This window comes from Moraxella sp. CTOTU47579, assembly GCF_032004885.1.
Classification (GTDB): Bacteria; Pseudomonadota; Gammaproteobacteria; order Pseudomonadales; family Moraxellaceae; genus Faucicola; species Faucicola tetraodonis.
In genome coordinates, this window is record NZ_DALZOJ010000007.1 from 56,201 (window position 1) to 113,871 (window position 57,671).

Genomic DNA, 57,671 nt, shown 5'->3' on the forward strand with positions numbered 1-57,671 from the left:
AACTTCGTGCGTACGACTACCGCGTTCATTACATCACCTTTCTTGACACGACCGCGTGGAATTGCTTCTTTCACAGTCACTTTAATGATGTCGCCTACTGATGCATAACGACGATGTGAGCCACCTAGCACTTTAATGCACATAACTCGTTTTGCACCACTGTTGTCTGCAACTTCCAGCATTGTTTCAGTCTGAATCATCGCGTTACTCCATAAATTGGCAAAACAAGTCTTTGCCACAATAAGCCATTTTTAAGGTGGCGTATTGTAGCAGTTACTGACTTGCTTTGCAATTATAACTATCTATTTAAGTTAAATTAAATATTAACTGCTTTTTCTACAACGTCTACTAACACCCAAGATTTGGTTTTTGATAGTGGACGTGTTGATTTGATACGAACTGTATCACCAACGCCACACTCATTGTTTTCATCATGAGCATGTAGTTTGGTAGAACGACGAATCATTTTGCCATACTTGGCATGACGAATACGACGCTCAACAAGTACAGTAATGGTTTTATCCATTTTGTCACTGACAACTTTACCAGTGACTGTACTTTGTTCAGAAGCGTTAACTTGGTTGGTATTTTGCTCACTCATGATTAAGCCCCTTGGTTTTCGGTGTTCTGTTTTTCAGAGATAAGAGTCTTGATTTGAGCAATCGTACGACGATTTGCTTTAATCTCATGGGTGTTGCCTAACTGACCAGTGGCTTTTGCCATACGAAGACGAAATGTTTCTAACTGTTTTTCGTCTAGTAATTGGGTCAGCTCTTCGACTGATTTGTCTTTAAGTTCACTGATCTTCATTACATTATCGTCCGTTTAACAATGGTGGTTTTGAAAGGCAACTTGGCAGCTGCAAGCGTGAACGCTTCAGTTGCTAGCTCGTCAGAAACCCCTTCGATTTCATAAAGCATTTTGCCTGGTTTGATTTCGCATACCCAGTATTCTACTGGACCTTTACCTTTACCCATACGAACTTCTAGTGGTTTTTCGGTAATTGGTTTGTCTGGGAATACACGAATCCAAATTTTACCACCGCGCTTGATACGACGTGAAATTGTACGACGAGCAGCTTCGATTTGACGTGCAGTCATGCGACCACGTTCTACTGATTTAAGTCCGATTGTACCAAAAGATACGCTACTACCACGGTGAGCTAACCCCGTATTACGTCCTTTTTGTACTTTACGAAACTTGGTACGTTTTGGTTGTAACATATCGATTAACCTCTGTCTTTAGCTGGGCGCTCACTACGTGGGCGGTCGCTACGATCATTACGAGCACGACGTTTTTGAGGTGCACGTGCTTGCTTTTCTTCTTTGACTGGATTATATACACGGTTCATGCCGTCAAGCACTTCACCACGGAAAATCCAAACTTTTACACCGATAGTACCGTAAGTGGTTTCTGCGCGTACATTTGAGTAGTCAATGTCTGCACGTAATGTATGCAAAGGTACACGACCTTCACGATACCACTCTGAGCGAGCAATCTCAGCGCCGCCAAGACGACCTGATAGCTCAACTTTGATACCTTGTGCGCCAGCTTTCATACTGTTTTGAACAGCACGTTTCATAGCACGGCGGAACATGACACGACGTTCAAGTTGTGAAGCAATACCGTCAGCCACTAGACGTGCGTCTAAGTCTGGTTGGGTGATTTCTTCAATGCTAACTTGTGCTGGCACACCCATTAATTTGGTAAGTTCTTTTTGTAGGCTTTCAATATCTTCGCCTTTTTTACCAATGATGATACCAGGACGTGCAGTGGCGATAGTGATTTTAGCTGCGCCCGTAGGACGTTCGATGCTAATACCGCTAATCATCGCTGCTTTAAGCTTTTTCTCTAAATATTTACGAACTTGTAAGTCGTTGATTAAGTATTCAGAGTATTTTTTTGGATCTGCATACCAGTTAGCGTTTGATTTACGGATTACGCCAAGACGGATGCCGATTGGATGAACTTTCTGTCCCATATTATGCTCCTACCTTAACTGTGATGTGGCAAGTACGTTTGCTAATACGGTCAGCACGACCTTTGGCACGTGGTAAAACACGTTTTAACGTAATACCTTCATCCACATAAATGGTAGAAACACGCAATGTATCGATGTCTAAACCATTGTTATGCTCAGCGTTAGCAATCGCAGATTCTAAGCATTTTTTAACCAATTTAGCGGCTTTTTTGTTGCTAAAGGTTAAGATATCTAATGCACGCTCGATTGATTTGCCGCGAACTTCGTCAGCAACTAAGCGTACTTTTTGTGCCGAAATGGCGGCACCGCGTAATTTTGCAGTTACTTCCATGATGAGCACCTTATTTCTTAGATTTCTTGTCAACGCCGTGACCACGATATGTACGGGTTGGGGCGAATTCACCAAGTTTATGACCAACCATTTGCTCGTTTACGATAACAGGTACGTGTGTACGACCGTTATGAACAGAAATAGTTAAGCCGACCATTTGTGGCAAAATCATTGAGCGACGTGACCAAGTTTTGATTGGTTTGCGTGAGTTAGTTTCTAACGCATTCTCAACTTTGGCAAACAAGTGCGCATCGATGAATGGACCTTTTTTCAATGAACGAGGCATGAAATTATTCCTTATTTCTTATTGACGCGACGACGGCGGATAATCATGTGGTCAGTACGTTTGTTAGAACGTGTTTTAAGGCCTTTAGCCTTTTGACCCCATGGGCTGGTTGGGTGTTTACCGAAGTTACGACCTTCACCACCACCGTGTGGATGGTCAACTGGGTTCATTGCAGTACCACGAACGGTAGGACGAACGCCACGCCAGCGGTTGGCACCTGCTTTACCCAATGATTTAAGGTTATTTTCAGTGTTTGATACTTCACCGATAACCGCACGACAATTTACGTGGATACGACGAGTTTCCCCTGAACGTAAACGAACGATTGCATAGATACCATCACGACCCAATAATTGAACCGCAGCACCTGCTGAACGAGCGATCTGTGCACCTTTACCGATTTTAAGTTCGATATTGTGAATCACTGTACCCACTGGAATGCTACGTAGTGGTAAGCAGTTACCTGGGCGAATTGGTGCAGTTTCACCAGAAATAACGGTATCGCCTTGTTGCAATTTTTTTGGTGCGATGATGTAACGACGCTCACCGTCTGCATATTTAAGTAGTGCGATGTGTGCAGTACGGTTTGGATCGTACTCAATACGCTCTACAACAGCAGGGATGTTGTCTTTGTTACGTTTGAAGTCAACAACACGGTAATGCTGTTTATGACCACCACCGATATGACGGGTAGTGATGCGACCGTTGTTGTTACGACCACCAGTTTTGCCTTTTGACTCTACTAATGCTGCATAAGGACGACCTTTATGAAGGTGTGGATGCACCACTTTCTCGACAAATCGGCGACCTGGTGATGTCGGTTTGGCTTTTACGATAGGCATTGTGTAATCCTTATTCGTTGTCAGCAGCAGGTTGTTCTGCTACGTCGGCTACTTGAACATCTTGACCAGCTTTTAAGGTCACATAGGCTTTTTTGAAGTCTTGACGACGACCTACCGTGCGACCAAATCGCTTTGTCTTACCTTTAACATTCAAAGTGTTAACTTTAACTACTTCAACACCTTCAAACATTAATTCTACGGCTTTTTTAATCTCTTTTTTTGTCGCGTTGGTGTCAACTTTGAACACTTGCACACCTAAAGTATCGCCCAAGATTTGAGATTTTTCTGAAAATACAGGTGCTTTTAGTACCTGATATAGTCTTGCGTTATTCATGCTAACACTCCCTCAATTTCTTTGGCGGCTGCGACAGACATGATGACTTTGTCAAACGCAATTAGGCTAACTGGATCAACTTCAGTGCTACCTAGTACGCTGACGTATGGAATATTGCGAGCAGCTAAGTAAAGATTTTCGTCAACTTCATTGGTAACGATTAATGCTTTAGGGGCATTTAAGTCTTTAAGTTTAGCGATAAGCTCTTTAGTTTTTGGTGCTGAGATGCTGATGTCATCAACCAATACTAAACGGTCTTGACGAATCAATTCAGCAAGAATGCATTGCATGGCACCACGGTACATTTTACGGTTCACTTTTTGTGACCAATCTTGTGGTTTGGCTGCAAATGCGCGACCACCACCGACCCAAATTGGGCTACGGATGGAACCTGCACGTGCACGGCCAGTACCTTTTTGACGCCATGGTTTTTTACCACCGCCAGATACTTCACCACGCGTTTTTTGAGCACGGCTACCTTGACGACCACCCGCTAAATAAGCGGTAACTACTTGGTGTACAAGTGCTTCGTTGAATTCACGACCAAATGCTACGTCTGATAGCTCAACCGCCGAACCTGTTACTGTATTTAGATTCACGTTAATCCCCTTGATTAAGCTTTAACTGATGGACGTACGATAACGTCGCCACCGTTGGCACCAGGAATTGCACCCTTGATAACTAGGATACCTTTTTCAGCATCAACTGAAATCACTTCTAAGCCTTGTACGGTCACACGTTTGTTACCCATTTGACCTGGCATTTTTTTGCCTTTAAATACACGACCTGGAGTTTGGTTTTGACCTGTAGAACCCACAACGCGGTGAGATACTGAGTTACCATGTGTCCAATCTTGTGAACGGAAGTTGTGGCGTTTGATACCACCTTGGAAACCTTTACCTTTGCTGGTACCAATTACGTCAACGATTTGACCTACTTGGAACAAGTCAGCAGCGATTTCACTACCTGCTTCGCGGCCTTCAAGTTCGCTGTCTTCGACGCGAAATTCCCAAGTGCCACGACCTGCAGCAACGCCAGCTTTTGCAAAGTGACCTTTTTGAGCTGCATTAACACGAGAATCACGACGTTCACCAGTTGTTACTTGGATAGCTTGGTAGCCGTCTGTGTCTTGTGTTTTGATTTGAGAGATACGGTTGGCAGTAACTTCAACAACAGTTACAGGAATTGAAACACCTGCTTCTGTGAAGATACGAGTCATGCCGCATTTTTTTCCGACTAAACCGATCGCCATGTTGTTAACCTCTTAATTTTTACTGTTATTCAATATAGGTGTTACCCTAAGGGGTTAGCCTAATGCGATTTGTACATCAACACCCGCCGCCAAATCCAACTTCATCAGTGCATCGACTGTTTTGTCAGTAGGCTGAACGATATCTACCATACGTTTGAATGTGCGGATTTCGTATTGGTCACGGGCATCTTTGTTCACGTGTGGTGAGGTTAAGATGTTAAAGCGTTCAATGCGAGTTGGTAGCGGTACTGGACCACGAACTTGTGCACCTGTGCGTTTTGCGGTATCAACAATCTCTTGAGCTGATTGGTCAATCAGACGATGGTCAAAAGATTTAAGTCTGATACGGATTTTCTGGTTAGCCATGCCAGTAAGCTCCTAATATAAAGTTTGATATGGGTTAATTTGCGTTGGGTGTTAAGCTGTTATTGAGTAAACACCTAACTTGCATTTTTTACCTGTTTTTAACAGGCACTTTTTGAAAATAAAAAAATTTCAGTCCCACTCAAACTATTAACTTGCAATACATAGATAGCATGATTAATAGTCGGTGAAACTGTATTCTTTAATTTCGTGTCGCAATCAATGGAGCGACTGTATTAAAGGGCTTATTCTTTTATGAATTGACGAATCATCTTCGTCGCCCTGCAATAAGTTAAGTGGGCTGTATTATACCGATTTTTTGGGTAAAAGCAATAGGCTAATCTAGCAAAATATCATATTGTTCTTGATTAAAACGGTTATCACTCTCCAAGTTAATCGGACGACCCAGCAAATATTCCATCTCTGCCACCGTATCCGCTTCAATGGTTTCAAGCAAATCAATCACCCCGCTATTTGCGACCACAGTAAATTTCTTGGGGGCATTATAGGTTCTGGCGCAGCGCATCAATTCGCGAAAAATCTCCAGACACACGGTTTCGGCGCTTTTGACAAAGCCTTTACCGCCACAGGTTGGACACGGCTCACAAAGCTGTTGTTGTAGGCTCTCTCGCGTGCGTTTGCGAGTCATCTCTATCAGCCCAAGCGCTGAGACTTCGCTAATGTTGGTTTTGGCATAGTCACGTTTGAGCTGTTCTTGCAGGCTTGCTAGCACTTCATCGCGGTGTTGTTGCTCTTGCATATCGATAAAGTCAAGAATGATAATCCCACCCAAATTACGCAGTCGCAGCTGACGGGCGATGGCATGGGTGGCCTCTAAATTGGTTTTATACACCGTATCTTCAAGAGAACGCCCTCCGACAAATGAGCCTGTATTGACATCAATGGTGGTCATGGCTTCGGTTTGGTCGATGATAAGATAACCGCCTGATTTGAGATTAACACGGCGATTGAGCGCGTCTTTTAAATCCTCTTCAACGCGGTGAACATCAAATAACGCCTGCTCGCCTTCATACAATTGAATACGTGGATAAATCAGTGGGACAAATTCTTTGGCAAAATGACGAATAGCATCAAACACTCTAGCGTTATCGACCGTCACCCTTTCAGTCTGCTCACCAATCAAATCTCGAATCGCGCGCAAAGGTAGTGATAAATCTTGATAAATCAGCTCAAAACGGCGATGAGTCGGCGTTTGTTCACGGCGGGCTTGTACCATCCGCCAAAGCTGCAGTAGATAATAAATATCTTCTTCAAGTTTGGATTGCGGGATATTTTCGGCAGCGGTACGGGCAATCAATCCGCCTTGCAGATTGACTTGGTGCATCAGCTCGCCAAGCTGAGTTTTTAACCGTTCTCGCTCATCGCCATCAATCCGCTGTGAAATCCCGATATGTTCACCATACGGCAAGTACACCAAATAACGCGAAGGCAATGACACATCCGTCGTCAGTCGTGCGCCTTTACTGCCTAATTGGTCTTTAATCACTTGCACCAAGATACGCTGTCCTTCATACAAGCGGTTTTCTATCAACTCGTTAGGCGGTGGCTGATAGGTGGTTGTGGTCATCGCCAGCGTGGTGGTGTCAGGGTCTAAGGTGTTGTCAATTGCGGGATTTTGCGGTTTGGGCGGTTCAATGGCTGAGAGCTTAGGACGCAGGGTCTGCATATCATTGACGTGCAAAAACGCGGTACGCGATTGCCCAATGTCGATAAACGCCGCCTGCATGCCTGGCAGTACGCGCACCACTGTGCCAAGGTAGATATTGCCCACTGAGCCAAGTTTGCTATGGCGTTCGATAAAGATTTCGTTGAGTATCCCATCTTCGAGCACGGCGACTCGGCTCTCAGATGGACTGATGTTGATGAGTAGTTCTTCGGTCATTATTAACAGCTTTTTAAAATTTTTAGTTGCCGTTATTCTACTCGAAGTTAGTTATCTGCACAAAGCTAAACTAAATTAGCTGTTGTTTTAGTTCATTGATTGTTGCAACAAGCCTGGTTGGATGTTCTTTTGCCAAAACGTCAGCTTTTTCACAGCCATAACTTACAGCAATGCTATCCATCTGTATTGCATTTGCCATACGAATGTCATGAATACTATCACCGATAAAAACAGCGTCTTCAATTCTTGTGCCTGTTTCTACCAAAATTTGCTCAAGCATTAAGGGATTTGGCTTGCCTGCGGTTTCGTCAGCGGTTTTGGTGACTGTAAAAAACGCTTGAATGCCAGAATTGGGTAGTACGCGCTGCAGACCTTTTCGTTTTTTCCCTGTGGCAATCGCTAAGGTTTTACCTTGTGCGTGTAAATCTTGAATCAATTCTTTAATACCTTCAAACAGTTTGTCATTGTCGCAATGTTTAACGTAATATTCTGAGTAAGTCGCTAAAAGTTCATCATATTTATCACTGTCATTGGGGAAAAGCATCGGAAACGCATCTACGAGTGCAATGCCGATAATGGATTTTGTCGCGTCATCGGTGACGGTTAAACCGTGCTTTTCAGCGGCATAGCGCATGGCAGCGACGATTAAGCCAACCGAATCCATCAGCGTGCCATCCCAATCGAAAATGATTAGCGATTTGTTTTTCATGTTAATCATGTTGATTCTCTATCAAATTTTGCATATCGACTGGCAATTCGGCTGTAATTGTTTCATATTCTGGAATTTCAAGTTGATAGGCATGCAGACACAAACGTCGAACACCCGATTTATCTTGCAAATTATATTTATCATCACCCAATAACGGATGCCCGATACTCGCCAAATGCACCCGAATTTGGTGGGTACGCCCTGTGAGCGGTTTGGCTTCAATTAAGCTGACTTTTTGACCATTTAACTCGAATTTTTGCAACACGTTAATTTGGGTTTGGCTTGGCTTGCTATCTTCGGATTTTACATCCACTTTGACACGGCGTTCACCGCTTTTGCCTTCTTGTGTGGCAGGCAACGTGTATTTTAGTAGCGGTTTATCAATGGTTTGTGCGTCGCTACTTATCCAACCTACCACCAAACACAGATAGGTTTTTTGCAAGGTTTTTTCTCGCAAATGCTCTTGTAAAGTTTTAAGGGTTGAGCGTTTTTTGGCAATCATCAGTAAGCCAGAGGTATCTTTGTCAATGCGGTGTACCAACTCAAGGTATTTTTTACCCGTTGCTTCTCGTATGGCTTCAATCACGCCAAAACTCTCGCCACTGCCGCCATGCACTGCCATACCCGATGGCTTGTTGAGTACGATTAAACCCTCATCTTCATACACAATGCGCTCAAGCAAACTCTGGGCAAAGTCAGGGCTAATCACGGGTTTTTCACGCGTGGCAAGCTTGATGGGTGCAATGCGCACCACGTCATTACGCTGCAGTTTGTCGTGGGGTTTACAGCGTTTGCCATTGACACGGATTTCGTCAGAACGAATCATGTTATAGACGTGTGAGCGCGGCAGTCCTTTAAGACGACCCAACAAAAAATTATCAACACGTTGGTCATGCTGCTGGCGCGTGACGGTCAAGTAATTGACTTTAGCAAAATCTAAAATATCGTCATCTGCAGACTGCGGTTGTTTGCTAGGCGTGCGTTTTGGGGTTTGATGAGCCGATTGCCGCGATGGGGTGTCGCGTTTTTTGTTAGGATGGGCAGGACGTTTGTGAGACTGCGAGTGCTCTGTCATATTTTGATAGCCGTTTACATAAAAATTTGCTATAGTTTAGCAGTTTAGTGCCTATGCCGCTATGAATTCGCGCCATCAATTCGACTTAAACCCTGTTAAGCTTCATCACAATGGAGTGTATGCGGGATAATTAAACTGTCGCTTTTGCTGTCGCCCATACAGCCGAAATTTATTCATGGCGGTATGACTTACGATAGGGCGCACTAGACTGCCAATATTTATAGATTTTAAGACTGATTTTAATCAATATCAGCACACGACATACGAGTAACGAAGATAATTGTCATTTGAAAACATGTTCAAATAGTTTGTAAAGATTAGTGATGTATAGAGATAACAGATAAATGGTGGGTTTTGTGCCTTACAACCACAAAACTGCTGGTAACGATTAGCGTATTATGCGCCTAGGTAAATGAACTCAGTAGTTGCGATTTTGAGATAAACGTTTACGGTTTTGGACGATTTACCATTTTAAATTGCCCACGCCTTTGTAAAACCTAACTTATCAGGCTTGCCATTTAAAGCGAAAACTAACGCTAACACTTTTTGACCAATAGAGAAACAGGGTTCATTCATTTGTCCTAAAACAGACATTGTTTTGGTCAACAACCCCAATCCAGCATGACGGTAGCGTTTACCTAGCAGGCTTACAACCTCGCTATGGCAATAATCCAACTTAATCATGCAATTTTTGATGAACAACAAACCTTGTTATCAAGCCGCTTAAGCTTGGTATCAGCGAGTCTAATCAAGACTGTTTGACGTTGTTTCATCAAATGTTTGATAGCAACATTTATCTACGCTCGTATGTTTTGTGTGTTTAGGAGAAAACACATGAAACGCATCCTTATCAATGCTACCCACGCCGAAGAAATCCGTGTTGCCCTGTGCAATGGCAATCACTTATATGATTTCGATTTAGAAAACCGTACCCGCGAGCAAAAAAAAGCCAATATTTATAAAGGTCATGTGACCCGTGTCGAGCCATCGCTTGAAGCCGTATTTGTGGAATACGGTTCACAACGTCAAGGTTTTTTACCGATTCGTGAAATCGCCCCAGAGTATCTAGCAGGTGACCCTCGCTCTACCAATAACATCAAGCAACTGATTAAAGAAGGCGATGAGCTCATCGTGCAAGTGGAAAAAGAAGAACGCGGTAATAAAGGCGCGGCTTTATCTACTCTGATTTCATTGGCGGGTCGTTATTTGGTATTGATGCCCAACAATGCACGTGGCGGCGGTATCTCTCGCCAAATCTCTGGCAAGCTGCGCGATGAGATGAAGCAAGCGTTAAGTGAGCTAAGACTACCCAAAGGCATGAGCATTATCATCCGTACCGCAGGGATTGGTAAAACCACTGATGAGCTACAACATGACCTTGACCATTTATTAAACATTTGGAAAGGCATCCAACAACAAAGCCAAAAATTCCCCTCACCTCGCCTGTTGCACCAAGAAGCGGGCGTAGTCACCCGTGCCGTACGCGACTACCTGCGTGATGATATCGCGGAAATTTGGGTCGACAATGAATACGCTTATAATGAAGCGGCGAATTTTATTGAAGCGGTGATGCCGCAGCAAGCGAATAAACTGCGCAAATACACGGACTATGAGCCGATGTTTGCCCGTTTTGGAATTGAAAAACAAATCGAAACCGCCTACCAACGTGAAGTACGTTTGCCAAGCGGCGGTTCGATTGTGATTGACCAAACTGAAGCCCTGGTATCAATCGATATCAACTCATCAAAAGCCACCAAAGGCGCGGATGTCTCAGAAACGGCGTTTAATACCAATTTAGAAGCAGCAGATGAAATCGCCCGTCAATTACGCCTGCGTGATATGGGTGGTTTGATTGTTATTGACTTTATTGACATGGCAACCGATGACCACCAAAAACAAGTGGAAAATCGTCTCAAAGAAGCCACTAAAAACGACCGCGCGCGTATCCAATTCGCTGAAATTTCACGTTTCGGACTACTTGAAATGAGTCGTCAACGCTTGCGTCCGTCACTTGAAGAAGCGACAGGTTACCTCTGCCCGCGTTGTCACGGTACCGGTATGATTCGTGACTTGCGTTCACTTGCTTTGTCAATCATGCGTCAAATCGAACAACGGGCGCTACAAGAGCGTCATGGCGAAATACAAGCCGAAGTGCCAACCGATATCGCGGCATTTTTACTCAACGAAAAACGTGAAACGCTCGTCTGTCTTGAGCAAGAAAGTGGCACGCGCATTACTATCTTGCCGCATGCACATCTTGAATCCCCCGAGTTTAATATCACTTATAACAGTGACGGGTTTGCGCCATCGAGCTATGAGCGTGTCGCCGAAAGCCAACAACAAGAATATAAAGACCGTGGCTACGATACGAGCAACTGGCACACCGATGACAATGAAGTCAGCCGTGTAGCACCGACAGGTAATCATAATGCCTGGAGCAGTGCTAGCAACGCCGCCAACACCACGCCTAGCCCTGCAACACCATCCAATAAACCTCAGCAAACTACCAACAATACGACTGCCCCCAAAGCTGCCGCGCCACAGCCTGTGCAGCCGGCTGCCACTGTGCCTGCAACCTCTGCAGTCGCTTGGCTATCGAACTTGTTTGCTCCTACCCAGCAAGCCCAAGTCACTCCACATTTTAGTGGTCAAGATGCCGCTTCGGCGATTGAAAGTCTCGTCAATACCGGCGCGCAAAGCTTGGGTGTGCAAGGTCAAATCAATCACGCCGCATTGACGGCAAGCATCCCTGTAGTGAGCACAAACACCAGCGAAACTAGTGCCAATCCCTATCAAGAAGCGTCTCAACAACCTTCAGCCACGGCTGAATCAAGCGATAAAGATGCCGAGCGCCGTAAACGTGGTAACCGCAAACCAAAGGCTAAAAAACCAAACCGTTATCAATCTGAAACGAGTGAGGCGGAAGTTTCATCACAGGACACTGACAGCAATAAAGACAAGTCAAATGATGCGTCAAAAACTGCCAAAACGAGTGAGCTGCCAAAACGCGAGCCGAATAGTCGCCGTGACAGCCGCGGGGTCAAAGAACGTCGTCCAACACTAGCGAATGAGGATAGTAACGCGGTTGTAGTCAATGATGTAACAGCGACTGATACCGCTGTTGCCCCTGTCGATGGTAGAAAAAACAACCAATCTAGAGCAGACAAACCGAAAGGCACAAAACAACGTGACCCTAACAGTGTGCAAGTTCAAGTATTTAAAACTGAACAACAGCAACCTATAGCTGCGGTTGAAACAACGCACCTCTCGCTAGATGCTAGCAAAGGGGAAATTGCAGAACCTGAGGTTCAGCCAATAGCATCGGCTACGATGCCCGAACCCACAACACCCGAACAGGCAACTCAGACGCCAGTTATCCCTAGCAGCATTACAGTGTCCAATGACGAGGTAGCAGAGCTTTCTACAGCATCCACACCATCTAAGCCATCCGCTGAGCCAGCCACAGCACAGCTGGCAGTGACACCGAGCCAAGGTCGTGCCAAAAATGACCCACGCGAAGTTTACAAGGCTTATCAAGCGCAATTTAGCCCAGTTGCCTCTGTCGTGAGCACTTCGGTGACAAAAATTTCAGGTACGGTGAGTCAGTTTATTAACCAGTACTTAGATAATGCCGCTGAAAAAATGGCAAGCGACAGCGTGGTTAGCTGCTTTATCCAAGCCATCGATGCTTTTAATCATCAAGCTGCTACCACCCCAGCAAAAGATAATGTCGTAGTGGCTGAACAACAGCGTTTTGGGCAGTACTTTAGAAATTATGGCTATGCCAGTCTATCCGCGCAAAATTTGGATGATTATCATACGGCCATTTTGCCAGCCAATCAGTTCCAACGCCAAGCAGGCAAAACTGACGCTGCACTACCAGCGGTAACTAAACGCGCCATCAATGACCCACGCGGTTCTTTGGTTAATACTGCTGTCGCTCAAGCGCCGACTGATTCAAACCCGTCAGTTGCTGAGCCTATCTCGAATGAAACTGACAGTGGCAAAGGTCAAGTAGAAGCAGCCTCAACTCAATCAGCGTCGCCTAACCAAAACCATCTGTCCTATCAAGCAGGTAGCGTAGGCGCATGGATTGTGGCGCGTTTGGGCGAGCAAGGTCATGCTTTGATTGGGCAAGGTAAATTGGTCGAAGCTTACTTGCAAGCACACAATGCGCCAGTCGCTAACCGACCAACCGAGCCGGTCTCTGTGACAACAATAGCAGATGACGCTACAGCCAATCAGGACGTTGACTTAGTGCCAACAGCTGATGAACCCGCATTAGACCGTAACACTGGCACCGAAGCGCTTGAACAAACGGACGTAGAAGATAGCGCAGAAGCAGCGGCGCAAAAACGTAAAACCACACCGGTAAGTTATAAGAACATGATTGAAAGTGTGGCAGAACAAATGAAACCGGCAACCGTTGGTATGCTGACCTTGGCAACCCCAAAAGCACCGAAAACCCGTACGCGTAAAGCTAAGGCGAGCGAAAAACCAGCAGCCAAACCCAAAACGCGTACCAGTAAAAAGGTGGAAAATGCCGTTGTTGTCACTAAAAAATCGACGACCACCGCCCAAACTGACGTAGCGCCCTCTCACGATGAGTCGGTAACGCCGTAGCCTAATCAGTAAATCAATCGCGTTTGCATGTAGCTAAAATAAAAAAGCAGTTCAACACGAACTGCTTTTTTGTTTTAGCTACAAATTTTAGATACTATGAATGGGCGGGCTTGTTTAATGGGCAGGCTTGTTACGAATTTTTGAGATGACTGTCATGATCGCAACTACCACTAAACCTGCTATCAAACCAACCAGTGCATTTAATAGGTTGGTGGTTAAGCCTGAAAACGCCCCTGACAAGTCACCTAAATGTTCAATCCCATGATGTAATGCGCCAACGCCATGTGCCAAAATACCACCACCCACCAAGAACATCGCCAAAGTACCGGCGATTGATAGCACTTTCATCAAAATAGGCGCAAAGGCTAATAAGGCTTTACCTATATTTTGTGCCGCTGATGACGACTTTTGTTGTAAGTGCAACCCCAAATCATCTATCTTGACAATCATAGCTACAAAGCCATACACACCCACTGTCATGATGAGTGAAATTACTACCAGTGTTACTGCCTTATCCAGTAAAGGCACCGTTGCCGCAATGGTACCGAGGGAAATCACAATGATTTCAGCCGATAAAATAAAGTCCGTCCGCACTGCCCCTTTGATTTTCTCTTTTTCATGCGCCACCAAATCTATGCTTTCATTGGCATTGGCTGCTACCCGTTCGGCTTGCTCGGGGTCATTGCTGCCAGCGTGGGGCCAAAATTTGTGCACCACTTTTTCTGCCCCTTCATAACACAGATATAAACCACCAATCATCAATAACCCGGTCACTAAGGCTTGCGAAATCGCACTAATAATCAAAGCCAGTGGCACCAAAATCGCTTTATTGACTAAGGAGCCTTTGGCGACACTCCACACCACAGGTAACTCGCGATCGGCTTTTACCCCTGACACTTGATTGGCGTTAAGTGCCAAATCATCGCCCAACACGCCCGCCGTTTTTTTGGCAGCGACTTTTGTCATCACCGATACATCATCTAGGATGACGCTAATATCGTCGAGTAAGGTTAACAAACTAGCAATTGCCATGATAAATTCCTAAAAAATAGTAAAAGATGAAAAAATAATAATAGTTATAACTAGCTGACGATTTATTAGTTTACAAATTTGTCATTCAAACACAATGTTTAAATTGTATTGCAACTTATCAAAAGTTATTTGCTTAAACGCTGAATTTTTTTAAAAAACCTAGTTAAGCAAACTTTGTTAAACAACCTTTTAATCCATTAATAGAACTTGGCTTTGAGCCGGTTGCTTTTAGCGCACCAAAAGATTGAAACAAGCGGAAAGATTGAGACGAGCAGAAAGATTGGAACGGGCAAAAATGTGAGCCCCGACCTAGTAGACCTGATAGATTATTAACAATAAGTTGACAGGGGTAGCGCTCATACGCCATAACAATATGGTAAAATAAAAACCTATATTAACGTTCTGTGGGTTTTCTCATGCTCATTCGTTTTGCAACTTATCGTTCTAAAACCTCATTAGCTACCCGTTTAATTACCAGTGTCATCACCGTGGCTGGCATTGTTGGTTTGGCAGGTTGTGATAATGCCCAATCGCGCACACCCGTCAATTCTGAAAGTCAGAAACACGAAGCGAGTAGCAGCTCAGCCACCGTGACAAAAAATGAATCACAGCTACAGCAAATGCTGGCGGCAAATTTAGCCAAATCAGGTATCACCGCCAAAATCACCTCGGTGACAGCGACCAGTATGCCAAATATCTATTGGGTTAAAGCCGAAGGTTTACCGGCGTTTTTCACCGATGCGACAGGTCAATATGTAGTACAAGGCGATATCATCAAAGTCGGTGGTGCCAAACCTGAGCATATCTCAGCGAACTTGCAAGCGCAAGATGCGAAAGCCAGTCTTGCCACTATTGATAAAAAAGACATGATTATCTTCCCTGCTAAGGGGCAGACGAAAGCGGCAATCTATGTGTTTACCGATGCAGATTGTGGTTATTGCCGTAAATTCCACAGTGAAATTGATGAAGTAAATGCACTGGGTATCGAAGTGCGTTATCTACCTTGGCCACGTAGTGAACAAACCATGCCTATCATGGAAAAAATCTGGTGCAGCAGTGACCGCAAAAAAGCTTTAACCGATGCCAAATTGGGCCTGCCTATCAATGCACCGACTTGCAGTAACCCCGTACGTAAAATTTATGAGTTAGGCGCAAATTTGGGTATCAATGGCACCCCAGCCGTGTTTGACACAGAAGGTCATCAACTTGGCGGTTATGTGCCACCTGCTGAATTGGCACAGGCGCTCAACCTCAAATAAGTTCACCCCTGATGGAATACAAACCAGCTAGTACTCATTAGCTGGTTTTTTTATTTTAATTTTTTTGGGCAATTGGATTTTATACCTTACCAATCACAAGTTAGCATGGTATATTTACCTAGCCTATTTTTAAACTTTTATTTTTATATTTTTGACATTTGAGAATTTTTTTTATGAATAATCGACCTATTCAATTAGCGATTTTAGGGCTTGGTACTGTGGGTACTGGGGTGGTTGAACTACTACAAAACAACCTTGATGAAATGACGCGTCGCACAGGACGTGAGATTAAAATTACCCACGTAGGCACGCGTCGCAACCGTACCGATATCCCAACAGACATCAAACAATCTGCCGATTTGCTTGATATCGTTCAGCAAGATGATGTGGATATTGTGGTGGAATTGATGGGCGGTACCACCACGGCTAAAGAGGTAATTTTAGCGGCAATCGAGCATGGCAAACATATTGTGACTGCCAACAAAGCCTTACTAGCAGAACATGGCAATGAGATTTTTGCCAAGGCAGATTCCAAGGGCGTGAAAGTGGCGTATGAAGCCGCGGTTGCAGGCGGTATTCCGATTATCAAAATCTTACGTGAAGGCTTGGCTGCCAACAAAATCGATTGGCTTGCAGGTATCATCAATGGTACAGGCAACTTTATCATGACTGAAATGCGCGATAAAAAGCGGGACTTTGCAGATGTCCTCGCTGAAGCCCAAGCGCTGGGGTATGCCGAAGCCGATCCGACATTTGACGTCGAAGGGATTGATGCTGCGCATAAATTAACGCTACTTGCATCAATCGCGTTTGGTATCCCACTACAATTTGACAAAGTTTACTGTGAAGGCATTACCAAAATCACCAAGCAAGATGTGCGTTATGCCAACGAGCTTGGCTATCGTATCAAGCATTTAGGGTTTGCCAAACGTCGTATTTTAGACAGTGGCGAAGAAGGTATTGAATTACGTGTACACCCGACTTTGATTCCAAAACAGGTGTTACTTGCCAATGTGAATGGGGTAAAAAATGCCATCATGGTTGACGCAGAGCCTGTCGGACAAACCTTGTATTACGGTTCGGGTGCCGGGGCGGGGGCAACTGCATCAGCCGTGATGGCAGATGTGGTGGACATGGTACGCGCCCTTGCAGAGACCAATGATTCAACCGCAAATTTGGTGCCGCATCTGGCATTCCAGCCTGAGACACTCAATAACACACGTATTTTATCGAGCGATGAAATGATCACAGGCTACTATCTGCGCCTACAGGTCAAAGATGATTTAGGTGTACTAGCAGAAGTCACCCGCATTTTAAGTGAGTCTAAAATTAGTATTGATGCAATTTTGCAACAGCCAGCACATGATGATACTAGCACTGATTTGCCAGTCATTATTATGGTTGACCCCGTCGTTGAGCGCAATATGAATGAAGCGATTGCTAAAATCGAAGCGTTAGATACCGTGACAGATAAGGTGGTGCGCATTCGGTTGGATGAGTTAATGCAGTAAAATTTAGGTAGACTCGACTGGTATATTTTACAGTATTTTCAGTAGTTTAATTTACATTTTAACTATGATAATATGAAATGTATCGCATTAGCAAAACTTAAAACATCTATTGTGATTGGCATGGTTGCCGTTTACAACCCTGTTTATAGACCCTAGTGATTTAGGTCGTAGTTTGCTTGTGACAACAGAAACCCTAACTCAAAGGAAATTTAATATGGAAAATTCAGTCGTAATCGTGGATGGCGTTCGCACCCCAATGGGTGGATTCCAAGGTGATTTGAACGAAGTATCAATGCCAGAGCTTGGTGCAACCGTGATTAAAGAAGCCGTCAACCGTGCCGGCGTAAAACCAGAAGAGATTGACGAAGTTATCATGGGTTGTATCTTAACCGCGGGTGCAGGTCAAAGCCCAGCGCGTCAAGCGATGCGTAAAGCAGGTATCCCAGATGCCACAGGCGCAATCAATGTCAACAAACTTTGTGGTTCTGGTATGAAAGCCATTATGCTCGGTGCCAACTCAATTCGTAGCGGCGAATTTGATATCGTGGTAGCAGGTGGTATGGAATCAATGACCAACGCCCCTTATGTGCTACCAAAAGCACGTGGTGGTTATCGCATGGGTGATGGCGAGATCAAAGACACCATGTTCTTAGATGGTCTTAAAGATGCTGATACCGGCAAGTTAATGGGTGCATTTGCGCAAGAAATGGCAGATAAACGGGGTATCACACGTGAGGCGATGGATGCATTTGCTATTGAATCGCTAAAACGCGCCAACACCGCCATCAATGAAGGTCACTTCAAAAACGAAATCGTTCCGGTTACTGTCAAAACTCGTAAAGGCGATGTAGTCATTGACACGGATGAACAACCCGGTAAAGCCAATGTAGACAAAATCCCAACCTTAAAACCTGCGTTCTCAAAAGACGGTACAGTCACTGCTGCTAACTCAAGCTCAATCTCTGATGGGGCAGCCGCCGTTGTATTGATGTCAGAAGACAAAGCCAAAGAAAAAGGCTTAAAACCAGTCGCACGTATCGTTGCCCAAGCCACTCACTCACAGCACCCAAGCGAATTTACCATCGCACCCATCGAGTGTGTGAAAAAAGTTTTAGCAAAAGCTGGCTGGAGCAAAGAAGACGTTGATCTTTGGGAAATCAATGAAGCATTCGCCATGGTAACCATGCTTGCTATGCAAGAAAATGACCTTGATCATGCTAAGGTTAATATCGAAGGCGGTGCTTGTGCATTGGGTCATCCCGTGGGGGCATCGGGTGCGCGTATCGTAGTCACACTCATCAACTCACTCAAACGCACAGGCGGTAAAAAAGGCATTGCTAGCCTATGTATCGGTGGCGGTGAAGCCGTTGCCTTAGCCATTGAATTAATCTAATTGTCTTATGCAAAAAAAATCCCTAAGCTAGATTAGGGATTTTTTTTGCTCAACAATCGACCTATAACCATCAATCTATCAAGCAATCATTTGATTTTTAGGTTGATATAACTTATGATTGCCAAAGCTAAGAGATTCCCGATCACTGTTAAGTAAAAAGCCCTACGAAATTCTGGCTTGGTTGATTTATGGCGCAATAACCAATGGGCAAACGCCGCCCCTACCCAACCCCCAGCAAAAGCTAATTTATGGAGTGACGCTTCTTGCACGCGCCAATCTCCATTTTGTGCAGCTTTTTTATCATGCGCGTATAGCAGATAGGTCGCCAAACTTATCGCAAAATACCAACCAATAATCCATAAGGGTAAGTGCTTAACCAGCACAACAGCGGTCAGTAACACAAAAAACAGCACCCCAATAGCCACCCACGTGAGTAATGTTTGATTTTTAAGATCGTTTTGAGCTTGACGAACTTGGCGGGCATGTTGCTGGGCAATTTTTTGTCTGACAAACGTCTGTTGCTGCACGTTGATAGCACAGGGTTTGCCATCTCTGCCTTGCCCTATTTCAAAAACTACCGCTTCATTAAGCACAGGACGTTGGTTTGCTCGGTATTCACTGATATGAAAAAAGATGGCTGAGTTTTGTAAATTGTTATCCGTCCGCTCAATAAATCCAAAGCCTTTGTCATCTTGCCAGCGGGTTATTTTGCCCTGATATTTTGTCATTGAAAATCACCTAATATATATGTTGATAACTCATTATTTTTTATTACTTATCTTTTATAACGCCTTATTGGGTGGGCAATGGTGTTTCGCGCTAAGTGCTCTACCCAACTTTTTTTATATGTTTTTAATTTATTGCTAAAAGCCAATTTTTTTTACGCTTGGTTGCAAAAGTTACTTAAGACAACTGCCAATTACACCCTCTAAACAAAAATTTATCAAATCCTACTACTTAATGGGAGCTTTTTTCAGTAATCTTGTTTGCAAGTCGAACGATTAAGCGTATGGCATTTTTCATCGTTTTTATCATCGGCGATTTCAACAATCAAGCATCTGTTGCAACAACCAAGTAGCTGTGAAACATCTAATTTGTTGAATTTTAAAAATTTTATTATAACAATTTTCATTTAACTATAAAAAACTATCTTATATTTATTTAGTTTTTAACTTAACTACCTTAATAAAAAATAAACAATAAGATATCTAAAGGAGATTTTTCCATGGCAAGTTTAATACGTTTACGCGATATCCAAGACACCCACGTTGACCTTTTAGGTAACGATTATTTTGATCCAACTGGTAAAAACGCTTATGGCGCCAATGGCGACAAAGTGGGTAGTATTCAAGGTGCTTTAGTTGATGAGAGCACAGGCCGTATTCGCTATTTCATTGTTGATGTAGGTGGCTGGTTTAGCTCGAAAGAAGTTTTAGTACCAGCGGGTCTAGCTCGTATTCAAGATGACAATGTATACTTTGATTCGCTCAGCCGAGATACTGTTGAAACAATGGATAGCTACGATCCTGACTACAACTACAGTATTGAAGAACAAACGGTTCGTGACCGTCACGTATTTGACCGTGCTGCCACACCTGTTAGGCTTACTGATAACGATTACCAATCACCTAATACATTACAGTTACTTGAAGAACGCATTTCAGTCAATAAAGACAAAATCGTAGCGGGTTTACTAAAAGTTGGTAAACACGTTGTGTCTGAGCCACGCACTGTCAACGTTGAATTAACTGAAGAACAAGCGCATATCCAGCGTACACCAGTTAATAAACCTACTGATCGCAGCATTGGTGATAATGACAATGCTACTATTGAGGTTGAACTTGAAGCAGAACGTGCAAATGTTAACAAACAAACTTATGTCACTGAAGAAGTTAACGTAGATAAAGTGGCACAAACTCGCACTGAGACCTTTAATGAAACCGTTCGCCGTGAAGAGTTAGATGTACAAAAAGATGGCGTTGAGCGTGTAACGGGTGTTGATACCGTCGATGGTAATGTATCACCTGCAATTGATCCAAATGCGCCCCGTAAACTTTAATAATTAATATCATTAGAATTAATTACTATAAAGTTTAACTTCTGCCAACGGTGTTGCCATTGGCTTGAAAAAGGCAGATGATTTCATCTGCCTTTTTTGTGGTTGTTATATATTATTACAGGATTTTGGAACAATAACTTTGCAATGGAAAACACTTTATGAAAAACCCGATGACAAATACTACCGAACTAGACACTAATGATACCCATACTCATGATAACATTGTTAAAACCGTCGATCTTCGTGAAGATACCACTAACACCTTAGAGCTATTAGCTGAACGCCCCCAAGTGCAAATTGAGCGATTTATCAAAGACAATATTAAATTATCAAAAAAAATCATCAGCCAAACGGTTAACGTTCCTGTGACACTCAATCAAGAAGTGTTAGTGATTGAACATGTATTTTCCCAGGCTAACGCGCCTCATGATAATTTAGTTAGTGTGGTTACTAATAACGTCAATGTGCCACAGTTGATGGTGAATGGGCAAGCGATTACTTTAGGCGATACCCCGATTGAGATTCCTCTACTTCAACAAACAGCGAAAGTGAATATTGAAACCATTGTGGCGGAAAAAGTACAGTTAATGACCCAAAACGTCAGTCATGAAACGCAAATTCCTGTGACATTGCGTCATGAAGAATTGGTGACTGAAAAAGTTGAATATGATGAGCCTACGGTATTAGCGACAACGCATATCGCCCCTGAAGAGGTTAACCTAGTTTCAAAGTAATCCCATTCTACTTTGGGTGAGCTCGCTTTGGCTTCTGTTGGTGTGTCTTTTGTTGGCGTGTGTTGGTATGTAATTTGGCTGTGGCATACATCAACATAAGTGTTGTAATGTCACACCCAGCATTTTTAATTGATTAGGTTTAATCAATTAGGCTCGATGATGGGCGGGTAATGTTGATTTATGGCTAATCTCTGGCAGTAAATCCAAAAACCCTTGGATATAAGCCACCTCTTTACTTGTGGTACGGGTCGCCGCATAAAGCTGGCAAAACACGCCTTCCCCCAATGCCCTTGATATGACCCAGCCTTTTTTTTCGTATTCATTGACCACCCAATTCGGTAACGAGGCAACCCCTCGTTCACTCGCAACCAGCTGAATTAACATCGCGGTCAATTCTGTGGTTCTTAGTTTCTTGGGCGCAAGTCCTGCAGGGGCAAAAAAATGCGCGATGATATCAAGGCGCTTGGCCTCCACAGGATAGACGATGAGCGTTTCATCAATCAAATCTTCTGGCAAAATCGGCGATTTTTTATCGACCAATGGGTGCGTCGGTGACAACACCAAGCGACTTTCATATTGGAATAACGGCAGATAGCTGATTCCCTCCAAGGGTAAGCGACTGGCTGTGATAAGCACATCAATTTCTTCATCGAGTAACATTTGGTGAGGCTCAGGTTCAAAGCCTGAGCTAAAGTCCAGCTCAACGTCTTGCCATTCCCTGCGATAACGATTAAGAATAGGCATCAACCAATCAAAACAGCTATGACATTCCGAGGCCAAACGTAATTGTCCCGTTTGACCACGACCCAGTCTTTTAAGGTTGGCGGTGGTACGATTAAATTGCGGTAGCACACTGTCCGCAAGTTTGAGTACTTCTTTGCCTGCTGGGGTAAAGCTTAGCGGTCTTGAGCGGCGATTGACCAGACTAACGCCATAATAGTTTTCAATTTCTTTGAGCTGATGGGACACCGCTGACGCAGTGACATACAAGTCCTCAGCCGCGGCAGCAAGCGAGCCTTGCTCACGTAGTGCGGTCAATAATTGAAGGTGGCGGATTTCAAGCATAAAATAATTTTACCGTTTGCCAAGCCCAAAAGAAAAAAGTTCACGATTTGGTGAAACCATGAACTACTTTAACAAGAAACGTGAAAAAAGTTAATCAATTTCAAGTCAAAGCGGCCGTATTACTCAATCACTTTGACTAACTATCACTGATAATGTGCTCTTCTTCATCTTTGAAATTACGCGTCACAAGTAACTGGTCAATTTTATGATGATCAATATCGACTACTTCAAATTTATAACCTTGATATTCAACAAAATCCGCAGGGCGAGGAATTTTGCGCAGTTTGTACATCATAAAACCTGCTAAAGTTTCATAATTGTCCCAATCGGGAAAATCTTCGATACCGAGCGCATGTTTGACGTTTTCAATCGGTGTGGTACCTTCAATCAGCCATGAGAATTCATCACGCTGGATAATCTGCTGCTCATCTTCAATCGGTGCGACCCAATCCCCCATCACTGTCATCATGATATCAGATAGCGTAATGACACCGACAATGAGCGCATATTCGTTCATCACCACAGCAAATTTTTCTTTACTGGAGCGAAAACGGTCTAGCAGCTCGGATAAGGTTAATGTATCGGGGATGATTAATACATTACGAATCGTAGTTTCATTGAGCAAAATTTGCGACTGGTTACTAAGAAGTTTTACCAAGATATCTTTGGTATCGACATAGCCAATCACTTCATCAATATTGTCTTTACATACCAAAAATTTTGAATATGGGTAACTGGCGATTTTTTGGCGGATACTTTGCTCGGACTCCCCAAGGATGAAATACACCACATCCTCACGGGTGGTCATGCTAGAGGGCACGTTACGTTCTTCAAGCTCAAAAACGTTTTCGATAAAGTGATGTTCTTGCTTGAGCAACACCCCCGCTTGTGCACCTGCATCCACCACAGCAGAAACATCATCAAAGGTGATATTTTCTTCTCTCACCATGTTGACTTTAAAAATTCTAAAAATCAGATTTGCCAGCCCATTGATAATCCAAGCCAGCGGCTTAAATACTTTGATTGACAACAGTACAGGCTCAATCACCGCTAACGCCACCCGTTCTGGGTTAATCATGCCAATGCGTTTAGGAATTAAATCGGCAAACAAAATAAACAACAAAGTGACCAGCAAAAATGACATCACAAAACCGATATTATCGAGCATTTTGCCTTGATAAAAGGGGGAAATAAGGTCAATAAAGTAGGGACGAAGCGCAGACTCACCGACAATACCGCCCAAAATTGCCACGGCATTTAGCCCAATCTGTGAGGTGGCAAAAAATTCGGCAGAATTTTCTTGTAAATGTAAAATTTTATTGGCGCGATTGTCACCCGATTCTGCCAACAACTTTAGCTTGATGCGCCTAGCACCTGCCAAGGCAATTTCGGAAATGGAGAAAAAACTGGAAATCAATACTAATATACAAATAACTAGTAGATTTTGGAATAAACTCACAATACACCCATATTTATCTATTTTTATCTAGACAACATAACAGATTTGGCAAAAAATTTCTTAGACTTTATGGTAAAGCAATACTAGCAAACAAACATTGATAAAGAAACGGTAATAAAGAAATATGATAAAGAAAAAGGGATAAGAAAACATTGGTAAAAAAATGGGTAAAAAACTACACACGTAAAAAAACCCTTGATTGAAATCAAGGGTTTTTTTAATAACAAAATAATTATACACGTTCAATAATGGTGGCAATACCTTGACCCAGACCAATACACATGGTGGCAAGACCAATTTGGGTGTCTTGTTGTTCCATCACATTTAATAGCGTGGTGGTGATACGTGCACCAGAACAGCCTAGTGGGTGACCTAATGCAATAGCACCACCATTTAGGTTAACGATGTCTAGTTTGTCTTGTAGGTTTAAGCCTTTAAGAACCGATAAGCCTTGTGCGGCAAATGCTTCGTTAAGTTCGATGGTTTGCATATCGTCAATGCTCATACCAGCGCGTTTTAAGGCTTTTTGGGTAGCAGGTACTGGACCATAACCCATGATAGCCGCGTCACAGCCTGCAACTGCCATACCGCGAATACGGGCGCGCGGTGTTAAACCCAAGTCTTTGGCTTTTTGTGCAGACATGATAAGCATTGCAGATGCACCGTCAGACAAGGCAGATGACGTGGCAGCTGTCACGGTACCACCTTTAGGGTCAAATACGGGACGTAATGCCGCAAATGATTGTAGGTTGGCATCGGGACGAATCACTTCATCGATAGTGCAAAGTTGTAGGTTACCGTTTTCGTCATGACCTTCAATGCCGATGATTTCGTTCTTGAAACGACCTTGCTGTGTCGCTTCCCAGGCACGGCGATGTGATTCTACACCAAACGCATCTTGTTCTTGACGGCTGATGTTATTCATACGGCCAAGCATTTCAGCGGTTAAACCCATCATGTTAGAGGCTTTTGCATAGTATTTTGAAGCCTCTGGATTGATGTCAATACCGTGCATCATGCCCACGTGACCCATATGCTCAACACCACCGATAATGAACACATCACCTTGACCAGTCATGATTTGTGCCGCTGCGGTGTGAAGCGCTTGCATTGATGAACCACATAGACGGTTGACCGTTTGACCTGCCGTAGTACGTGGTAATTCAGCCAATAAACCGATGTTACGACCAATGTTCATACCTTGCTCTAGGGTTTGGTTGACACAGCCCCAGATGACATCTTCTACAAGTTTGGTATCAAACGGGTTACGCGCTACCAAGGCTTTAACAAGCTCCGCAGACATGCTATCAGCGCGTACATTGCGGAACATACCATTTTTTGATTTGCCCATTGCGGTACGAACGCCATCGACAATCACGACATCTTTTGGACTTAATGTAGTCATTCTATTCTCCTTAAAATTTATAATCGTCGATTACGCTTGTGGGTAAAAAGTTTTACCATTTGCCGCCATATCACGAATCATTTGTGGCGCTTCATAGGCTTTACCTAAGCTTGCGTATTTGTCACAAAGGGCTAGGTAATTTTGTAGGCCGATTTGGTCGATGTAACGGCATGGACCACCACGGAATGGCGGGAAACCAATACCCATAATCATCGCCATGTCTGCTTCTGCAGGCGTCGATACGATGTTATCTTCTAAGCAGCGAACCGTTTCATTACATAATGCAATCATCAGACGATCGATGATTTCTTGGTCTTCAAACTGTTTTGGCGCATCGATAAATGGTTTTAATAATTCAACGGTTTGTGGATCGGCAGTTTTAACTGGCTTGCCTTTTTTATCCGTTTCATATTTGTAGAAACCAACGCCATTTTTTTGACCTAAGCGATTGGCTTCAAACAATATCTGACCGCTCACTTTATAGTCTGGTTTCATACGGTCTGGGAAGCCTTCCGCCATGACTTCTGCCCCATGAACCCCTGTGTCGATACCCACAACGTCCATCAAGTAGGCAGGACCCATTGGCCAGCCAAATTTTTCCATGACTTTGTCAATTTGAACAAAGTCAGCACCTTGTTTGATCAATAAGTCAAACGCACCGAAGTAAGGGAATAATACGCGGTTAACTAAGAAACCTGGGCAGTCATTTACCACCACTGGCACTTTACCCATTTTTTCTGCTAACGCTACCGTAGTCGCCACCGCTTCTTCGCTGGATTTTTCACCACGAATTACTTCAACCAGTGGCATACGATGGACTGGGTTAAAGAAGTGCATACCGACGAAGTTTTCTGGGCGCTCTAGTACCGAAGCTAGGTAGGTGATAGAGATGGTCGAAGTGTTAGATGCGAGGATACAGTTGTCTTTAACTAGCCCTTCAACTTCTTTTAATACCGCGTGTTTAACTTTTGGATTTTCAACAACCGCTTCAATCACGATGTCAGTCTCACCAAAGTCACCGTAGTTGAGCGTAGGACGGATACGGCTTAAGGTTTCGCCCATTTGTGCTGGGGTTACTTTACCGCGTGCCATACCGCTTGATAGGTGTTTGCTGGCCTCCCTCATACCCAAGTCAAGCTGCTCTGCCTTGATGTCTTTCATGATGATTGGCAAGCCTTTTGAGGCGGCTTGGTAAGCAATACCGCCACCCATAATACCTGCGCCCAATACAGCGGCTTCTTTAATATCATGCGCTTTGGCGCTGTGCGTTTTAGCGAGTTTACGAACGGCTTGGTCGTTTAAGAATAGACCGACTAGGCTTTCTGCTTGTGGGGTTTTTGCTGCTTTTGCAAAACCTGCAGATTCAATTTCTAACGCTTTGTCACGTGGTAGGTTCACGTGTTTTTCGATAGACTCTAACGCGATTTTTGGCGCTGGGTACTGCGCTGGATTGGCTTTTGAGAACAGTACACCTTTGGCTGAGTTAAATGCCATCGCTTGTTCTAGGGCGTTTAATTTGACTGGATTGATTTTTTCGTCATGGCGTGCTTTCCAATCTAGATCGCCTGCGATACATTTTTTGACTAAATCAATCGCTGAAGCCTCTAACTGGTCAGCGGCAACAACCGCATCCACCATACCGACTTTCAATGCAGCGGCTGGTTTTTGTGCTTCGCCAGTTGCAATGATTTCAAGCGCGTTATCGATACCGATGATACGTGGCAAACGCACTGAACCACCAAAGCCTGGGAAGATGCCCAATTTAACTTCGGGCAAACCGATGCTCGCTTTGTCACTCATGACACGGTAGTCACACACCAACGTCATCTCTGTACCACCGCCCATTGATGCGCCATTGATTGCCGCAACTTTTGGGAAAGGCAAATCTTCAAAACGGTTGAATGTTTTGTTGATGTCAAGTACCCAAGAAGCAATCTCGCCTTCTGGTTTTTTGAAGTTACCAACAAATTCAGTGATGTCCGCACCAGCGATGAAAACTTTTTTTCCTGAAGTAACGATTAGACCTTTAACGTCTGAAGATTGTTCTAATGCCGTGACTGCTTCGCCAAATTCTTTGATGGTGGTTTGGTCAAATTTATTAACGCTCTCAGTTTGATTATCGTAGTTTAATTTAGCAATACCGTCTTCGAGTAGCGATACCGAGATGCTATTTCCTTGATAAATCATTGCTAACTCCTTGAGTTATGTTGAAATCAACGGGGAAAACCGAAAAAATGATGTTTTGCACGATGTCTTTATATGATGTCTTTAAAAGATGCTTGTTAAAAGATGCTTATTAAAATTTTTACATACCGCAGACAAAACAAAATCTTGACTAGTTTACTATGTTTGCGATAAGTTGAGAATAACGCAAATGACTGTTTAGTCATTGGCTAGCCCTTGTGTATCTTTACCCTTGTGTATCCTTATTTGTATCTTACAGATTTTTCATAGTAAGCGAAAAACATGGCAAAATTTTTAAAACCTTATCAGTTGGTCACTATCTTATCTTTATTGGCGATGACCCACCCGCTCAATGCTACACCCGTACAGACCGTTATCCATTTTGGCAAAAACCAAACCAGTAAAATGTGGGTTGGTCAATTATCGCCCAAGCAAGACAGCCTACTTTATCAATTCAACGCTAGCAAAAATCAATACGCAACCTTAGTATTGATGCCTCGTAGGGGCTATGCTGAATTTGCCAATGTCGGTGTTATTATATCCCCTACGGGAAACGTTGATGGGGGCAAAGGCGGTATTGTTTATCAAGGCTGCTTGCCACAATCAGGCAACTACACCATCCGCATCGCACGCAATTTGATGGCTAGCAACGGCGCCGCTGCAGGTTTTGTTGCCAAACTTACTATCTTACCAGTTGGCAAAAGTCAGCAAAAATGTCCTTAAAGTAGCCAATTTTTATCCCTAAATCCTCTATTTGAATTCGACATACTGCTTGACATAATTGGCGCTTAGCGTGGTGGAATTGACACAAATCTGTAAACTGCCAACAGGCACCTCACTTTCGAATTCCTGCAGATGCGCTTTGATAGCGTCGGCAATCCGCTGCGCCAATGATTGAATGGTAGCGTCATCACGCCCTGGCATCAGATAAAAATGCGCCATAACAAAGGCTTCATCTCCGCTATCGGTCAGTCCCACCAATACTTGATTTGGGTAGTAGATACGTGATTTGATATCACTTTGTAGCTTAAAACTGCCAGACTGCCATAACGTATCATTGACCCGTGCTAATAGGTTATCAGGCTGACTAATAAGATGGTCGTGACTCACTTCAATAATGACATTGGGCATGGTGTTATCCTTTACTCTTGAATTAAATCTGCAAATTTGGCGTTTACTGCGCCTGCTAAATCTGACGGCGACAACTCAATTTCCAAGCCGCGTCTACCGCCACTACAATAAATGGTTGCAAAGTGTTGTGCCGACTGATCGATGACCGTGGGCAGGCGTTTTTTTTGACCGAGCGGGCTTACCCCACCTAGCACATAGCCTGTGGTACGTTCTACCAATTTGGGATCTGCCATTTGTGCTTTTTTACTACCGATGGCTTTGGCGATTTTTTTTAGGTTTAGCAAATGCTCAACAGGCAATATCGCAACAGCGAGTTTGTCATTGTCGTCTTGCACCACCAAGGTTTTGAATACCCGCTTTGGCTCAACTTGTAGTTTTTCTGCCGCTTCAAGCCCATAGCTTTCACTATGCGCGTCATGATGGTATTCATGTAATTGGAAGTTGATTTTTAGTTTTTTGGCAAGATTAACGGCAGGTGTCATAGCGGTTTCTTAACAGGGTTTGGTGATTGAACATAGTGATTCATCATAACCAAACTGCGGGTTAAAACAAAGCACATTGGGTATAAAAAACGTATAAAAAAAACCAGCCAACTATTTTGCTAGTGACTGGATTTAGTGAAGTGCTAGATACTAGTTGTTGCATAGGCTTGAACATATAGCCTTTATTTTATAAATGGCGCATTACCTATTAGCTTGCTTTTGAGACCATATAATCAACGGCAGCTTTTACTTCCTCATCCGAGGCTTGACTACCACCTTTGGCTGGCATTACACCGGCTTTTCCTTGATAGCCGCCGATGGCGTGTTTATAAAGCGTGTCTTTACCTTGCGCAATGCGAGGTGCCCAAGCGGCTTTATCAGCAAGTTTTGGTGCGCCCATTAAGCCTGCTGTGTGACAAGTGGTACATACACTACCAAACAATTTTTCGCCAGCATCAGCAGAAACTGGGGTAGCAGTTGCTGTCGTCGTGGTGGCAGCGGCTGAGGCAGCTGTCGGTGGCACAAATGAAGCAGGCTGTGAAGCCACTGGCATGGGATGGTTTGCACGAGCGATTTCACCTTGCTGTGCGGCAATTTCTTCGGTTGGTTTGCTTTCGGCTGATTCATGCTTACTACATGCGCTCATGGTAAGGCCCAAGGCAATCATAAGACTGGCTAGCGTGGCATTGCGTGTTGATATCGGTAGCATAACCTTTTCCTTTCAAATAAGGTGAAATCTAATTTCACATCAATGTATAAATTTTTAATAGCCCTACAAACTATTTTGCATGGTAATATTTTGCGTGGTAATGCCGACTGGCAAATGGCTAGTGCGACATTTGGCGGTATGTTGTTATTACATGAGAATTAGTGACTATATTAGCATTACTGCGGTATGAATAAAATAACATTTTAAAGCCACCTTGCTAAATCATTACTATCATTGTGTATTTTGTTACGCTAACGGGTAAAAATTTTTTATTGGCTAGATGAAACAGGGCAATTGGCTAAGAGAAGGATTTTCTAATTTAACAGTTTATTAAAAAGCTAAAATTTACATTGACTTACATTCAATATTTAGTTAAAATTCGCACCTATTTTTATCCTAATCTGAGCTGATGCCAAACCATGGGTAGGTTGGCTAATAATCACCTATACAGCCGGATTAATGTTCCTGACCCACTAACCCCGCTTTGTTGATAGCACGGTAACTGTCTATCAATAAGCCTAGACTTAAGGAGTCTACATGCCAGCAGTAAAGGTAAAAGAGAACGAACCTGTAGATATCGCAATTCGCCGCTTTAAACGTGCTTGTGAGAAAGCCGGTATTTTAGCAGATGTACGTAAACATGAGTTCTATGAAAAACCAACTCAAGAACGTAAACGCAAAAAAGCAGCTGCGGTAAAACGTTACAAAAAGAAAATGTCACGTGAATCAGTACGCACAACTCGTCTTTACTAAGGTAATTTGTCGACAGACAACCCAATACCAGTAAATGATAAAATCCACTTTGTTAAGTGGATTTTTTTATGCTATGTTGCTAACCACAATTTTAAAAACGCCATTAGCTAACATTAAGGAGCGTTAAAACCATGAGTACCATAAAAGACACCCTGACCGATGTGGTCAAAACTGCCATGAAAGCGCGTGAGCTTGAAAAAGTTAAAGTACTACGCAGCGTACAAGCGGTGATAAAACAAATCGAAATTGACCGCCAAATAACGCTCGATGATGCAGGTGTACTAGACATCTTACAAAAGCAAACCAAGCAGCGCCAAGAGTCGCTCGCTATTTTTGCCGTCAATGGTCGGGAAGATTTGGCACAAAAAGAACAATTTGAGATTGATGTGATTAGTCAATTCTTGCCACAACCCATGAGTGAAGCAGAAATTGCCAATTTGGTAGCTGCTGAAATTGCTGAGCAAGGTGCCACTTCAATGCAGCAAATGGGCGCTGTGATGAATGCGCTGAAAGTCAAAACCGCAGGTCGCGCTGACCCCGCTTTGATTTCAAAGTTGGTCAAAGCAACATTGGGTTAACCCTTTAAAACATCATAAAAAAAGCCATAAGATTTGTACTTATGGCTTTTTTATGGGGTAAATTTTTACTGATGGGTTTGCATCGCCTGAGAAAGCAAATCTAACGTTTCCACCAACGGCAGTCCAACCACATTGCTATAACTACCGTCAATCGCTTTGACCCACGCAGCGCCCAGTCCTTGAATAGCATAACCGCCTGCTTTGTCTTGTGGTTCGCCCGTATGCCAATAATGCGTCATCATGCTGTCAGTGAGCGCAATAAATTTGACATCGGTTCTCACCACAGTGCGCTCAGTATAAGCCATCTGCCACTGACCGTCACGCTGCGCCATTCGGCTCACTTGCACCGCGGTCCATACTTGGTGCGAGGCATTGCTCATTTGCCGCCACATCGCACAAGCGTCTGCAAAATCGCTAGGTTTTTGTAGCACTGACCCATCCGGCAATACGCCAATAGTATCGGCGGTAATCACTACACACTCGGTCATAGCGGTTGGCAAAACTTGTAAAGCGGCTTGCGCTTTTTGACTCACCATACGTCCAATATAGTCAATCGCCGATTCTTCTACTAGCCGTGTTTCATCAATACTGACTGCCGCGCAAGTATGTGGCACCGCAACTTGATCTAACAACTCACGCCGTCTGGGTGAGGTGGACGCCAAGATAATCGGTATAGTGGCATTAAATTGATACATAATAACTTCTCAATACGCTTATCGCGTATAACGCAGCATGACAGCGACTAACAGCGGCCAAATTAAGGTACTGACGGCAACGGTATAAAGTAATTGGGGAGCAAACACCCCTTGGGTAAATAAATGCAGAAAAATTAACCCAAGTTGATAAATCAGCAAACAGGCGCCCGCAAGTAGCCATACCAAGTTTGAGGACAATTGGCGTAAATAACCACTGACAAACTTGATAAAAAACGCCACCAACACTGCACATAAGGCTTGCTGACCGATTCGGCTATCTGTGAGTAAATCAGCAAACAAACCAACCACAAACGCCAATCCTATGCCAATTAAAGTCGGTTGAAATATCAGCCAAAAAATCAGCATCATGATCATCCACATCGGACGAAATAGCGCAATCTCTGCCGACAGCGGATACACACTAAGTACCGATGAGATGATAAAACTGATTGCCATCACAATATATAAATGCTGTTTGGTTTTTTTGCGCTGAACGACGACCATAATCAGTGATTTTAAACCTTTTGCTGAAGCAGTAAAACATAAGACGTATTGATAAAATTGGCAGCGGGTTTCACCATAATCTTGGCATAGCCCCCCGCTTGCTCGGCTTCTACTTTTGCCACGCGCCCAACGGGAAATCCGGCAGGAATACGACCACCAAGCCCCGATGAAATAAGCTCATCGCCAATGCGTACATCCGACGCCTTAAAGATATAATCTAGCACCAAATACTGCGGATTACCTTTGCCCGATACGATAGCTTTTTGCCCGGTACGTTTGATAGTCACTGCAACGGATTGTTGGTCATCACTGATTAACACCACACGGCAGGTATCGGGATAAACATTGACGACTTGTCCAAGAATACCGTTTTCATCAATCACCGTTTGCCCCACAATCACCCCGTCTTTGCTGCCTTTATTGATAACCACCATTTGCCGCAGTGGATTGCTATCGGTACCAATGACATGCGACAACAGCAAATTAAACTGGTCTGGCGTGGTGGCAGATAAAATCCCTTGCAGTCGGGCATTTTGCGCGACAAGATAATCTTGCTGCTGCAATTGCGCTTTGGCATGCACCAGCTCAGCTTTTAACTGGACATTCTCACGGCGTAATGCTTCTTTTTCGGTCATGGTGCTATCAAGCCAGCCTGCAAAAAAACTTGGGTAAGCCGATACTTGATAGATGGGCTGCATGGCGGCATGGGTCACGGTACGTACTGGCTGAAACCAACTGCTATTTTTACTATCCAATAACATCAGCACAATCGCCGCAAACACCACAATAAGGGTCTTGCGAATGGCAAGCGGTTGTTGGGTAAAAATAGTAAGTGACATAAGTAACATCCAAGCAAAATCCGTGACGGTCAATACAGCAAGCGGCACAACACAGATAAGGATAGCAAAAATCTTTTAAAAAAAGCTATCGTAAAATCATCTTGTCAATAAAGCAATAAAACCGCTATTAAAAAATAGCGGTTAACGGTAACACATCAGTTAACATCAGACAAAAATCATATTCAATGCTTTGTTATTGATAAACTCTAGCGCTTTACCGCCCCCACGGCTGACACAAGTCAGTGGGTCTTCGGCTACCGTGACCGGCAAGCCTGTCTCGCGTGAAATCAGTTCATCAAGATTGCGTAATAGTGCACCACCACCCGTTAATACAATACCACGCTCTGCGATATCAGCTGATAATTCAGGCGGGGTTTGCTCAAGCGCCGCTTTGACACCTGAGATGATACCAGTAATAGGGTCACTTAAGGCTTTTTGGATTTCGGCGGATGTCACCACAAATGATTTAGGCACGCCTTCTGCCATGCTACGACCACGCACTTCCACTTCCAAGGGGTTTTCGGGGTCTTCAATTGCCGTGCCTACTTCGGTTTTGATGCGTTCAGCCGTGGTTTCACCAATCACACAGCCATGGGTGCGGCGGACATGAGTAATAATCGCTTCATCAAACACATCACCACCGATACGGATTGAGTCGGCATACACACAGCCTGATAGCGCAATCACCGCAATCTCTGTGGTACCACCCCCAATATCCACCACCATCGAACCGCTGGCTTCATGCACGGGCAACCCTGCGCCAATCGCAGCTGCCATCGGCTCTTCAAGCAATAAGGCTTTATTTGCGCCTGCCGATTCAACCGCTTCACGAATCGCACGACGTTCTACCAAGGTAGATTTACAAGGCACACAAACAATCACGTTTGGATTGGCTAAAAAGCGTTTCACTTTCACTTTGTTGATAAAATGCTTGAGCATTTTTTGGGTCACTTCAAAATCGGCAATCACACCGTCTTTGAGTGGACGAATCGCAGTGATATTATCTGGGGTACGACCTAGCATCTGTTTGGCATCAATACCGACTGCTGCAACGGTAGGATTTTGGGTACGGTTACTACGAAGCGCAACAACCGTTGGTTCATTGAGTACCACACCTTTACCTGGGGTGAAAATTAACGTGTTGGCAGTGCCAAGGTCGATGGCGATATTACTTGATAAAAATCCGAAAAGGCTCATGTATCATTTCCCAGTGATAACAAAACTACACTGCAAGCAAAGCAGAAATTAGCGGGGTGTCTAATCGCATATCGAGTCAACGACGCATTTTTTAAAAGCGTTCATTTAAAAGCTTTTAATACCGATGTTTCTAATGCCCGTGTTTCAAAACCACCCTATTGTGCCCACTAGCAAAAAATCTGAAGCAAGCTGCTTACCGCTGCTGTATTTTACATAAAAAATAGCAAGAAACTCTTAACGCTTAACAGTTAAAAGGCTATTTTTTTATATAAAAAAGGTGACGATGATTTTAAAGAGGTTTAGGCAATAGTGACTTTAATGCGATTAATTTGCGTTTAGTAAGAATAGTGCTAGATTATAGCGGTAAAATATCGCAAAATATAGTGATTTAATCACATTCTATCTTTATTCACGAATTTTTTGTGACAAATTATTTAGGTCACATCACCCTATTTTTTCAAATTTGTTATTAAAAGTAACTAAACTTATGCAACTGTTTTTATCAGGTTTTAGCCTCTTTTATTATAGCCTGCTGCTATAATTGGCTGGTTTAAAATCGCATCGAACATTTGCCTTGTTTGTCCGTTTTATTTTTGTTTGTACTTAAGGAACTCATCATGTCGCAGACGCTTTCAACTGATGAAATTATGAACATCGCCAAACTTGCTCGACTTGGCGTGACCGCTGAGCAGGCAGATAGTTATGCCAATGACCTAAGCAAAATCCTATCGATGATGGATATTTTGGCAGAGGTCAATACTGACAATATCGCACCGCTTACCAATGTCCATGATATGACCCAGCCACTGCGTGAAGATGTTATTGGCGGTAATGGGGTCGAAGTCAATCGTGAGCTAAATCAGTCCATTGCGCCAAGTGTCGCTGATGGTTTATACCTTGTGCCACAGGTCATTGAATAAACCACAGCTCATCGAATACCTTGTCAAATTTTTGTTAATTAATTATAAGTGAAAATTATGTCTGAACTACATACGTTTTCGGTTGCCCAATTGGCAGCAGGTCTAAAAAATAAAGACTTTAGCAGTACCGAACTTACCAAGCACTTTCTCAATCGGATTGCCCAGCATGATAAAGCCATCAACAGCTTTATCACAGTCACGCCTGAACAAGCGTTAGCGCAAGCTGCCGCCGCCGATAAATTATTGGCAGAAGGCAAAGGTACAGACTTGACAGGCGTGCCACTGGCTCATAAAGATATTTTTTGTACCCAAGGCGTTTTAACCACTTGTGGCTCAAAAATGCTAGAAAATTTTGTAGCGCCTTACAACGCCACCATCGTTGAAAACTGCCTAAATGCAGGCTTAGTCATGCTTGGCAAAACCAGTATGGATGAGTTCGCGATGGGCTCGGACAATGAGTCATCTTACTTTGGCGCCGTGCACAACCCTTGGGATATCAGCCGTGTACCAGGCGGTTCATCGGGCGGTAGCGCGGCAGCGGTTGCGGCAGGTTTTGCGCCCTTTGCCACAGGCTCAGATACCGGCGGCTCGATTCGTCAACCTGCGTCATTTTGTGGTTTGACAGGGATTAAGCCAACTTACGGACGTGTCTCACGTTATGGCATGGTGGCGTATGCGTCAAGTTTTGACCAAGCTGGCAGTTTTGGTAAAACCGCAGAGGATTGTGCTTATTTGCTCAAAGTGTTGTCAGGTCATGACAGCAAAGATTCAACGTCTGCCAACAAAGATGTGCCCGATTTTGTCGCGAGTTTGACCAGCAAACGCCAAGCCAATGCCAGCCATGATAAACCGCTTCAAGGGTTACGCATCGGTATCCCAACCGAGTATTTTGCTGATGGCTTAAATAGCGAGGTTAAAGCTGGCATAGAAGCGGCATTAAAACAATACCAAGCCCTGGGTGCAAGCTTGGTGGATGTGAATTTAACCAAACCTGAAATCACCCTTGCCACTTATTATTTGCTCGCCCCAGCCGAAGCTTCATCTAACTTATCGCGTTATGATGGGGTGCGTTATGGCTACCGCTGTGATAGCCCAAAAAACTTGGAAGATTTATACACCCGCTCACGTTCTGAAGGCTTTGGTGCTGAAGTACAGCGTCGTATTTTGATGGGTACCTATGCGCTATCAGCGGGTTATTTTGATGCCTATTATGTCAAAGCGCAAAAAGTGCGCCGCCTCATCAGCCAAGATTTTGCCAAAGCCTTTGAAAGCTGTGATGTCATTGCCACCCCAACTGCGCCAACGACGGCTTATAAAATCGGTGCAAGCCTTAGCCCTGCCGAAATTTATATGGGAGATGTTTATACCATTGGCGTGAATTTAGCCGGTTTACCTTCATTAAGCCATCCGGTGGGTTTTGATGGTGACAATCTGCCTGTGGGCTTACAGCTGATTGCAAAGGCATGGGACGAAGAGACACTACTGAAAACTGCCGATGCGTATCAGCAAGTCACTAATTTTCACCAACAACTATCACCCATCGCCAAAGCCTAAGGAGCCTTGTTATGACAAACGAAAATAAACCGCAAGCGCCTTTAGTGGATGGCTATGAAGTGGTTATCGGTATCGAAATCCACTGCCAACTCAATACCAACACCAAAATTTTCTCATCGGCTTCAACGCTATTTGGGCAAGAACCCAACACCCAAGCCAATATCGTTGACCTAGCCATGCCAGGGGCGCTGCCTGTACTCAACAAAGATGTGGTAGAAAAAGCGGTGATGTTTGGGCTTGGCGTCAATGCTGAAATTGGTATGATGAATGCCTTTGACCGTAAAAATTATTTTTATCCCGATTTGCCAAAAGGCTACCAAATCAGCCAAATGGCGCACCCGATTGTCGGTACAGGCTATATCGACATCGTGGTCAATGAAGGTGAAAAAAACGAATACCCCAAACGTATTCACATTACCCGTGCTCACTTAGAAGAAGATGCGGGCAAATCGGTGCATGATGCGGTGCCACAAATGACGGGCGTGGATTTAAACCGTGCCGGTACGCCGCTGATTGAAATCGTCTCAGAGCCTGATATGCGCTCAGCTGCCGAGGCGGTTGCCTATGTCAAAGCCATTCACCAGTTGGTCACTTGGCTCGGTATTTCTGATGCCATTATGGCGGAAGGCTCATTCCGTGCCGACTGTAACGTCTCCGTACGAAAACCCGGTGCCGACTTGGGTACTCGCTGTGAGATTAAGAACCTTAACTCGTTTCGCTTTATCGAGCGCGCCATCACGGTGGAAATCGAGCGTCAAATTGACTTGATTGAAGACGGCGGCAAAGTCATACAAGCAACTCGCCTGTACGATCCCGACAAAGACGAAACGCGCTCAATGCGTACCAAAGAAGAAGCCAACGACTACCGCTATTTCCCAGACCCTGACCTTTTACCTGTGCATATTGATACCGCAACTTTTGAACAAATCAAAAACGCCATGCCAGAATTGCCAGTGGCACGTCGTGAGCGTTTTCAATCGGCGCTTGGCTTACCTGAATACGATAGCCGTATTTTAACCGCTAGCCGTTCGCTGGCTGATTACTTTGAACAGGTAGTCGCAAAAGTCGGTCATGATAACGCCAAACTGGCTGCTAACTGGATAATGGGTGACCTGCTCGGCGCGCTCAACAAAGATGAAAAAACCATTGAGCAAAGCCCGATTTCAGTCGTCCAATTTGCCAAACTGCTAGCGCGTATCAAAGACAATACGCTATCAGGCAAGCTGGCTAAGCAAGCCTTTATCGCCCTATTCGCTGGCGAAGGCGGTGACGATGAAACAGCCGTGGATAAAATCATTGCCGATAAAGGTTTAAAACAAGAAACCGATACAGGCGCGATTAAAGCGATTGTCGAAGACGTGTTGAAAAACAACCAAGCGATGGTCGATGAGTACAGGTCAGGTAAAGAAAAAGCCTTTAACGGTCTTGTCGGTCAAGTGATGAAAGCCTCCAAAGGTAAAGCCAACCCGGCTCAAGTTAATCAGCTGTTAAAAGAACTAATTGGATAAGTTGGTATTGCAAATTCTGTCATTTTTGGTAGAATAGTACACCTTTCGGGGCGTAGCGCAGTCTGGTAGCGCACTTGCATGGGGTGCAAGGGGTCGCGAGTTCGAATCCCGCCGTTCCGACCAAATTAAAAAGGCTTACGTTTTCGTAGGCCTTTTTCTTTTTTGGGTTTTTTTATACCTATTGTCACAGTATTTTTACGTGAATATGACAATAGTTTTTTTGTTTTGATAGATAATTTTTTGATAAAATTTTCTCACTATTTGGCTGTATTTATTTGACTGTATTTTCTGAAAAATCATGAGCGCGATCATTAAATCATTTCTTGATAAGTATAAACTGACAAATTTGGCTGCAGCTTTGGTATGGGTGGTTTTACCACTCACTGCGCAAGCCGATAGCGTTCATCGAGCACAAACCAACAAAGATGCGATTGTACGTTCTTGTCCCAATCGTCTATGCCCCGTGGTGCAGACCCTGCCCAAAGGCATCAAGTTTAGCTGGGTATTAGCCAAAAATGGCTTTGTGAACATTGCCGATTCTACCTTGTGGGTATCCACTGCTGACATTAAATAAGTGCTTGTATGTTTTCAAATTTTTCTTAAAAAGCCTGTCATGAATATGATGGGCTTTTTTGTTATGATAGTCTAAGCTTAATGTTGAACGAGTCAATTATGTCTTACCCAAAAATCATTATTTCAATTGAAAAACAACAGCTTACTTTATGTCTTAGTAGTAACCAATCACAAACTTACCCCATCTCTACTGCCAAAAATGGTATTGGACAACTGCAGGATACTGGCTGTACACCGCTCGGTGCGCACGTGATTAGCGAAAAATTTGGTGATAATTTACCTATCAACAGTGTATTTGTGGCACGTCAATTTACCGGCGAAATTTATGACGATCATTTGGCAACCACATTTCCCAATCGAGACTGGATTTTGACGCGGATTTTGTGGTTAGATGGCTATGAAGAGGGATTTAACAAAGGCGCCAATGAGCAAGGGGTGTGCGATACCAAGGCGCGTTACATTTACATTCATGGGACGCCCAATACTGAGCCAATGGGCATTCCGCTTTCTCATGGCTGTATCCGTATGCGCAATCAAGACATTATTGCACTGTATGACCAAGTGGATATTGGTACAGCGGTCGAAATTTTGCCTTAAATTTATCAAAGTTAACCTTAATAATATATTAGAAAAAATTAATAAATATGATTATTTGTTAAAAAAAATTACAAAATAGTTTTTATTTATTAGTATTTTAGGCATATAATAACCGTGTCACATCAATCGGCTTTAATAAGGTAGATTGATTATCAAATAACAATGAAAAGGAGCTGATTATGTCAGTTGAAACTTTACACACTATCGCAGAAACTCGCCGTTCTATCTATATGCTCAATGACCAATTGCCTGTCTCAAAAGATGAGGTAGTTAAACTGGTTGAACATGCCGTGTTACACACCCCCTCTTCATTCAACTCACAGTCAAGCCGCTTGGTAGTATTGTTTGGTGAAGACCACCAAAAACTTTGGCAAATCACCGAAGATTTGCTACGCGCTATGGTGAATGATGATGAAAAATTCAAATCAACTGCCGATAAGATGGCCATGTTTAAAGCCGGTGCAGGGACTATCTTGTATTTTGAAGACCAATCAGTGGTCAAAGGCTTACAAGAACAATTCCCACTTTATGCGCATAATTTCCCAGTATGGGCAGAACACACCAGTGCCATGCACCAATATGCGATTTGGAACGCCTTAGCCGCGCTCAACATCGGTGCAAACTTACAGCATTATAATGGCGTGATTGATGAAAAAGTGGCAGAAACATGGAACATCGATAGCAACTGGAAACTCATTGCGCAGATGGTATTTGGTGGTATCGCCGCCCCAGCAGGTGAAAAAACCTTTGAACCTATCGAAAAACGCTTAAAAGTTTACGGAAAATAATTTTCCAATACGCGTTTTGATAGGCGTTACAATAAAAGCAAAAAGCCAATATCTGACGGTATTGGCTTTTTTATATAAATTTGATTGCCAATCACTAAAAAATTGGGTCAATCAAGCTTCTTTTTCGGTAGCTGTTTGCTAGCCTTAAGCAGTAACATCAGGGCAGAGAACAAAATAATCAGCCAACTTGCCGATAAAACGCCAAACAGCATTTTGCCATAACGCGTAAATCCATATTCTTCAGGCAGGTATAAATACCCAGAATATGGCGCTTGTACCAAATCCATGGCAATGGGCGGCGTTAAATTCTCTGGGTTTGCAAAGGTGATGTTATCAAGCCAGCCATGTTCTTGCAGTGTTTTAGCCAATTGGGTAGAAGGCGCTTGTTGCAAATCACTATGTTCAATGCCGACATGCAGGCTACTTAATTTGGAATCCGTGTCATTAAAACTCATCCAATCGATTTTGGCGTGCATCGGTGTGGGGGATAAAAAATCGCCAATGCCCTTACCCCCAATCGCAGAGAACACAACGGCAAGCAATAACGTAAAGGCAATGCCTGTTTTGGGAACACTTGCGATGAGCATAGCACATACACCCGCCAACACCATCATAAATCCGATATTGGCTAAAGCAAGGTTGGCATAAACATCCAAGTAGCTACCAGCACGCTCGTTCGGAATCAACAACAGACCTACAAATATTAATACAAGCCAGCCTACTGCATGGGCAATAATGACTTTCTTGATAATGCGAGACTGCTTATCATAATTTGAAAAACAGATAAACCATAATAAGGCAAAAGCAAAGCTCAATAAAAATTCCACAAAACCGACAATATACATCATGGTTTCTGTGGTCGGTATCGAGATTAGCGGCTGAATGATGTCGTCCATGACTGATCCAACTAGTAATATAGTGATTGACTGATTGGTGCTTTCTACTCAGGAACTTTTACAGGCATCAGCCACTTTTACAGGCACTTTTATTTTATTCTCTATTATTTACATACATACAATCAAGCCAAACTATGACCAAAACTTTGGCGCATTTTTCACTGTTTTTAGACTCACCGCGCATTGCTCGCTACTGGCTTGCTCACGCCCGCTAAACCAACCCACCGCAAATAGCGCATTCGGGTCGGTTTTGGCTTTCTCAAGATAGTTAGCATGACCGACCACATTGTCATTATACTCACCGAGTACGTCTTGTGCAGGCTCTAAGTATTGCAAAAAGGCGTTGAGCTTAGTCGCTTTTTTTCCTTTTTTGCCATTGGTTTGGCTAGCAAAAAGCGGCGCAGCAAATTCACTGACATACCGCAGGCTTTTGAGGTCTTTACGGACACCATGCTGGCTGTCAGTATCAAGACTGGCAAATTTATCACTCGCCGCAGCAATCGCGGTAAATAATTTTTCTAACTTTTTGGCAACTGGGGCTTTGGCTTTTGGATTATCCGCAGGTACGGGCAAATGGGTAAAACCAATCAGCTCTAAGAGCAGAATTTGAAAATCATTGGCTCTGACGGCATCAATCGGCATGATATCGACTGCCGTTGACCACTCGACATGCGGTGCACCGACTGATTCTAGCAGGGGCTGGGTTTTTATTTGCAAGATTTCTTTATCGCGATACTCCCCTAACAGGCTAAAGGTTTGTTTGAGTACCATCAGCCAATTTGGGTCGATATAATCTTGGGCAAATTTGAAATGTTTGAGGGCAGTACGCAAACGGCGAATACCGACACGCAGTTGATGTACTAAGTTGCCATCGGGGCTGCCTTCAGCAATTGCAGAGGCGTTGGGCAAAATCTGCACTAGGCAGTTATTGACCACTGCCTGCAAAAACGCAAATTGGCTGATGCCTTTGTGTAATTGCAGCACAGCCAAATCCGCTTTGACAGGCTGGGCAAATTGCTTATTCGCGAGTAGCAGACTACCCCGCTGGGCTTTGGTAACGGTTGATAAATATAATTTGTATTTCTTACACCAAGTTTTAGCCACCTCAATCAAATCACTTGGGTCACCTTCAAGGAGTTCAAATTCAATTTCATGAATATCCGATTGGGTTAACCCATGATTATTGGCGGATTTTCGTGAGGTTAGGCGACCTATGCCAACTTTGCCGATATCATAAGCGATTTCGATGCGGCTGTTGTTTTTCTTAATTTGGCGAGAAATGCGCTGCACATCGGTAAAATATTGCACAGTTAAGGCTTGAGCAAGCTGGTCGAGCGGCATGATGCTAGTCAGCTGCGCTACGACTGTTGGCTCTGTAATCAGTGAAACATCGGGCACAAGGCTACTAACATCAAGGGTATCTGGCGTACTCGTCAGGCTTAGCACCGTATTGAGCTCAACGCGTTTGGCAACGCCATCACCCGCTGTTTTGAGGGTTTGTACCCACTGGCTGTCTTCAAAGCGGATACGCAGGGCAATGCCTTTTTTGGCAAGGTCTTGATTGGGGGTATCAAAATAATACGCCGATAGCCGCTGTTGCCGCGCAGTTTTGGTGTCGATGTTTTTTCTTAAGACGCTTTGTTGATAGCTTGGGACAGCAAACTTGAGTTCTAGTTCGTGCATGATGGTGTCGATTAACCTATATAGCTAACGGATAAAACACCATCATAGCACAACTTTGCTTTTTAAAAATAACCACTTGGCTCATTTGTTAGTGGTAAAATTTTAAAGCATTTAAAGAATGCCCTATGATAAGTGATGACCAGTTATGCAATCACATCCAAACCTTCTTCTTTGAGCGATGTAAAGTCAGGTATTGATATAAAAAAAATCCATTTTAAGCTATCATAACCGCAAAATTTTGATGAATTTTGTAATAAATATTTACACTGACCCTCGATTAAATAGGTTTTTTAATAAATGTCAAACGCTACCGCTGACCAAACTCCGTCTTCGCAACTCACCAAAAACCCAAGCAAAAAAATCAAACCCACCGCGCGGGTGCGTAAACGTTTGCAAGACGCCCCACCCGTTACCCTAACAGTGACCAACCTTGCCCATGACGGAAGGGGCGTGGCAACTTACGGTGACCAACCCGACCATCACCTTGATAAACATGGCAAAAAAGTATTCGTCAGCTTTGCGCTACCCAACGAGACCGTGAGCGTCAAAATCACAGGCTCACGTAAAAGTATGGAAGAAGGTGACGCGCTTGAAGTGTTGGCAAACCCAAACCCTCAACGCACGACCCCACCTTGCCCGCATTTCGGGGTGTGTGGTGGCTGTAGCTTACAGCACTGGCAACCCGATGGGCAGATTCAATTTAAGCAATCGGTACTGGCAGAGCTGCTCGAACACCAAGCCCATATCCAGCCTGAAAACTGGCTTCCCCCATTGGTTGCTGACCGTTTGGGCTACCGCACCAAGGCACGTATGGGCGTGCGCTATGTTGAGAAAAAAGGCACAGCATTGGTCGGTTTTCGTGAGCGCGCCAGTAATTTTTTGGCAAATTTAAATGAATGCCATATACTTGACCCGCGTGTCGGCTTTGAAATTGAGAACTTAAAAGCGCTTATTAGCTCGCTTGACGCCCGTGACCATATTCCACAGCTTGAATTAGCGATGGGTGAAACGCTTGATGATGTTATCGATAGCAAAAAATCAATTGCCGTTATTGTCCGTCATATGGTGGCTTTAGGTGAGCATGATATCGCAAAACTGCAAGCTTTTTTTGCCGAGCGTAACTGGCAGTTATTCTTACAGCCCAAAGGTAGCGACACGGTACATCGTATTGACCCATTGTATGAAAATACTGCCCATGCGCGCCCATCAAGCCTGACCGTGCCACCGACGGGCGGTTTGTTTTATCGGTTGCCAGAGTCTGATGTGACGTTTGAATTCTCACCACTGGATTTTACCCAAGTCAATTTGTCAGTCAATCGTAAAATGACCAAGCTGGCAATTGATTTGTTAGATTTGAAGCCAGGCGAGCGAGTGCTTGATTTATTTTGCGGTTTGGGCAATTTTAGTCTGCCACTGGCACGTCAAGTGGGTGAAACTGGCTTTGTGATTGGGGTGGAAGGTAGCAGTGAGATGACACAGCGCGCCAAAATGAATGCCTCCGCCAACGGCTTGCACCATACCGACTTTTTTGCCCAAGATTTAACCAAAGATTTCTCGAGTGAGCCTTGGGTTGGGCAAGTCGATGCACTGCTGATTGACCCACCTCGCTCAGGTGCCTTAGAAGTGATGCAGTATCTGGATAAATTCAATGCCAAACGCATTGTGTATGTGTCGTGCAATCCGATTACGCTTGCCCGCGATACCGCCGTGCTGCTTGACAAAGGCTACAAGCTCACCCACGCGGGCGTGATGGATATGTTCCCGCACACAGGGCATGTGGAAAGTATTGCAAGATTTGAGAAACGCTAAAATTTGGCTTTATTCATACAATTTAAATAGCGTACGTTGACTTTGTCAGCGTACCATTTGGTATTGTAGTCACGGCTAAGCTTTGCCCCAGAGATGACCACTTGTGGCATGATGGCGGTAGGTGCATTTTTGCCAGTTTTCATTTTGTAAAGACTACCGATGGTGCGATAGGTTTCGGTATTTTCAAAATCTTGGCTTTTTTCTTTTGCCAAGTCCATGCGCACTTGTCGCTCCGTCAGGCTAATCATGCCTTGTTGTATCATTGATATCAGCGCCTGCTCACTTTGGCTGATATTGGCACTGATTTTATTGCCTTTTTCATAAATCAATAAATCCCCGTCATAGTCTATTTCGGCTTTGGATAACTCGTGCAGCATTTTTTGGAAAGCCGCATTACGGCTTGAATACATCCCTGAGTTGTAGTCAGCGAAGCGATAAATCGGGTCTTGATAATTGGCTTTATACAGTAGTAAGCGATGGATACCATAGTACAATCCGCCATATTGGCTATATAGGTCTTTACGCAGTTCAAGGTTATTGCCACTCATCCGGCGATGGTCACGCGCATAACTTACTTGCACCTGCATTGAGCCTAACGTGGTAATCGGGTCTAATTTTTCTTCGATATCCCCACCCACCAATTTGGTAACGCTGTTCAGTTTGCTGGCATAATATTTGCTTGAAAAATACGCAAACATCTGATGATAAATGTCGTCAAGTTCTTCTTCGGTTTTGACTTTAGCGATTTGTTTTTCAAAGCTGTTGTCAGGCGTGGGCTCAGTTTTTAGCATGGTGCGAAAATACGGGGCTAGCGTTGAGCCCAATTTTTCTTCCAACTCCTCATTCATCGCTTTTAGGCTTGATTGCCCCAAATTCGCGACGGGCGGATTGGCTTTAAAATTGGACTCTTGGTCAATAATGGCAACAGCGGTACAAATATTTTGCGCGTTTTTTTCTATTTTTAGGGTATCAAAAATTTGGTTGATGTCTTGTGCCCAGCTTTTGCTATCTTGTCCACGTTTGGGAATCAGTTTGGCAATTTGTTTGGCACCAATGGGCGAGTTAGCGTCGGTTTGGGTTTGAAAATAATCACACCCTGTCAATCCAAGCGATAAAGTCAGCGTTATCGCCAACATTGACAGGGTTTTACCAAAGTTTGCAAGGCTTTTTGAGCGGGTCATGGTAAAATCTGACGCTATAGTAGTCGCATTTGTAACAAAATGAGATGGTAATTTCATTAAACTCACCTATACTGAACAAGATAGTTTTATCCTAGTTTGGATTGAAGTTCGGGCAAATCACTGATTGGGCAGTTGACTGACACTAACTTGAGTGATACAAAAATTTTATCGACGGGTTGACTTGCAATTGTTTGCTAATAGACACATCTTAATAAAATTAACACATGAGTAAGCGTAATAAAGTTAGTGTTAAATGGCTAAACATGGGCACCCCAAAACGGTTATGATATATAAAACGGTTAAGATATATAAAGTGACTATGGCATTTACTTTATTTTAACGTTTAACATTTATTTTAAGGGTTAACACGCCCAAAACCAACGCACTATCATAGCTAAAACGCGCTGCTATAGCGACTACTCTGTCATATTTTATTATTGCTAGCGCAGTATCAAATCAAACTTAATCACACAAAAACTCACAGGGAAAGTGAGTTGATAATTTTAAATGAACAAGGTTAGTTTTTTTGCTCTTTGAGGAAATCTGGTAAGTAAGGTGTAGAATTGACATGGTAAAAATACGAGAAAGTTTGCCGCTATTGGATGGAAAAGACGTTGATCATGATAGTACCACGATGATTGCGAGTATCACTGCCAGCCAGCGTCATTTCACCCATACTGACTTGCCCATTGTCTCTGAGCCTGCCAGCCACATCATCGATGAGCATACCATTGATACCGAAGCTTGGCTGGCATCGATGGCAAAACGCGCTCATCTCACTGAGCTGCCTGAGCTGACCAAAGCCTGTCAACTACTCAAAAATCAAGATTTAAGTACCGAAAGCAACCGCTCTAATGCGTTTTTGACTGGGATTGGGATTGCCGATATTTTGGGTTATCTGTACCAAGATGAAGCCACGCTCGTTGCTGCGATGTTATATCGTGCCGCGCGTATCCAAATTTTTACTCCCAAACAAATCCAAGCCACCTTTGGCGATGAAGTCGCAGAGCTGGTGCAAGAAACCCTAGCGCTGGGGCGACTGTCTGATTTGATAGAAAACAACAAGCGCTTAGAAGACCACTTTAATAACAACCAGCGCGAGCAGTTATCAGGCATTTATAACATGCTCATCTCGATGACCAACGATGTGCGCGTGGTGCTAATCAAATTAGCTGAGCGTACTTTTGCGATGCGAGAGCTGTCGTATGCTAGTCCTGAGCGTCAGCAACGGGTCGCGCGTGAGGTCATGACAATCTACGCGCCGCTAGCGCATCGTATGGGTATTGCACAGCTTAAATGGGAGCTTGAGGACTTATCGTTTCGTTATCTTGCGCCTGACCGCTACAAAGAAATCGCCAAATTACTCTCTGAAAAACGTAGCGAGCGCGAAACCTATATCGACCGGGTTGCCCAACAACTGCGTGAGGCGTTAGCTGCCCAAGGGATTGACGGGGAAATCACCGGTCGTGTCAAACACATCTACTCGATTTATCGTAAGATGAAACTCAAATCACTGTCGTTTGACCAGTTATATGACATCCGCGCACTGCGGGTACTGGTGCATAACAATGCCGATTGTTATCACGTATTGGGGCTGGTGCATGGTTTGTGGCGCTATATTCCCGAACAGTTTGATGACTATATCACCAACCCAAAAACCAATGGCTATCGCTCGCTACATACCGCGGTGATTGCTGAGAACAAATCGCTTGAAGTACAAATTCGTACCTTTGACATGCACTATGAAGCTGAACTTGGCATGTGTGCACACGTCAACTACAAAGAAGGTACCAAAAACAAAAAAGACGACTATCTGACCAAAAAAATCAGCTCACTGCGTCAGTTATTGCTCAATCAAGAAAATGCTGACAATCATGACCCGTTAAAATTTGTACTAGATAAACATGTTGAGCATGAGCATGGCGAGCTCGATGAAGAAGAACAAGTCGTTGATTTTGGGGAATTTGAGCGGATTTATGTGTTTAGTCGTGATGGCGATATCATCGAATTGCCCAAAGGCTCAACTGTGCTTGATTTTGCCTATCATGTGCATACCCATGTCGGCAATCGCGCCCAAGCCGCTCGCGTCAACAAACGCTATGTGCCGCTCACCTATCAGCTCAAAACAGGCGAACAAGTTGAAATTATTACCAAGCAATCACGCGAGCCAAACCGTGATTGGCTAGTGGCATCCTTAGGTTATATCAATACCAGTCGCGCTCGTAGCAAATTGCGCCAATGGTTTAATAAGCAAGACCGTGATAAAAATATCGAAACAGGTAAGCACATATTAACCAAAGAATTGGCGCGCATGTCGGTACACCCTAACAGTATCGATTTAAATGATTACGTCAAATTTTTTAATGCCAAAAACAGTGATGATATTTTGGTAGGACTAGTCAATGGCAACGTTGAATTGCATAATTTGACCGGTCATATCAGTCGTCATCTAGATTTAGAACCCGAAGTCACTGATACTGAGCTTATCCCCAGTATTCACCCCAAAGCCACAGGCAAGCTAGATGCGTATAAAATCGAAGTCGATGGCTTGGATAACATTGCTATTCACTTGGCAAATTGCTGCTCGCCTGTGCAAGGTGAGTCAATTGCAGGATATATCACCCAGTCCAATGGCGTATCCGTCCACCGTAGTGATTGCGTCGAATACGAACGACTGGTGGAGCGGGAGCCTGAACGCGCCATTAGTGCCGCTTGGTATGGCAATAAAGGCAAAAGCCAATTGGTACAAATATACCTTGAATCGTATGACAGGCGGGGCTTACTCAAAGACCTGACCCAAATCATCGACCAAGAAAATGTCAATATCCGCCAAGTCGATACCCTAAGCGGGGATGATGATATCGCGCGGTTGAATTTTACCATAGAAGTGACGGGGCTAAGTCAGTTATCTAAGCTGCTCGCAAAACTAGAGCAGCAACATGGTATTATCTTGGCGCGTCGTATCGTCAATAACAACAAGTCTTAATGCTTTAAATAGGAGTCACGCGGCATATGCCAGAATTGCCCGAAGTGCAGACGACAGCCACGAGTCTGCAACCTTTGCTCAATCAAACCGTTGAAAAAGTTAGCGTCTTTCAGCCCAAATTGCGCTGGGCGGTGCCTGATGACTTGGTGAGTTTGGTAGATTATCAACTTGTCGACATTGAGCGCCGCGCCAAATATCTGATTCTCACCTTTGACGGGGGCGTGGCGCTAAAAAAGTTACTCATCCACTTAGGTATGTCGGGTAGCTTACAGCAGCATCCTGTGGGGTTTGACAAGCGTAAACACGATCACGTGATTTTGACGTTTAATGATGGTAAAAAACTCACCCAACTGCATTATCATGACCCACGGCGGTTTGGCATGCTACTGTGGCTAGAGGACTATGAAGACAAACTGATTACCCATTTGGGTATAGAGCCGTTGTCAGAAGACTTTAGCGCTGACTATCTATATCACCATATCCACAATCGCAAAAAACCGATTGAACGCCCCATCAAATCGGTGATTATGGCGCAAGAGATTGTGGTCGGTGTGGGCAATATCTATGCAACCGAAAGCCTATTTTTATCAAAAATTCATCCGTTGACCCCTGCCTATCTCATCAGCCACGAACAGCTCACCACCTTGGTCGCCCATATTCGACAAGTCCTACAAACATCGATTGAAAAAGGTGGCTCAACGTTAAAAGATTTTACCGTAGCCGATGGACAAACGGGGTATTTTCAGCAGACGTTATTGGTGTATGGGCATAAAGGCGTTGATTGCCCAAGCTGTGGCACTACCATCGAAAACGTCAAAATCAATCAGCGGGCGAGCACATTCTGTCCCACTTGCCAGCCGCTGATAACCATAAAAAAACCGTGAAAAAATCAGTGAAAAAACCACTCAAAAAAACGCTTAAAAAAATAACGGCTCTGCTTTAACGTAAAAAAACCTGCAGCAAAGACAATTTTACTTGATAATTCTTGGCAAAATTGATGTAATGTTCCTGAACTATTCAGCAACAACCTAGCAAAACTTGTTAGGTACAACCTGTCAGTCGACCCCAATTATTTGGTTATCTAGTTGCCTAATTAATTAATTATTTATTTAGTTAGTTAGCTAGTTACCTCGTTAATGGGGGCTTGCTGCCAGTTAGGAACCTGCTATGAAACTATTAAATACGATTGCGTCAGCCGTAGCCTTGATGGTTGCAACGACGACTTGCAGCTTTGCCGCTACCGAAATTGATGAAAAAGATTTTGGTCCAACCTATGGTTCCATGGTCGCTGATACCATTGTGGGTAAGCCATTGGGCGCATTGGCAGTGGTGGGCGGCGTGGTGACAGCGATTGCCAGTATGCCATTTACCATCTATAACGATGAAATCGATCAGGTAGAACGCAAGCTGATTCTTGAGCCACTGGCGGCACTCGATCGCTGCTTGGGCTGTACCCCTGCTGAAGACCAATATTTTCGCTCACAGCGCCCTAATAATAACCAAGTGCGCGTTACCGTTGATGGACCTTCTGAGATTTTAATCAACACCAACCAAAAAGTTGTTGTGAAAACCCCTTAGTTTTTTCGTCAACGATTCAAGCAAGCAATTAGCCGCCGCTGATTGCTTTTTTTATGACTGTTATGTTCATGATAACTTTTTTGCACCGATAAATTGTTTGCTATAGTCGGTTTTAAACGAGTCTTATCATCATTTGTCAACATTTGGCTGAGTACTCGTATAAAAAGCGCTCGTATAAGCTTGTATAAAAAGTTGATTACCAAGGAAGATAACAGTCATGTCGAACCTAAATCTAAAAACACCGTCAGCCTTAGCCTCACACCCTACCCAGGAAACCATTCAAATAGCCACCAAACACCCTGCCACACTGGCGGCGACTGTGTTTCGTCCCGATACGGTTAAAGCAGCAGTGATGATTGCGCCCGCAACAGGTATCAAACGGCAGTTTTATCAAAATTTTGCACAGTATTTAATGGAGCATGGCTATGGCGTCATCAGCTATGACAATGAAGATATTGGCGAGTCGATGCAAGGTGACCTCAAGCACTCTAATGCATCATTGATTAGCTGGGGACGCTACGATATGACTGCGGTGCTTGATAGGCTGATTCAAGAGTTTCCCAATACCAGCTATCATCTGGTCGGTCATAGCGCAGGCGGTCAATTATTTGGTTTGATGCCCAATTATCACAAGTTCACATCCGTGTTTAACGTTGCCTGTTCATCTGGGCAAATCCGCAATATGGCGATGCCATATCGTGCCAAAGCCATGTGGTTTATGGATGTATTTATTCCCGTGTCCAATGTGTTGTTTGGCTATACCCAATCAAGCAAGATTGGCATGGGCGAAGACTTGCCCAAAAACGTCGCCAAACAGTGGCGAGATTGGTGCAATGGCGCAGGCTATATCAAAACCGCTTTTGGTAAAACAGTGAAAACCCACTATTACAATGAGGTTAACTTGCCTGCACTGTGGGTGAATGCCCCAGATGATGATATCGCTAATGATAAGAATGTCGCCGATATGATTCGGGTGTTTCCTAACATGCAAGCCACCACCAAAACACTACAGCCCAAAGATTATGGCTTACAGCATATCGGTCATATGAAGTTTTTTAGCCGACAAAACCAGCTACTTTGGCAGCAAACCCTTGATTGGTTGCACCAACATGGGTAATTAAACAAGGGGCATGGTGATTATGCCCCTTTTTTGCTGCTAACCTTAGGATGAAAACAGCACTCTAAACGTTATCATTTTAAAAAATAGATTGCTAACAACCTACGCGGTTAAAACGGCACGGGGCTTTCCCATTCCATCCATACACCCGTATTGGGATGCTTTAAACGCAATTTGCGTGCATGCAAGCAAAGCCTAGGCGATAAATCAAACGCTTGACCGTCCAATACATCTTGCGCGTAGATGGGGTCGCCAAGCATCACATGTCCGATATGGAGCATATGGACGCGTAGTTGATGACTGCGCCCTGTGACAGGATACAAGGCGACACGGCTAACTGCCTTACCCTCACGCAGTTCGTGGTGCAAGGTTTCATATTTCGTATAGGCGCGTTTATCCCAATTCATATCGACGATATGCTTGGGTTTTTGTGGTGGGTCGTAGCGCACCGGCACATCGATTTCGCCTTGCTGTGGCGGCGTTCCCCAGACCAGCGCTTGGTATTCTTTGCTCGGAATACGCTCGATAAATTGTTTGCTGATATGGCTTTGCGCCTCGCTATGACGCGCAAAAATAATAATGCCTGAGGTGTCCATATCAAGTCTGTGAATAAGTTTGACGTTGGGGTCGGCTTTGAGCAAACGAGATTGCAAGCTTACTTTGAGTTCTTTACCATCCACGGATAACAGCCCGTGCGGTTTGTCGATGACCCAAATGTCGTCATCGCGATATAGGGTAACAGATTTGGCAAACTCATCAAAAAAGCTTTGCGGTTTTAGCTTCTCTTCTTCGTTATATCGAGCAATTTTTTCTGCAGTTAAAGCCATATTACTTCGTCATGATTCATTGAAAAGTGCTATATTAGCATAACATTTGATGGATTTAGGCATGATAAAATGAATAATGAAAAACTCAAAAAAATAACGCTATGGTGTATGGCAATCTCGGCTTTACTGTTGACACTTAGTTCTTTAATAAATTATTTTCAAAGAAAAGATATGGCTGAGCAACGACAAAATATCGACCAAGCGACTGAATTTCTCAAGCAAATCCCACAAAACGCCAGTGCGCCAAATTAGCAGCCAATACAAAAGGCTACGTTAAACAATAGCCTTTTTTAAACCTAAATAATTAAGTTAAGCTTTATTTGCCATATCTTTAAACACGTCTTTTGCCGCTTGCAACGTGGCATCTAAGTCCTCTTGCGAATGCTCACTACTTATAAATGCTGCCTCAAAGGCGGATGGTGCAAGATACACACCGCGATCGAGCATACCGTGGAAGAAGGTCGCAAATTTTTGCGCATCGCATTGACATACCTCTTCAAAGTTTTGTGGCAATGTATCGCTATCAGTAAAGAACATCCCAAACATACCGCCACAGCGCGTGGTTTTAAAGCCAATACCCACCTCTTTCGCCAACTGTTCAAGATTATCCGTCAAGTAAACGACTTTTTCGCTTAATGCGTCATAAAAACCCTCAGCCGTGAGCAAATCAAACATGGCAATACCGGCACGCATCGCCAGTGGATTGCCTGATAAGGTACCTGCTTGATACACACCGCCTAACGGCGCGATACATTCCATAATCTCACGTTTACCACCAAACGCCCCGACTGGCAGACCTGCACCGATGATTTTACCAAACGTGGTCAAATCTGGTGTGATGCCAAAATGGGCTTGCGCTGACTGTAAGCCAACCCTAAACCCAGTCATCACTTCATCAAAAATTAGCACAGCGCCATGCGCGGTACACTCAGCACGCAAGGTATCGTGAAATTCTTGCGTGGGTACAATCATGTTCATGTTGCCGGCGATAGGCTCGACAATTACACAAGCGATGTCATTGCCAAATTGCGCAAAGCAGTCTTTGATGGCTTGTGGGTCGTTGTAACGAATCGTGATAGTATGTTTGGCAAAATCGGCAGGCACCCCTTTTGAGCTGGGTTCACCGATATCTAGCATGCCTGAACCCGCTTTGACCAGCAGACTGTCGCTATGACCGTGATAACAGCCTTCAAATTTGACAATTTTGTCGCGCCCTGTATAGCCCCGTGCTAGACGAATCGCAGACATGGTGGCTTCAGTACCTGAGCTGGTCATACGGATTAATTCAACACTCGGAATCAATTCGCAGATTTTGTCCGCCACCGTAGTCTCAAAGGTGGTGGGGGCGCCAAAGCTTAACCCGTCATCTGCCGCATTTTTGACCGCTTCGATAATATGGGGGTGCGCATGACCCAAAATCATCGGTCCCCATGAGCCCACATAATCTATATAGGGTTTGCCTTCGGTATCATACATTTTGCTGCCACGGGCACGGCTGATAAACACAGGCGTACCCCCCACGCCTGCAAACGCCCGCACAGGTGAATTTACACCACCAGGGATATGGGCTTTGGCTTGTCTAAACAGTAATTGGTTGGTTGTCGAGTTGTTTGAGTTATTTGAATTCATGGGGCTCTCAGCTGGATAAATTTTTGCCTATTTTAACAAAATTCGGGGGTATTGAATACGCTTGCCGTCTATCTTGAATTTGGCTGGCTTGAATTTGGCTGGCTTGACTTTGGCTGACGAAAAATAGGGCTCGTTGATAAAAAATGTGGTTTTGGCTTTTTTGATATGTCCCTACTTTTTTGCCTCAATGGTAGTGACCAAGTGAGCACTATTTTTAACGCTAAAAAACCCCAATGCCGTGCACTGGGGTTGTTGTTTTGCGGTTTTTGACCCATTATTTTACTGGGCAATTATTTGTGGGCTTTAAACGAGATATTGGGTACTGCCAATTCGTTATATTCGCCTTTTTCATATAAAGCCCCTGCACGACCCACAATCAATGGGTCAACTGTCCCCACCACTTTCGGGTCCTTATTGTCGTAAGGTAGTTTGCTTAATACATAGCGCATCGCATTCAAACGCGCGCGTTTTTTATCGGTTGACTTGATGACAATCCAAGGCGATTCTGCACTGTCGGTGTTAAAGAACATGGTTTCTTTGGCAAGGGTGTAATCATCCCATTTGTCAAGTGACGCTTTATCAATGGGTGAGAGTTTCCATTGTTTGAGCGGATGGGCTTCACGCTCGGCAAAACGGCGACGCTGCTCTTCACGACTGACTGAGAACCAAAATTTGATTAAATGAATACCTGAGCTAATCAGATGTTTTTCAAACTCTGGGACTTGGCGCATAAAGTCATTGTATTGGTCTTCGGTACAAAAACCCATGACACGCTCGACGCCAGCACGGTTATACCATGAACGGTCAAATAGCACGATTTCGCCCTTGGTCGGTAGATGCTGGACATAACGCTGGAAGTACCATTGACCCGCTTCTTGCTCGGTGGGTTTTTCAAGGGCAACGACTTTGGCACCGCGCGGATTTAAGTGTTCCATAAAGCGTTTGATGGTACCGCCTTTACCTGCGGCATCACGACCTTCAAAGATGATGACGATTTTTTGCCCGCTATCTTTGACCCATTTTTGCAGTTTTAATAGTTCAACTTGTAGCTCGTATTTTTGGGCTTCATAGTTTTTGCGTGACATACGGTTTTTGTAGGGATAACCGCCTTCACGCCAGTTGTCAGCCAATTCGTCGTCTTTGTTGATTTTGCTTTGCACGCTAGTGGTTTGGCTGCCAAATAGTTTTTTGACTTCGTTGATTTCATCGTTGGACATACCATTGATCAGCGCTTGCAAGTGCTCTGCCATTTTCTCGACATCGCCTGTAGTTAGGTCTTGATTCATGATGCTCTCGATGGCGCGTTTTTTGGCATTGGCTTTTTCACTCACCCCTGCTTGCTGCGACTGCTCAAGCAACACTGTGGGGTCGGTCTCATAAGGTTGGTCAATACGCTCGGTCGCTGGTGTTTTAGTACTGCGGCGCGCTGGGGTCTTTGTAGCTAGGGTCTTTGTAGCTAGGGTCTTGGTAGGCTGCGACTTTTGGGGCTTCGCTTTATCCGTTTTGGCATTGTCAGTTTTGGTACTGTCAGTTTTAACACTATTTGTCGCTGTGCTATTGGGGGGATTTGCCATGTCTCACTCCTTAAATTCAATGGTCGGCTGATGGGTTGAAGTAAAGTGTAACAAATTATTTACTATTGACTATAGACCATTTAAACCCAAGCCACAATCGCTTTTTGCCCTACATTCTGGTCATAATTTTCACTTGTAGTCGAGGCAAAAAAGGCGTTTAATAACCTTAGGCATGTAAGTAGATAGGTAAGCGAATCAGTCATCGGGTGAGGATAAACTGGATGATTAAATATCTTCAAGCTTTAGCACATCATAAGCGGGGGTTTCATACGGGTGTGCCTGTTTTAAGGCTTGCACTACCGCTTTGATGCGCTCATCTGCAACCACCATCTCGACTCGCCATTCTTCGATTGTTTGTAATTGATTGGTGGTACCAATAAAGGCTTGATTGCCTGCCAATGGCATAAACTGTCCTGTACCCAACACCTGCCAACAGCAATACTGATAGTTGCCAATGTGCCCTGCCCCTGCGTCAAACAAGGCTTGCTTTACAGCCTCTAGATAATCCGTCGGTATGTATGTGGTGAGTTTATACATGTGTTGCCTTATTAAACTGTTAAGCCGTTAAGCCCTATCATCATGGTTTTGTATTTGTTTTAATCTAGATTTAATCTAACATAGTTTTTTTGCAAAAAGCGCGTTGGTCGACGGTTTTTCGTTGATTATTCCCCCGTTTTAAAAAAAATCCACCATAAATTCGCCATATATTATACAATATTGTATAATATATATTATTGTGAAATGCTTAGGTGGCGTATGTTGTTATTTTCTATTGCTGATTATAGTCATCCATTGGTGGGTGGCATGTTGATTGGGCTCTCTGCGGTTATGCTTTGGTGGAGTATTGCCAAGATTGCTGGCATCAGTGGCATTGTCGCCAGTCTCTGGCAGCCAAACTCACCTGATTTTGCTTGGCAATTGGCGTTTTTTGTGGGCTTGCTGGTATCGCCTTGGGTGTTTGCTATGTTCTTTAACTTGCCAACCATTGAGGTAACCTCATCGCCTTGGCTGTACATTATCGCAGGTTTGCTAGTAGGTATTGGTACGCGGATGGGCTCAGGGTGTACCAGTGGTCATGGTATCTGTGGCAATGCACGTTTTTCACCGCGCTCACTGCTGGCCACCATTACCTTTATGTCCGCAGGGTTTGTGACGGTGTTTATCGGTCGTCATTTGTTGTCATTGATTTAATTGAGACGTTAGGGGCATATATCATGCGAAAAGAAATTGTGTTATTAATCAGTGCTATCTGTGGGTTGGTTTTTGGTACGGGTTTGATTGTCAGTGATATGGCAAACCCAAAAACCGTGCAAAGCTTTCTTGACCTCGCAGGCGATTGGAATCCTGCGTTGATGTTTGTGATGGTTGGCGCGCTCATTGTCGCGACCATCGGTTTTAACTTAAGTCGCTTAAAAAAGACCAGCCTATCGGGTGCGCCGTTTCCAATGATTCGCCGCGGTATTGATAAGCGCTTGGCGATTGGGTCGATGATATTTGGTATCGGTTGGGGCATCGCTGGTATCTGCCCTGCCCCTGCGGTGGTTCTGATGGGCATGGGTATCTGGCAAGGGGTGGTATTTTTTGTCGCCATGCTAGTAGGTATGGGGATGGTGATAGCGTTTGATAAAACCCAATCTGCTTAGTCATCAGTTTAGTCATCATTAGGGTGAAATAACCGATAAAACCCGCCCGCCATGAGCCAGCTTGCTAGTTGCTGTGGCGTTTCTGTTTGCCCTTGCCGCACCCAATGAATATAGGTGTGA

The 57,671-nt window shown here is 44.0% G+C and carries 59 protein-coding genes and 1 tRNA gene (2 of these 60 running past the window's edge); 24 read left to right on the forward strand and 36 right to left on the reverse strand.

The window, feature by feature from the left end:
- From rplN to RTP55_RS06835, 15 genes are all read right to left on the reverse strand, one after another.
- Window positions 1–200: the 5' portion of a 50S ribosomal protein L14 gene (gene rplN, locus RTP55_RS06765; protein ID WP_007115555.1), read on the reverse strand. It extends 169 nt beyond the left edge of the window; 200 of the gene's 369 nt are visible here — the first part of the coding sequence; it begins with the start codon at window positions 198–200; the stop codon falls past the left edge of the window.
- 116 nt (window positions 201–316) lie between these two features.
- On the reverse strand, window positions 317–601 hold the full coding sequence (gene rpsQ / locus RTP55_RS06770) for a 30S ribosomal protein S17 (RefSeq protein ID WP_095355845.1): 285 nt from the start codon (window positions 599–601) through the stop codon (window positions 317–319).
- A 2-nt stretch (window positions 602–603) separates the two neighbouring features.
- Complete coding sequence (gene rpmC / locus RTP55_RS06775; protein ID WP_007115553.1) at window positions 604–810, reverse strand: 50S ribosomal protein L29; 207 nt, start codon at window positions 808–810, stop codon at window positions 604–606.
- A complete protein-coding gene (gene rplP / locus RTP55_RS06780) occupies window positions 810–1,223 on the reverse strand; it encodes a 50S ribosomal protein L16 (RefSeq protein ID WP_007115552.1) in 414 nt (137 codons plus the stop codon). The genes rpmC and rplP overlap by 1 nt, the downstream gene beginning before the upstream one ends.
- Window positions 1,224–1,228: 5 nt before the next feature.
- The gene (gene rpsC / locus RTP55_RS06785) at window positions 1,229–1,981 is read right to left on the reverse strand and encodes a 30S ribosomal protein S3 (RefSeq protein WP_007115551.1); all 753 of its coding nucleotides are present in this window, start codon (window positions 1,979–1,981) and stop codon (window positions 1,229–1,231) included.
- A 1-nt stretch (window position 1,982) separates the two neighbouring features.
- Entirely contained in the window at window positions 1,983–2,312 is a 330-nt protein-coding gene (gene rplV, locus RTP55_RS06790) for a 50S ribosomal protein L22 (protein ID WP_007115550.1), read from the reverse strand.
- 10 nt (window positions 2,313–2,322) lie between these two features.
- Window positions 2,323–2,598: a 30S ribosomal protein S19 gene (gene rpsS, locus RTP55_RS06795; RefSeq protein WP_007115549.1), complete on the reverse strand. Its 276-nt coding sequence runs from the start codon at window positions 2,596–2,598 to the stop codon at window positions 2,323–2,325.
- An 11-nt stretch (window positions 2,599–2,609) separates the two neighbouring features.
- Window positions 2,610–3,440 (reverse strand): 50S ribosomal protein L2, encoded by an 831-nt coding sequence (rplB, locus tag RTP55_RS06800; RefSeq protein ID WP_007115548.1) that lies wholly within the window; start codon window positions 3,438–3,440, stop codon window positions 2,610–2,612.
- 10 nt (window positions 3,441–3,450) lie between these two features.
- The gene (rplW, locus tag RTP55_RS06805) at window positions 3,451–3,774 is read right to left on the reverse strand and encodes a 50S ribosomal protein L23 (RefSeq protein WP_007115547.1); all 324 of its coding nucleotides are present in this window, start codon (window positions 3,772–3,774) and stop codon (window positions 3,451–3,453) included.
- Entirely contained in the window at window positions 3,771–4,373 is a 603-nt protein-coding gene (gene rplD, locus RTP55_RS06810; protein WP_007115546.1) for a 50S ribosomal protein L4, read from the reverse strand. The genes rplW and rplD overlap by 4 nt, the downstream gene beginning before the upstream one ends.
- Window positions 4,374–4,387: 14 nt before the next feature.
- Window positions 4,388–5,026, reverse strand: a complete 639-nt coding sequence (rplC, locus tag RTP55_RS06815; protein ID WP_007115545.1) for a 50S ribosomal protein L3 — start codon at window positions 5,024–5,026, stop codon at window positions 4,388–4,390.
- Window positions 5,027–5,080: 54 nt separating this feature from the next.
- Complete coding sequence (gene rpsJ, locus RTP55_RS06820) at window positions 5,081–5,392, reverse strand: 30S ribosomal protein S10 (RefSeq protein ID WP_007115544.1); 312 nt, start codon at window positions 5,390–5,392, stop codon at window positions 5,081–5,083.
- Between the two features lie 334 nt (window positions 5,393–5,726).
- A complete protein-coding gene (locus RTP55_RS06825; RefSeq protein ID WP_138018550.1) occupies window positions 5,727–7,292 on the reverse strand; it encodes an Rne/Rng family ribonuclease in 1,566 nt (521 codons plus the stop codon).
- 70 nt (window positions 7,293–7,362) lie between these two features.
- On the reverse strand, window positions 7,363–8,010 hold the full coding sequence (locus tag RTP55_RS06830) for an HAD family hydrolase (RefSeq protein WP_219331654.1): 648 nt from the start codon (window positions 8,008–8,010) through the stop codon (window positions 7,363–7,365).
- Window positions 8,003–9,076: an RluA family pseudouridine synthase gene (locus RTP55_RS06835; protein ID WP_409418424.1), complete on the reverse strand. Its 1,074-nt coding sequence runs from the start codon at window positions 9,074–9,076 to the stop codon at window positions 8,003–8,005. Before RTP55_RS06835 ends, RTP55_RS06830 begins: the two co-directional genes overlap by 8 nt.
- An 834-nt stretch (window positions 9,077–9,910) precedes the next feature.
- On the opposite strand from RTP55_RS06835, the gene RTP55_RS06840 reads away from it, so the two are divergent.
- Entirely contained in the window at window positions 9,911–13,699 is a 3,789-nt protein-coding gene (locus tag RTP55_RS06840; protein ID WP_312385121.1) for an Rne/Rng family ribonuclease, read from the forward strand.
- A gap of 114 nt (window positions 13,700–13,813) precedes the next feature.
- Here RTP55_RS06840 and RTP55_RS06845 read toward each other — a convergent pair whose 3' ends face one another.
- On the reverse strand, window positions 13,814–14,731 hold the full coding sequence (locus tag RTP55_RS06845) for a DUF808 domain-containing protein (protein WP_312385123.1): 918 nt from the start codon (window positions 14,729–14,731) through the stop codon (window positions 13,814–13,816).
- Between the two features lie 416 nt (window positions 14,732–15,147).
- Here RTP55_RS06845 and RTP55_RS06850 point away from each other — a divergent pair, with 416 nt between their 5' ends.
- From RTP55_RS06850 to RTP55_RS06860, 3 genes are all read left to right on the forward strand, one after another.
- Window positions 15,148–15,990, forward strand: a complete 843-nt coding sequence (locus tag RTP55_RS06850) for a DsbC family protein (protein WP_312385124.1) — start codon at window positions 15,148–15,150, stop codon at window positions 15,988–15,990.
- Window positions 15,991–16,163: 173 nt separating this feature from the next.
- Window positions 16,164–17,501: a homoserine dehydrogenase gene (locus RTP55_RS06855; protein ID WP_312385126.1), complete on the forward strand. Its 1,338-nt coding sequence runs from the start codon at window positions 16,164–16,166 to the stop codon at window positions 17,499–17,501.
- A gap of 214 nt (window positions 17,502–17,715) precedes the next feature.
- Window positions 17,716–18,894, forward strand: a complete 1,179-nt coding sequence (locus tag RTP55_RS06860; RefSeq protein WP_188874913.1) for a thiolase family protein — start codon at window positions 17,716–17,718, stop codon at window positions 18,892–18,894.
- Between the two features lie 86 nt (window positions 18,895–18,980).
- Here the strand turns inward: RTP55_RS06860 and RTP55_RS06865 are convergent, their stop codons facing one another.
- On the reverse strand, window positions 18,981–19,622 hold the full coding sequence (locus tag RTP55_RS06865; protein WP_312385128.1) for a DUF1294 domain-containing protein: 642 nt from the start codon (window positions 19,620–19,622) through the stop codon (window positions 18,981–18,983).
- A gap of 497 nt (window positions 19,623–20,119) precedes the next feature.
- Here RTP55_RS06865 and RTP55_RS06870 point away from each other — a divergent pair, with 497 nt between their 5' ends.
- Together RTP55_RS06870 and RTP55_RS06875 are read left to right on the forward strand one after the other, a co-directional pair.
- Window positions 20,120–20,953 carry a DUF2382 domain-containing protein gene (locus tag RTP55_RS06870; protein ID WP_312385129.1) on the forward strand — a complete coding sequence of 278 codons (834 nt, stop codon included), beginning with the start codon at window positions 20,120–20,122 and terminating at the stop codon, window positions 20,951–20,953.
- A 170-nt stretch (window positions 20,954–21,123) separates the two neighbouring features.
- Entirely contained in the window at window positions 21,124–21,687 is a 564-nt protein-coding gene (locus RTP55_RS06875) for a DUF2382 domain-containing protein (protein WP_312385133.1), read from the forward strand.
- A gap of 147 nt (window positions 21,688–21,834) precedes the next feature.
- Here the strand turns inward: RTP55_RS06875 and RTP55_RS06880 are convergent, their stop codons facing one another.
- From RTP55_RS06880 to fadB, 4 genes are all read right to left on the reverse strand, one after another.
- Window positions 21,835–22,752: a LysR family transcriptional regulator gene (locus tag RTP55_RS06880; RefSeq protein ID WP_007115530.1), complete on the reverse strand. Its 918-nt coding sequence runs from the start codon at window positions 22,750–22,752 to the stop codon at window positions 21,835–21,837.
- Between the two features lie 136 nt (window positions 22,753–22,888).
- Window positions 22,889–24,211, reverse strand: a complete 1,323-nt coding sequence (paeA, locus tag RTP55_RS06885) for a polyamine export protein PaeA (RefSeq protein WP_312385137.1) — start codon at window positions 24,209–24,211, stop codon at window positions 22,889–22,891.
- A 232-nt stretch (window positions 24,212–24,443) separates the two neighbouring features.
- Window positions 24,444–25,616 (reverse strand): acetyl-CoA C-acyltransferase FadA, encoded by a 1,173-nt coding sequence (gene fadA, locus RTP55_RS06890; RefSeq protein WP_100270450.1) that lies wholly within the window; start codon window positions 25,614–25,616, stop codon window positions 24,444–24,446.
- A 30-nt stretch (window positions 25,617–25,646) separates the two neighbouring features.
- Window positions 25,647–27,803 carry a fatty acid oxidation complex subunit alpha FadB gene (gene fadB / locus RTP55_RS06895; RefSeq protein WP_312385140.1) on the reverse strand — a complete coding sequence of 719 codons (2,157 nt, stop codon included), beginning with the start codon at window positions 27,801–27,803 and terminating at the stop codon, window positions 25,647–25,649.
- A gap of 279 nt (window positions 27,804–28,082) precedes the next feature.
- Between fadB and RTP55_RS06900 the strand changes: the two genes are divergently transcribed.
- Window positions 28,083–28,523 carry a hypothetical protein gene (locus RTP55_RS06900; RefSeq protein WP_144918032.1) on the forward strand — a complete coding sequence of 147 codons (441 nt, stop codon included), beginning with the start codon at window positions 28,083–28,085 and terminating at the stop codon, window positions 28,521–28,523.
- A gap of 27 nt (window positions 28,524–28,550) precedes the next feature.
- On the opposite strand, the gene RTP55_RS06905 is transcribed toward RTP55_RS06900, so the two are convergent.
- The 3 genes from RTP55_RS06905 to RTP55_RS06915 all read right to left on the reverse strand — a co-directional run bounded on the left by RTP55_RS06905 (window position 28,551) and on the right by RTP55_RS06915 (window position 30,122).
- Window positions 28,551–28,931: a 5-carboxymethyl-2-hydroxymuconate Delta-isomerase gene (locus RTP55_RS06905; protein ID WP_144918031.1), complete on the reverse strand. Its 381-nt coding sequence runs from the start codon at window positions 28,929–28,931 to the stop codon at window positions 28,551–28,553.
- Window positions 28,932–28,942: 11 nt separating this feature from the next.
- On the reverse strand, window positions 28,943–29,413 hold the full coding sequence (ybaK, locus tag RTP55_RS06910; RefSeq protein ID WP_007115525.1) for a Cys-tRNA(Pro) deacylase: 471 nt from the start codon (window positions 29,411–29,413) through the stop codon (window positions 28,943–28,945).
- Between the two features lie 208 nt (window positions 29,414–29,621).
- A complete protein-coding gene (locus tag RTP55_RS06915) occupies window positions 29,622–30,122 on the reverse strand; it encodes a c-type cytochrome (RefSeq protein ID WP_144918030.1) in 501 nt (166 codons plus the stop codon).
- 537 nt (window positions 30,123–30,659) lie between these two features.
- Between RTP55_RS06915 and rpsU the strand changes: the two genes are divergently transcribed.
- Complete coding sequence (gene rpsU, locus RTP55_RS06920) at window positions 30,660–30,875, forward strand: 30S ribosomal protein S21 (RefSeq protein WP_007115522.1); 216 nt, start codon at window positions 30,660–30,662, stop codon at window positions 30,873–30,875.
- 131 nt (window positions 30,876–31,006) lie between these two features.
- A complete protein-coding gene (locus RTP55_RS06925) occupies window positions 31,007–31,453 on the forward strand; it encodes a GatB/YqeY domain-containing protein (protein ID WP_312385146.1) in 447 nt (148 codons plus the stop codon).
- 65 nt (window positions 31,454–31,518) lie between these two features.
- Here the strand turns inward: RTP55_RS06925 and RTP55_RS06930 are convergent, their stop codons facing one another.
- The 4 genes from RTP55_RS06930 to RTP55_RS06945 all read right to left on the reverse strand — a co-directional run bounded on the left by RTP55_RS06930 (window position 31,519) and on the right by RTP55_RS06945 (window position 34,688).
- Window positions 31,519–32,148, reverse strand: a complete 630-nt coding sequence (locus RTP55_RS06930; RefSeq protein ID WP_219331669.1) for a Maf family protein — start codon at window positions 32,146–32,148, stop codon at window positions 31,519–31,521.
- Window positions 32,149–32,166: 18 nt separating this feature from the next.
- Window positions 32,167–32,652, reverse strand: coding sequence for a rod shape-determining protein MreD (gene mreD, locus RTP55_RS06935; RefSeq protein ID WP_312385151.1), 486 nt, complete (start codon window positions 32,650–32,652; stop codon window positions 32,167–32,169).
- 11 nt (window positions 32,653–32,663) lie between these two features.
- A complete protein-coding gene (gene mreC / locus RTP55_RS06940) occupies window positions 32,664–33,491 on the reverse strand; it encodes a rod shape-determining protein MreC (RefSeq protein WP_036598406.1) in 828 nt (275 codons plus the stop codon).
- A gap of 165 nt (window positions 33,492–33,656) precedes the next feature.
- On the reverse strand, window positions 33,657–34,688 hold the full coding sequence (locus RTP55_RS06945; RefSeq protein WP_007115517.1) for a rod shape-determining protein: 1,032 nt from the start codon (window positions 34,686–34,688) through the stop codon (window positions 33,657–33,659).
- Window positions 34,689–35,305: 617 nt separating this feature from the next.
- Between RTP55_RS06945 and gatC the strand changes: the two genes are divergently transcribed.
- The 7 genes from gatC (at window position 35,306) to RTP55_RS06980 (ending at window position 40,628) form a co-directional block, all read left to right on the forward strand.
- Entirely contained in the window at window positions 35,306–35,608 is a 303-nt protein-coding gene (gene gatC, locus RTP55_RS06950) for an Asp-tRNA(Asn)/Glu-tRNA(Gln) amidotransferase subunit GatC (RefSeq protein WP_060995645.1), read from the forward strand.
- 57 nt (window positions 35,609–35,665) lie between these two features.
- Window positions 35,666–37,162, forward strand: a complete 1,497-nt coding sequence (gatA, locus tag RTP55_RS06955) for an Asp-tRNA(Asn)/Glu-tRNA(Gln) amidotransferase subunit GatA (RefSeq protein WP_312385155.1) — start codon at window positions 35,666–35,668, stop codon at window positions 37,160–37,162.
- An 11-nt stretch (window positions 37,163–37,173) separates the two neighbouring features.
- Entirely contained in the window at window positions 37,174–38,670 is a 1,497-nt protein-coding gene (gatB, locus tag RTP55_RS06960; protein ID WP_312385157.1) for an Asp-tRNA(Asn)/Glu-tRNA(Gln) amidotransferase subunit GatB, read from the forward strand.
- A 46-nt stretch (window positions 38,671–38,716) separates the two neighbouring features.
- Window positions 38,717–38,793 (forward strand) — tRNA-Pro (locus RTP55_RS06965).
- 175 nt (window positions 38,794–38,968) lie between these two features.
- Window positions 38,969–39,244: a hypothetical protein gene (locus RTP55_RS06970; RefSeq protein ID WP_312385159.1), complete on the forward strand. Its 276-nt coding sequence runs from the start codon at window positions 38,969–38,971 to the stop codon at window positions 39,242–39,244.
- A gap of 98 nt (window positions 39,245–39,342) precedes the next feature.
- Window positions 39,343–39,840, forward strand: a complete 498-nt coding sequence (locus tag RTP55_RS06975; protein ID WP_312385161.1) for a L,D-transpeptidase family protein — start codon at window positions 39,343–39,345, stop codon at window positions 39,838–39,840.
- 179 nt (window positions 39,841–40,019) lie between these two features.
- Window positions 40,020–40,628 (forward strand): nitroreductase family protein, encoded by a 609-nt coding sequence (locus RTP55_RS06980; protein WP_159375223.1) that lies wholly within the window; start codon window positions 40,020–40,022, stop codon window positions 40,626–40,628.
- 107 nt (window positions 40,629–40,735) lie between these two features.
- Here RTP55_RS06980 and RTP55_RS06985 read toward each other — a convergent pair whose 3' ends face one another.
- Both RTP55_RS06985 and RTP55_RS06990 read right to left on the reverse strand, forming a co-directional pair.
- Window positions 40,736–41,524 carry a hypothetical protein gene (locus tag RTP55_RS06985; RefSeq protein WP_312385163.1) on the reverse strand — a complete coding sequence of 263 codons (789 nt, stop codon included), beginning with the start codon at window positions 41,522–41,524 and terminating at the stop codon, window positions 40,736–40,738.
- A 132-nt stretch (window positions 41,525–41,656) separates the two neighbouring features.
- Window positions 41,657–43,207, reverse strand: coding sequence for a CYTH and CHAD domain-containing protein (locus RTP55_RS06990; protein WP_312385164.1), 1,551 nt, complete (start codon window positions 43,205–43,207; stop codon window positions 41,657–41,659).
- Between the two features lie 297 nt (window positions 43,208–43,504).
- Between RTP55_RS06990 and rlmD the strand changes: the two genes are divergently transcribed.
- Window positions 43,505–45,016 (forward strand): 23S rRNA (uracil(1939)-C(5))-methyltransferase RlmD, encoded by a 1,512-nt coding sequence (gene rlmD / locus RTP55_RS06995; protein WP_312385165.1) that lies wholly within the window; start codon window positions 43,505–43,507, stop codon window positions 45,014–45,016.
- On the opposite strand, the gene RTP55_RS07000 is transcribed toward rlmD, so the two are convergent.
- Entirely contained in the window at window positions 45,013–46,197 is a 1,185-nt protein-coding gene (locus RTP55_RS07000) for a DUF1615 family protein (protein WP_312385224.1), read from the reverse strand. The genes rlmD and RTP55_RS07000 overlap by 4 nt on opposite strands.
- 568 nt (window positions 46,198–46,765) lie before the next feature.
- On the opposite strand from RTP55_RS07000, the gene RTP55_RS07005 reads away from it, so the two are divergent.
- The 4 genes from RTP55_RS07005 (at window position 46,766) to RTP55_RS07020 (ending at window position 51,878) form a co-directional block, all read left to right on the forward strand.
- Complete coding sequence (locus RTP55_RS07005) at window positions 46,766–49,183, forward strand: RelA/SpoT family protein (protein ID WP_312385167.1); 2,418 nt, start codon at window positions 46,766–46,768, stop codon at window positions 49,181–49,183.
- 26 nt (window positions 49,184–49,209) lie between these two features.
- Entirely contained in the window at window positions 49,210–50,067 is an 858-nt protein-coding gene (gene mutM / locus RTP55_RS07010; RefSeq protein WP_312385169.1) for a bifunctional DNA-formamidopyrimidine glycosylase/DNA-(apurinic or apyrimidinic site) lyase, read from the forward strand.
- 283 nt (window positions 50,068–50,350) lie between these two features.
- Window positions 50,351–50,761 carry a hypothetical protein gene (locus tag RTP55_RS07015; protein ID WP_065262556.1) on the forward strand — a complete coding sequence of 137 codons (411 nt, stop codon included), beginning with the start codon at window positions 50,351–50,353 and terminating at the stop codon, window positions 50,759–50,761.
- 217 nt (window positions 50,762–50,978) lie between these two features.
- Window positions 50,979–51,878, forward strand: coding sequence for an alpha/beta hydrolase family protein (locus RTP55_RS07020; protein ID WP_312385171.1), 900 nt, complete (start codon window positions 50,979–50,981; stop codon window positions 51,876–51,878).
- A gap of 110 nt (window positions 51,879–51,988) precedes the next feature.
- On the opposite strand, the gene RTP55_RS07025 is transcribed toward RTP55_RS07020, so the two are convergent.
- Window positions 51,989–52,705 carry an RluA family pseudouridine synthase gene (locus RTP55_RS07025; RefSeq protein ID WP_312385174.1) on the reverse strand — a complete coding sequence of 239 codons (717 nt, stop codon included), beginning with the start codon at window positions 52,703–52,705 and terminating at the stop codon, window positions 51,989–51,991.
- 69 nt (window positions 52,706–52,774) lie between these two features.
- Between RTP55_RS07025 and RTP55_RS07030 the strand changes: the two genes are divergently transcribed.
- Window positions 52,775–52,957, forward strand: coding sequence for a hypothetical protein (locus RTP55_RS07030; protein WP_160001213.1), 183 nt, complete (start codon window positions 52,775–52,777; stop codon window positions 52,955–52,957).
- Between the two features lie 57 nt (window positions 52,958–53,014).
- Here the strand turns inward: RTP55_RS07030 and hemL are convergent, their stop codons facing one another.
- The 3 genes from hemL to RTP55_RS07045 all read right to left on the reverse strand — a co-directional run bounded on the left by hemL (window position 53,015) and on the right by RTP55_RS07045 (window position 56,445).
- Window positions 53,015–54,334, reverse strand: a complete 1,320-nt coding sequence (gene hemL, locus RTP55_RS07035; protein WP_312385188.1) for a glutamate-1-semialdehyde 2,1-aminomutase — start codon at window positions 54,332–54,334, stop codon at window positions 53,015–53,017.
- 290 nt (window positions 54,335–54,624) lie between these two features.
- On the reverse strand, window positions 54,625–55,551 hold the full coding sequence (ppk2, locus tag RTP55_RS07040; RefSeq protein WP_409418425.1) for a polyphosphate kinase 2: 927 nt from the start codon (window positions 55,549–55,551) through the stop codon (window positions 54,625–54,627).
- A gap of 582 nt (window positions 55,552–56,133) precedes the next feature.
- Window positions 56,134–56,445, reverse strand: a complete 312-nt coding sequence (locus RTP55_RS07045; protein ID WP_312385190.1) for a YqfO family protein — start codon at window positions 56,443–56,445, stop codon at window positions 56,134–56,136.
- Between the two features lie 219 nt (window positions 56,446–56,664).
- Between RTP55_RS07045 and RTP55_RS07050 the strand changes: the two genes are divergently transcribed.
- Window positions 56,665–57,099, forward strand: coding sequence for a YeeE/YedE family protein (locus RTP55_RS07050; protein WP_051499825.1), 435 nt, complete (start codon window positions 56,665–56,667; stop codon window positions 57,097–57,099).
- A gap of 23 nt (window positions 57,100–57,122) precedes the next feature.
- Window positions 57,123–57,551 (forward strand): DUF6691 family protein, encoded by a 429-nt coding sequence (locus RTP55_RS07055; protein ID WP_312385191.1) that lies wholly within the window; start codon window positions 57,123–57,125, stop codon window positions 57,549–57,551.
- 8 nt (window positions 57,552–57,559) lie between these two features.
- Here the strand turns inward: RTP55_RS07055 and RTP55_RS07060 are convergent, their stop codons facing one another.
- A protein-coding gene (locus RTP55_RS07060; RefSeq protein WP_219331685.1) for a TetR/AcrR family transcriptional regulator crosses the window boundary here: on the reverse strand, window positions 57,560–57,671 show its end. The gene runs 548 nt beyond the window's last position; only the last 112 of its 660 coding nucleotides appear in the window; its start codon lies off the right edge, out of view — the gene reads right to left on this strand; it ends in the stop codon at window positions 57,560–57,562.

Coding starts and splice junctions, on each gene's coding strand:
- rpsQ (WP_095355845.1), bottom strand. CDS start 601: ATGAGTGAGCAAAATACCAACCAAGTTAACGCTTCTGAACAAAGTACA.
- rpmC (WP_007115553.1), bottom strand. CDS start 810: ATGAAGATCAGTGAACTTAAAGACAAATCAGTCGAAGAGCTGACCCAA.
- rplP (WP_007115552.1), bottom strand. CDS start 1,223: ATGTTACAACCAAAACGTACCAAGTTTCGTAAAGTACAAAAAGGACGT.
- rpsC (WP_007115551.1), bottom strand. CDS start 1,981: ATGGGACAGAAAGTTCATCCAATCGGCATCCGTCTTGGCGTAATCCGT.
- rplV (WP_007115550.1), bottom strand. CDS start 2,312: ATGGAAGTAACTGCAAAATTACGCGGTGCCGCCATTTCGGCACAAAAA.
- rpsS (WP_007115549.1), bottom strand. CDS start 2,598: ATGCCTCGTTCATTGAAAAAAGGTCCATTCATCGATGCGCACTTGTTT.
- rplB (WP_007115548.1), bottom strand. CDS start 3,440: ATGCCTATCGTAAAAGCCAAACCGACATCACCAGGTCGCCGATTTGTC.
- rplW (WP_007115547.1), bottom strand. CDS start 3,774: ATGAATAACGCAAGACTATATCAGGTACTAAAAGCACCTGTATTTTCA.
- rplC (WP_007115545.1), bottom strand. CDS start 5,026: ATGGCGATCGGTTTAGTCGGAAAAAAATGCGGCATGACTCGTATCTTC.
- rpsJ (WP_007115544.1), bottom strand. CDS start 5,392: ATGGCTAACCAGAAAATCCGTATCAGACTTAAATCTTTTGACCATCGT.
- RTP55_RS06825 (WP_138018550.1), bottom strand. CDS start 7,292: ATGACCGAAGAACTACTCATCAACATCAGTCCATCTGAGAGCCGAGTC.
- RTP55_RS06830 (WP_219331654.1), bottom strand. CDS start 8,010: ATGATTAACATGAAAAACAAATCGCTAATCATTTTCGATTGGGATGGC.
- RTP55_RS06835 (WP_409418424.1), bottom strand. CDS start 9,076: ATGACAGAGCACTCGCAGTCTCACAAACGTCCTGCCCATCCTAACAAA.
- RTP55_RS06840 (WP_312385121.1), top strand. CDS start 9,911: ATGAAACGCATCCTTATCAATGCTACCCACGCCGAAGAAATCCGTGTT.
- RTP55_RS06845 (WP_312385123.1), bottom strand. CDS start 14,731: ATGGCAATTGCTAGTTTGTTAACCTTACTCGACGATATTAGCGTCATC.
- RTP55_RS06850 (WP_312385124.1), top strand. CDS start 15,148: ATGCTCATTCGTTTTGCAACTTATCGTTCTAAAACCTCATTAGCTACC.
- RTP55_RS06855 (WP_312385126.1), top strand. CDS start 16,164: ATGAATAATCGACCTATTCAATTAGCGATTTTAGGGCTTGGTACTGTG.
- RTP55_RS06860 (WP_188874913.1), top strand. CDS start 17,716: ATGGAAAATTCAGTCGTAATCGTGGATGGCGTTCGCACCCCAATGGGT.
- RTP55_RS06865 (WP_312385128.1), bottom strand. CDS start 19,622: ATGACAAAATATCAGGGCAAAATAACCCGCTGGCAAGATGACAAAGGC.
- RTP55_RS06870 (WP_312385129.1), top strand. CDS start 20,120: ATGGCAAGTTTAATACGTTTACGCGATATCCAAGACACCCACGTTGAC.
- RTP55_RS06875 (WP_312385133.1), top strand. CDS start 21,124: ATGACAAATACTACCGAACTAGACACTAATGATACCCATACTCATGAT.
- RTP55_RS06880 (WP_007115530.1), bottom strand. CDS start 22,752: ATGCTTGAAATCCGCCACCTTCAATTATTGACCGCACTACGTGAGCAA.
- fadA (WP_100270450.1), bottom strand. CDS start 25,616: ATGACTACATTAAGTCCAAAAGATGTCGTGATTGTCGATGGCGTTCGT.
- fadB (WP_312385140.1), bottom strand. CDS start 27,803: ATGATTTATCAAGGAAATAGCATCTCGGTATCGCTACTCGAAGACGGT.
- RTP55_RS06900 (WP_144918032.1), top strand. CDS start 28,083: ATGGCAAAATTTTTAAAACCTTATCAGTTGGTCACTATCTTATCTTTA.
- RTP55_RS06905 (WP_144918031.1), bottom strand. CDS start 28,931: ATGCCCAATGTCATTATTGAAGTGAGTCACGACCATCTTATTAGTCAG.
- ybaK (WP_007115525.1), bottom strand. CDS start 29,413: ATGACACCTGCCGTTAATCTTGCCAAAAAACTAAAAATCAACTTCCAA.
- RTP55_RS06915 (WP_144918030.1), bottom strand. CDS start 30,122: ATGCTACCGATATCAACACGCAATGCCACGCTAGCCAGTCTTATGATT.
- rpsU (WP_007115522.1), top strand. CDS start 30,660: ATGCCAGCAGTAAAGGTAAAAGAGAACGAACCTGTAGATATCGCAATT.
- RTP55_RS06925 (WP_312385146.1), top strand. CDS start 31,007: ATGAGTACCATAAAAGACACCCTGACCGATGTGGTCAAAACTGCCATG.
- RTP55_RS06930 (WP_219331669.1), bottom strand. CDS start 32,148: ATGTATCAATTTAATGCCACTATACCGATTATCTTGGCGTCCACCTCA.
- mreD (WP_312385151.1), bottom strand. CDS start 32,652: ATGGTCGTCGTTCAGCGCAAAAAAACCAAACAGCATTTATATATTGTG.
- mreC (WP_036598406.1), bottom strand. CDS start 33,491: ATGTCACTTACTATTTTTACCCAACAACCGCTTGCCATTCGCAAGACC.
- RTP55_RS06945 (WP_007115517.1), bottom strand. CDS start 34,688: ATGAGCCTTTTCGGATTTTTATCAAGTAATATCGCCATCGACCTTGGC.
- gatC (WP_060995645.1), top strand. CDS start 35,306: ATGTCGCAGACGCTTTCAACTGATGAAATTATGAACATCGCCAAACTT.
- gatA (WP_312385155.1), top strand. CDS start 35,666: ATGTCTGAACTACATACGTTTTCGGTTGCCCAATTGGCAGCAGGTCTA.
- gatB (WP_312385157.1), top strand. CDS start 37,174: ATGACAAACGAAAATAAACCGCAAGCGCCTTTAGTGGATGGCTATGAA.
- RTP55_RS06970 (WP_312385159.1), top strand. CDS start 38,969: ATGAGCGCGATCATTAAATCATTTCTTGATAAGTATAAACTGACAAAT.
- RTP55_RS06975 (WP_312385161.1), top strand. CDS start 39,343: ATGTCTTACCCAAAAATCATTATTTCAATTGAAAAACAACAGCTTACT.
- RTP55_RS06980 (WP_159375223.1), top strand. CDS start 40,020: ATGTCAGTTGAAACTTTACACACTATCGCAGAAACTCGCCGTTCTATC.
- RTP55_RS06985 (WP_312385163.1), bottom strand. CDS start 41,524: ATGGACGACATCATTCAGCCGCTAATCTCGATACCGACCACAGAAACC.
- RTP55_RS06990 (WP_312385164.1), bottom strand. CDS start 43,207: ATGCACGAACTAGAACTCAAGTTTGCTGTCCCAAGCTATCAACAAAGC.
- rlmD (WP_312385165.1), top strand. CDS start 43,505: ATGTCAAACGCTACCGCTGACCAAACTCCGTCTTCGCAACTCACCAAA.
- RTP55_RS07000 (WP_312385224.1), bottom strand. CDS start 46,197: ATGACCCGCTCAAAAAGCCTTGCAAACTTTGGTAAAACCCTGTCAATG.
- RTP55_RS07005 (WP_312385167.1), top strand. CDS start 46,766: ATGGTAAAAATACGAGAAAGTTTGCCGCTATTGGATGGAAAAGACGTT.
- mutM (WP_312385169.1), top strand. CDS start 49,210: ATGCCAGAATTGCCCGAAGTGCAGACGACAGCCACGAGTCTGCAACCT.
- RTP55_RS07015 (WP_065262556.1), top strand. CDS start 50,351: ATGAAACTATTAAATACGATTGCGTCAGCCGTAGCCTTGATGGTTGCA.
- RTP55_RS07020 (WP_312385171.1), top strand. CDS start 50,979: ATGTCGAACCTAAATCTAAAAACACCGTCAGCCTTAGCCTCACACCCT.
- RTP55_RS07025 (WP_312385174.1), bottom strand. CDS start 52,705: ATGGCTTTAACTGCAGAAAAAATTGCTCGATATAACGAAGAAGAGAAG.
- RTP55_RS07030 (WP_160001213.1), top strand. CDS start 52,775: ATGAATAATGAAAAACTCAAAAAAATAACGCTATGGTGTATGGCAATC.
- hemL (WP_312385188.1), bottom strand. CDS start 54,334: ATGAATTCAAATAACTCAAACAACTCGACAACCAACCAATTACTGTTT.
- ppk2 (WP_409418425.1), bottom strand. CDS start 55,551: ATGTCCAACGATGAAATCAACGAAGTCAAAAAACTATTTGGCAGCCAA.
- RTP55_RS07045 (WP_312385190.1), bottom strand. CDS start 56,445: ATGTATAAACTCACCACATACATACCGACGGATTATCTAGAGGCTGTA.
- RTP55_RS07050 (WP_051499825.1), top strand. CDS start 56,665: ATGTTGTTATTTTCTATTGCTGATTATAGTCATCCATTGGTGGGTGGC.
- RTP55_RS07055 (WP_312385191.1), top strand. CDS start 57,123: ATGCGAAAAGAAATTGTGTTATTAATCAGTGCTATCTGTGGGTTGGTT.